Origin of the sequence: Halotalea alkalilenta DSM 17697 (assembly GCF_000621205.1) — a bacterium.
GTDB classification, from domain to species: Bacteria; Pseudomonadota; Gammaproteobacteria; order Pseudomonadales; family Halomonadaceae; genus Halotalea; species Halotalea alkalilenta.
In genome coordinates, this window is the sequence record NZ_JHYY01000023.1 from 1 (window position 1) to 55,163 (window position 55,163).

Below are 55,163 nucleotides of genomic sequence, written 5' to 3' on the forward strand. Positions count from 1 at the left end.
GGATGGCGGGTCGCCGAGGTGGATTGATCGCCAATATCGCCCTGGCGCGCAAACTCGCGGCGCTGTTCTGGCGCGTCATGGTCAAAGGATTGGACTATGTCGAACACGGACTCCAGTACTACGAGGCACAGGCGCTGGAAACCAAACGACGTTCCATGCGTCGACTCGCCAAGCAGCTCGGGTTCTCCGTGACGCCCATCCAGACTGAAGGTCAAAATGCTTCTGCCTGAAAGTTGAGGAAGAACGATATGACGACCGCCCAATCTCCCCCCTGATCATCCCCCTGCCGAGGAGAACTCGGAGGGGGTTCATGGAAAGAGAGGGATACCGGGAACATGATGAAAATGAAGCCGGTTACATTTTCATCCAGATTAACCTCGCATTGGGCGGGGGTCCATTGAACCAAGGCCGCGTGCCGCCGGCCGTGGGGCCAGGAATATGCTGAGCGGACGCGGTGGGTAGGATTCGGTTAGGCTGGCTGCCCGTTGCCGCATCGCGGACACCGCGCGGTGAATGGGCCAGATCGACGCACAAGGATGGATAGGGATGACCAACATACGCAAGGTCGCTGAATTGGCGGGGGTGTCCGTCGCGACCGTCTCGCGGGCCTTGAAGTCTCCAGGGATCGTCGCGCCCTCGACTCGCGCCAAGGTACTGGAGGCGGTATCGGCGGCGGGCTACAGGCCCAATCTGATGGCGGTGCAGTTTCGCTCCCAGCGCACCCACAATCTGGTCGTGCTGGTGCCGGCGATCGCCAATGTCTTCTTCGCCCGGGTGATCAGTGGCATCCAGGCGGCTGCGCAGCAGCAAGGCTATGGTGTGCTGCTGTGCAACACGCTCGGCGAGGAGGAGATGGAGGAACGCTACGCGGGCTTGGTGGCGACCCGCCAGGCCGACGGGCTGATCCAGCTACGCGCTTACGACCCGTTCAGATCCCATGTCTTTCCCGCAGGCACCGTGCTGCCGATGGTCAACGCCTGCGAAGTGCTCGACGATGCGCCGTGCCCGAGCGTGAAGCTGGACAACCGTGCGGCGGCACGCACGCTCACCGAGCATTTGATCGGGCTCGGCCATCGACGTATCGCGATGATCCAGGGGTCGCGCCGCAGCCCGTTGACCCGTGACCGGATGGCGGGATATCGCGATGCGCTGGAGGCGGCCGGGGTGGCCTTCGATGATCAGCTGGTCTGTCCGGGGAATTTCACCCTGGGTGCTGGGTTCGATGCAGCGGGCGGCCTGATGGCGCTGGACAATCCTCCGACGGCGATCTTCTGCGAAAGCGACGAGATGGCGATCGGCGCCATGCAGCGGATCAAGCGCCTTGGGCTCAGCGTGCCGGGAGACGTCTCGGTGGCAGGGTTCGACGACATCGCGTTCTCCTCCTACAGTGATCCGCCGTTGACCACCATCGCCCAACCCGCCGAAGCCTTCGGCAGCCAAGCGGTGACCATGCTGATCGATCTGCTCGAGGGCAGGGGAGCGACTCCCGCGGCGCGCGTGGTGCTGCCCTATCGACTGGTGGTCCGCAGCAGTACCGCACCGCCTCCTTAGCATGCCCTTTTGTCGAAGCGGCGTTCGGCCGGTCCGCCGGCGCCGGTTGCGGCACCTTGGGCGGCATGAATGCTAGAATGGCGCTTTGTCCGATCAGTCTGGGCTCATCGATGAACGACGGCTTGCGCTACACCCTGCTGGTCATGGGCGCTCCTTACAGTCGCCAGGCCTCGCACTCGGCGCTGCGCTTCGGCGAGGCGCTGGTCGCCGCGAACCATCGGCTCGAAGGGGTGTTCTTCTACCATGACGGGGTCTACAACGCGGCGCGGCTGATGACGCCGCCTCAGGACGAGCCGAGGCTCGCATCGCGCTGGCAGGCGCTTGCCGATGCGAGCGGCGCGCGGCTGATGGTCTGCGTCGCCTCGGCGCTGAAGCGCGGTCTGCTCGACGCCCGCGAGGCCGAGCGTCACGGGGTGCGGGGCGAAACCCTCGCGCCGGGCTTCGAACTGGCGGGGTTGGGCCAGCTGGTTCATGCTACCGCGATCAGCGACCGTACCTTGACCTTCGCCTGACCGGTACCTTCTTCGCCGACTCACTGGATCGTTCGATGCCCGATACGCCCGTCTCCTTGCTGATCGTCGTTCGCCATGCGCCGCATGGCACCAGCTGGCTGCGCGAAGCGCTCGATCTCGCCCTGGTCGGGGCGACGTTCGGCTGCGAGGTGGCGCTCCATTTCTGCGACGAGGGCGTCATGGCGCTGGTCGAGGGGCAGGGTGCTGGCGCCTTGGGTCAGAAGGGCACCGCGCCGACGATCGACGCGCTCTCGCTCTACGATATCGAGCGGCTCTACGTCGACGAGTCTTCGCTGAGCGATCGAGGGTTGGACTCCGAGGCACTGGCCCACGAGGTCGAATTCGCCGAGCTGGCCGAGCTGGTTCGCGAGTTCGACCGAGTCTTCACCTTCTGATTGGAGCCAGGATGATCCTCCACCTGCTCAACCGCTCACCGTTCGAGGCCGAATCGCTCATCGCAAGGCTCGTGGCGACGCTTGCCGAGGGCGATGCGCTGCTGCTGATCGAGGACGGCGTCAATGGGGCCCTCGCGCCGGGCGTCGCGCGCTTGGCGCGCACGCCCGCGAAGCTCTACGCGCTGCGCGAGGATCTCGATGCGCGAGGGCTCTCCTCGCGAGTGGCCGCGGGCATCGAAGTCATCGACGTTGGCGGATTCGTCGAGCTGAGCGCGAAGTGCGCAAAGACGATCAGTTGGTACTAGCCCCGACAGCGAACCAGCAAGGAGTGCAGATGAGCGATATCCGGCTCGAGCTCGACGGACGATCGATCGCCCTCGATCCCGAAGGCTACCTGGTCGAACTGGCGCAGTGGACGCCCGAGGTGGCGATGGCGCTCGCTGCGCGCGAAGGGCGCGAGCTCGATGCGCGGCACTGGGAGATTCTCGAGCTTTTGCGCGAGTTCTATGCGCGCTTCGAGCTTTCACCGGCGATGCGCCCGCTGATCAAGGCAGTGCGCGCCTCGCTCGGAGACGAGAAGGGCAGCTCGCTCTATCTGCTCGCCCTGTTTCCCGAAGGCGGCGCGCAGGAGAGTCCTGCACGGATCGCCGCCCGTCTCGCCGGGCTGCCCAAGCCCACCAACTGTCACTGACGATGAACTTCATCGGGCACGCCTTGCTCGCCGCCTCCGGCAGCGACGATTTCCTCTTCGGCAACCTGGTCGCGGACGGCATCAAAGGGGCCGAGCTCGGCCATCTGCCGGCCGAGGTCGAGCGCGGGGTGCGCATGCACCGGCGCGTCGACGCGACGATCGATCATCATCCCGAGGTCCGCGCGCTGCTCGAGATCATTCCCGAGCGCCGGGTCGCCGGCGTCGCGCTGGATATCGTCTGGGATCACTTCCTCGCCCGCGACCGCCTCGACCCGGGGCTCGCCGCGCGCTGCTATCGGCTGCTCTCCAGCCGCGCGCTGCCCGAGCGGCAGGCGCCGCTGCTCGAAGCGCTGGTCGCCGGTCGCTGGCTCGAGCGATACGCGGATTTCGCTTTCACCCTCGGCGCGATCGAAGGCGTCGGTCGGCGGCTGAGCGGCCCCAATCGCCTCGCCGCGCTGAGCCCTTGGCTTTCAGAGCACTACCCGCTGCTCCAGAGCACCTACGCGCGGCTATGGCCCGATCTCGAACGCCGGCTTTCGAGCGCCTGAGCGCCGCTGCAGGGCGTGCTACCACGCCCTAGCGCAGCAGCAGGCAGTCGATCATCGCGCCGGGGTGGATCTCGGCATTGGGCGGGATCACCGCCAGGGCATCGGCATCGATGCATGGGCGCAGCAGCGACGAGTCCTGGTCGGGATAGGAGAAGGCGCAGGCCACGCCGTCCTGGCGCTGGTGGTCGAGCTTCACCCGCATGTAGTGCCAGCGCCCGCTGGTGCGTTCGCTGAACTGCGCGCACGCACGCAGCCGGGGCAGGGCGGCGAGGGCGGGGGCGCCGAGCAAGGCGGCGGCGAGCGGGCGCAGGAACAGCCAGGCGCCGACGAAGCTCGACACCGGGTTGCCGGCCAGGCCGACGAAGCAGGCCTCGCCCCCGGACTCGCGCGGCAGCCGCCCCAGCGCCAGCGGTTTGCCGGGGCGGATATCGAGGCGCCACAGGCTCAGCCGGCCACGGCTCTCGACCGCGGCGCGCACGTGGTCCTCCTCACCGACCGAGACCCCGCCGCTGGTGACCACCACATCGGTATGCTGCGCCGCAGCGCCGAGCGCATCGGCGGTGGCGTCGAACCGGTCGGCGACCCGCTGGCTATCGATCACCTCGAAGCCGAAGCGTGGCAGCAGGGCGCCGAGCATGTAGCGATTGGAGTCGTAGATCCGCCCCTCCGGCAGCGGCTCGCCGGGGGCGGTCAGCTCGTCCCCGGTGGCCAGCAGTGCGACCCTGGGGCGGCGGCGCACCGCGACCCGGGCATGGCCCTGGGAGGCGATCATCCCGACCGCGGCGGCGTCGAGCCAATGACCCGCCTGGAGCAGTGTTTCGCCCGCGGCGAGCTCGCGCCCGCGGCGGCGGACGTTGCCACCCGGCTCCACGCCCGCCGGCATCTCGGCCGATCCATCGCTCGCCTTCACCTGCTCTTGCATCACCACGCAGTCGGCACCGGGCGGCAGCGGCGCGCCGGTGAAGATCCGCGCGCAGCTGCCGGGGGCGAGGGGCGCTGGGGCGGTACCCGCGGCGATGCGCTGGGTGACCGGCAGCCGGCGCCCGGCGTCGGCCGCGCGCAGGGCATAGCCATCCATCGCGCTGGCGTCGAAAGGCGGGGCGTCGCGCAGCGCCACGATCGGTTCGGCGAGCACGCGCCCGCAGGCCGACTCGAGGGCGACGATCTCACGCTCGACCGGCGAGACACCCTCGAGCAGGGTCTCGAGGGCCTGCGCCAGGGTGTGCAGCTCAGCCATGGCCGTGGTTCCCATGCAGGACGAGGCTGGCGAAGTTGCACGGGCGGTGGCGGCAGTCGAGCTGCTCGACCAGGATACGATCCCAGGCGGTGCGGCAGGCGCCGGTCGAGCCGGGCAGGCAGAACACCACGGTGGCGTTGGCGAAGCCGGCCAGCGCCCTGCTCTGGATCGTCGAGCTGCCGATCTCGGCATGGGATAGCTGGCGGAACAGTTCGCCGAAGCCGTCGATGTGGCTGTCGAACAGCACGCCGACGGCTTCGGGGGTGGAGTCCCTGCCGGTGAAGCCAGTGCCGCCGGTGGTCAGCACCACCTGCACCGCCGGATCGGCGATCCAGGCCGCGACCTCGGCGCGAATCAGGTACTTGTCGTCGGGGACGATGCGCTTGGCGTGGAGGCGGTGGCCGGCGGACTCGAGCCGCTCGACCAGGGTGCGACCCGAGCCGTCGGTGTGTTCGTCTCGGCTGTCGGAAATCGTCAGTACCGCGACCGACAGCGCGGTGAAGGCGATGTCCGCGCTCACTGCCGCTGCTCCTTGGCGGCCTGGCGCGCGGCCAGCGCCTCGAGCTGCGCCGCGGTGGCGGGTGCCTGGAATTGGTTCTTCCACTCGTCGTAGGGCATGCCGTAGACATGTTCGCGAGCGGCTTCGTAGTCGAGCGCCAGGCCCTTTTGCCGGGCCGCCTCGACCAGCCATTTCGACAGGCAGTTGCGGCAGAAGTCGGCGAGGATCATCAGTTCGATGTTCTGGACTTCCTTGTGCTCGTCCAGATGGGCGAGCAGGCGGCGAAAGGCGCTGGCCTCGAGCTCGGTGCGGGTGGCGGTATCGATGCCTTGCATCTCGGTTCTCCTCGGCGAAGGATTGAGAAGGCTGACGGGGATGATCTCCACGACGAGCCGGTAGACTGAATCAGAGCGCGTCTTCGATGTAGGTGCAGACCGACAGCACCACCGCGTCCTGCTCGCTGATCGATACCTTGGCATGCCCCATGTCGCTGTCGAAGTAGAGGCTGTCGCCGGCATCGAGGCGCAGCGGCTCGTAGAACTCGCTATAGAGCAGGATCGACCCTTCCAGCACCATCAGGAACTCCTCGCCCCCGTGGCGCACCCAATCGGAGAAGTCATCGATGCTACGCGCATGGACGATGGTCTTGAACGGCACCATTCGTTTGTGCGCGAGCTGCCAGGAGAGCAGCTCGTGCTCGTAGGTCGGGGTAGGGTGCGGCTTGCCTTCGTTGCGCCGGGTCAGGTCGCGGCGTCCGGCGGTGCGCTGTACCCCTCCCGGGCGCTTGAGCAGCTGTGGCAGGTCGAGGCCCAGGCCGTTGGCGAGCTTCTGCACCACTGCGAAGGTCGGCGAGGTCTGGTCGTTCTCGATCTTCGACAGCGTCGAGCGGGCGAGCCCGGTGCGCTGGCTGACCTCTTCTAGGGTCCATTGGCGCGCCAGTCGGAAGGCCTTCAGGCGTTCGCCAAGGCGCAGCGGTTCGATGAAGGGCTTGCGTCCGGCGGCGATGCGCAGGGCGGCGTCCTGGTCGAGGGAGTCGGTCATCGGTGAACGGTCGCGTCGGGAAGCTGTGATTCGGCCATCCTAGCACAGCGTGGCCGGGCAGCGGCTCAGCCCGGCAGCCCGGTCGGCGTCTCGCGCACGCCGAGCCCCGCGAGCGCGTCGAGGTGGAGCGCGACGCACCGCGACAGCGTCTTCGGCGCGTAGCCGCCTTCCAGTACCGAGACCAGCCGGCGCTGCGCGTGGCGCTCGGCGACGCCGAGGGCGAGATGGGTCAGCTCGACGAAGTCGGCATCCTCGAAACACAGCTCGCCGATCGGATCCTCGCGATGGGCGTCGAAGCCGGCGGAGAGGAAAACCAGCTGGGGACGGTGGGCCTCGAGCCGGGGGAGCCAGTCGTGCGCGATCAGCTCGCGCAGGCGCTCTGCCCCCTCACCGGGGTCGAGGGCCGCATTGACCACGTTGGCTGGCGCTTCGCGCTGGTAGCGCCAGGGGAACAGGTCGCGCTGGAAGCTCGAGCAGATCAGTACGCCCGGGTCGTCGGCGAAGATGTCGATGCTGCCGTTGCACTGGTGCAGATCGAAATCGATCAGAGCGACGCGCTCGACGCCGTAGCGAAGACGAGCCTGGGCGATGCCTACGGCGACGTTGTTGTAGAGGCAGAATCCCATCGCGCTGTCACGCTCGGCGTGATGCCCCGGCGGGCGTATCGCGCAGAAAGCGTTGTCGCACTGCTCGCGCATCACCAGGTCGACCGCGCGCGCGACGCCGCCCGCTGCGAGGCGGGCGGCGGTGAGGCGAGCAGCGTCGATCGGCGTGTCGGGGGCGGCTTCCAGCGCGCGATGCTCGGCGTCCGCCCGCTCCGCCAAGCGCTGGAGGCGGGCGAGATAGCGCTCGGCGTGCACCGCGAGGAGCTGCTCGTCGGTGGCCGGGCGGGCATCGAACTGATGCAACTGGCGATTGAGCCCGCGGGCGGCGAGCCGGGTCTCCAGCGCCTTGAGACGCAGCGGATTCTCCGGATGCTGATCGTTTTGATGGTGGAAGGCGGGATGGCTGATGAGGGCGGTGATCATCCGCGGGTCCTGTCTGGATGGGCGTCGCGGCCGGGTGTTGCGCCTGCGATCGTGCGTGACTCCATGTTGCGCTATAGACTAGGGGATGTCACCACGCGCGCGGTGTCCTCCGGATGGCCGAGCGCCATCGCCCGGTTCGAAGAGGTGTCTCTTGGCCAGTCCGTCCCGCCCCTTGATCAGTGCATCTCGCCCCTCCCTCGGTACACGCTTCCTGCGCCGCTTCTTTTCTCCCGCCTCGCTGCTGCTGGTGGGGAGTACGAACGATGATGGACTCGCCTCGGTGGTGCTCGACAACCTCCTCGAGGGCGGCTTCCCGGGCGCGCTCTATGCGCTGGATGTGCGTCCGGGGCGGGTGGACGCGAGCGGTGTGACGATGCTTGCCGACCTTGCCGCGGTCACCGACGAGATCGAACTCGCGGTGGCCTGCGTGCCGATCGGGCGCACTCCCGCGCTGCTCGAGGCGCTCGGTCGCCACGGCGTGCGCGCGGTGATCCTGCTGCGCGACGACGATGCCGGCGACGTCGAGCGCAGCGATCTCGCAGGGGTCCGCGAACGGCTCTCGGAAATCGCCCTGCGCCTGGGCATCCGGGTGATCGGCCCCGACTGCCTGGGCGTAGCGGTACCCGAAGCGCGGCTCAACGCCACCTTCGCCGCCGAGGCACCGCTGCGCGGCCGGCTCGCCTACCTCGGCCAGTCGGGGATGCTGGGGGCTGCGATCAATGCCTGGTCCCGCGGTCGCGGCATCGGCCTTTCCCACCTGATCACCCTGGGCGACAGCGTCGACGTGCGGCTTTCCGACATGCTCGACTTCGTCAGCCAGCGCACGCGGGCACAGGCGATCCTTTTGCATATCGAGCGGATCACCGACGCGCGCCATTTCGTCACCGCGCTGCGCGAGGCCTCGAAGCGCCGGCTGGTGCTGGCGATCGGCGGCAGTCGCAGCAGCGTGTCCGAGCGCCTCGGGGTGGCGCCGACGCCGGGGATTCCCCACCGTGCGATGATTCTCGATGCAGCGCTCAGGCGTGCCGGTACGGTGCGGATCGAGGCGCTGGACGACATCTACGACAGCCTCGAGGTGCTCACCCGGATCGGCCGCGGCTATCGCGGTCCCCGGCTGATGATCGTCGGCAACGGCCTGGCGCCTTCGCTGCTCGCCGCCGATGCGCTGGTGCTCGGCGGCGGCGCGATGGCCGAACCCAGTGAGCGGACCCAACGGGCGCTGATCGAGGCGGGGCTGCTCGCCGAGGGTTGGCCGACGGTGCCGCTCGATCTCGGTGGTGCGGCCCGGCCCGAGGCGTTCGCCACTGCGGTTCGGCTGCTGTTGGCCGACCCCGGGGTCGATGCGCTGCTGGTGCTGCATGCGCCGACCCGGCTGGCCGGGGCGGTGGAGAGCGCCGAGGCGCTGATCGAAGCCGCGGCCGGCGCGTCGCGGCCGGTGCTCGCCGCTTGGATGGGCCATGACGATGCCGATGAGATCCAGCAGCGCTTCGCCCGCGCCAATCTCGCCAGTTTCTCGACGCCCGAGCGCGCGGTGCGCGCCTTCCTGCGCCTCGAGGCCCATCGCCAGGCGCAAGCGCAGCTGTGGGAGACGCCGGCGCTGGCGGGCTTCGCCACTTCACCTTCTCTTCGCGCCCGGGCCCAGGCGTTGATCGAGCGCGCCCGGGCGCGAGGACGCGAGAGCCTGACTCACGAAGAGACCGGGCAGGTGCTCAACGCCTATGGCATCGGCATCGCCCAGAGCGAATACGTGCAGAGCGCGCAGGAGGGGATGGAAGTCGCCCGGCGCGCCTTTGGCGCACTGGCGGTCAAGGCGGTGCACGCCGAGCACTGCCTGCCGTTTCGAGAGCGTGATCATCTCGATACCCGCGGCCTGGCGCCCCAGCACTTGAGCCTGATCCAGGACGTCGCTACGCCCCAGGCGATGTTCGATGCGATCGAGCGGCTGCGCGAACGGGTCGCGGAGCGTCATCCCGCCAGCGAGCTCTACAGCTTTTGCATCCAGCCGATGCGACGCGGCCGCCGCTCGCTGTCGATCTGCACCGGGGTGACCCAGGACGCGGTGTTCGGTCCGGTGATCGTGTTCGGCCTCGGCGGCTATCGCACCGATGTACTGCGTGACCGCCAGGTCGCGCTGCCGCCCTTGAACATGGCGCTGGCCGCCCAGCTTGTCGAGCGCAGCCAGGTCTACCAGCTGATGGTCGAGCGCCTCGCGGGGCGCCAGGGGCGTCTCGAGGAGTCGATCCAGCGACTCTGCCGGCTGCTGGTGACGCTGTCGCAGATGTGCGCCGACCTGCCCCACATGCGCGGCCTCGAGATCAACCCGCTGGTGCTCGAGCAGGACGAGCTGGTCGCGATCGACTACGCGCTCGACTTCGGCGAGCCGGTGCGTCAAGCGATCCGTCCTTATCCCGAGGGGCTGCGCGAGACCCTGGCGCTGGAGGATGGCCACCGCGTGGTGCTGCGCCCGGTGCGCGCCGAGGACGCGGCGCTGATCGAGCGGTTCCACGCGCGGCTCAGCCCGCAGAGCATTCGCTTTCGCTACTTCCAGCACAAGGCGGTGCTCAGCCGCAAGGAGCTGGCCCAGCTGGCATCGATCGATTACGACCGTGAAATGGCCTTCGTGCTCGAGCGCCACGAACAGCCGCGGCTGGACGATGACCAGGAGGTCAGCCAGGCGGAAGACGGCAGCGGCGAGATGCTCGGCGTCGTGCGGTTGAACACCGACAGCGACAACCTGCGCACCGAATTCTCGGTGATCGTCCGCGACGACCTGCAGCGTGGGGGCATCGGCCGCCGGCTGATGGAGAAGGCGATCGACTACGCCCGCGATACCGGGGTGCTCGAGATGCACGGCCGGGTGATGGCCGACAACATGGCGATGCGGGGGCTGCTGGAGCGGCTCGGTTTTTCGCTGCGCCTCGACATGGAAGAACAGGTGATCATCGCCCGGCTGTCGCTCAATCCGCCCGAGGACGCTTGGCAGCGGCTGCGCCTGGAGACTTCGCCGGGCTGAAAACCGCGAAGCGGGCCGCTCGCTGCCTTCGGGCATCAGCGCATGCGAATCCCAGTCACTGATGAAAACCAAAAGGAGCAGCAAAATGAATAGTGAAACCGTCACTCTCACCGCCCGCGACGGCGTCACCCTGAGCGCCTACGTGGCCCGTCCCGATGGTGCGCCCAAGGGAGCGCTGGTGGTGGTGCAGGAGATCTTCGGGGTCAACTCCCACATCCGCTCGGTGGCCGACGGCTTCGCTGCGGAAGGCTATCTCGCGGTGGCGCCGGCGCTGTTCGACCGTATCGAGCCGGGCGTCGAGCTTGGCTATGAGGGAGAGGACATGGTTCGTGCGAGGGAGCTGCTCGGCAAGCTGCGCATCGATGCTTCCCTGGCCGATACCCAGGCGGCGATCGACTATGCCGCGGCCGAGAGCGCTACCAAGGTCGGCGTGGTCGGCTACTGCTTCGGCGGCAGCATCGCTTGGCTCGCTGCGAGTCGCCTCAGCGGCGTGGCCGCCGCGGTCGGTTACTACGGTGGTCGGATCCCCGACGACGTCGACGAACTGCCGCGCGTGCCGGTGCTGCTCCACTTCGGCGAGTTCGATGACCACATCCCGCTCCAGGGTGTCGAGGAGGTCGCCAAACGGCACCCCGAGGTAGCGGTGCGGATCTATCCCGCCGGGCACGGCTTCAACTGCGACCAGCGCGCGAGCTTCGACGCGCCTTCCGCCGCGCTGGCCAAGCAGCGCACGCTGGAGTTCTTCGCCCGCGAACTCGGATGACCCGCGCCGGGCCGCTGCCCTAGGGCGGCGGCTCAGGGAGCAAGGCGAACTCGGCGCCAGTCACCATCGGCCTGGCGATGGTAGCGGACGCGGTCGTGGAGGCGATTGCCCTGGCCCTGCCAGAATTCGATCAGCTCCGGCACCAGGCGCAGTCCGCCCCAGTGGGGCGGGCGCTCCACCGGCTGGTCGCGGTAGGCCTGGGCGAAGCGATTCCAGCGCTCCTCCAGCCAGCGGCGATCGGGAATCTCGACGCTTTGCTGGGAGACCCAGGCGCCGAGCTGGCTGTCCCGCGGACGAGAGGCGAAGTACCGATCGGATAGCTCGGCCTCGACGCGCTCGACCGCGCCTTCTATGCGTACCTGGCGTGAGAGCTTGGGCCACCAGAACACCAGCGCGGCCTTCGGCGCCTGCTCGAGCTCGCTGCCCTTGTGGCTTTGGTAGTTGGTATAGAAGACCAGGCCATCCTCATCGAACCCCTTGAGCAGCACGATGCGGGCATGGGGCGTGCCTTCGGCGTCGACGGTGGCGAGCGTCATCGCGTTGGCATCCTCGGGATCCACCTCCAGGGCGGCGCGCAGCCACTCCGAAAAGAGCGGGAAGGGGGTGCCCGGCGTGTTGTCGGGGTCGATGCCATGGCCCGAGTATTCGTGCCTGACGTCGGAGATGTCGCGATTCATGGCGTGTGGCTCCTCTGGCGGATCTGAATGTCGAACACAGCGCTCAGCGCAGGGCGAGCGCGAGGCGGCCCATCCGGTTGCCCTGGCGCCGGGCGAGCTTGAGTTCCTTGTCGGTGAGCGCTCGCGCGCCGTCGGCTCCGGCCAGGTGGCTCGCGCCATAGGGCGTGCCGCCCGCGTCGGTATCGAGCAGCTCGACCTCGCTGTAGGGAATGCCGGCATAGACCATGCCGTGGTGCAGAAGCGGTATCAGCATGCTCAGAAGCGTCGCCTCCTGGCCGCCATGCATGCTGGCGGTGGAGGTGAAGGCGGTGGCGGGTTTGTCGATCAGCGCACCGTTGAGCCATAGCGTCGAGGTTTCGTCGATGAAGTGCTTGAGCGGGGCGGCCATGTTGCCGAAGCGGGTGGGGCTGCCGATCGCAAGCCCGGCGCAGTCGCGCAGGTCGTCGAGGGTTGCGTAGGGCGGCCCCTCGGCGGGGATTTCCGGTGCTACGCTTTCGCATACCTTGGAGACCGGTGCGACGGTGCGCAGTCGCGCTTCGATGCCGCGATTCTCCTCGACACCAGCGGCCAGCGCCTCGGCGAGCTGGCGGGTGGCGCCGGAGCGTGAGTAGTAGAGCACCAGCACGTAGGGTTGCATTTCGCTTCCTTGGATCGATCGGCTGCGGCTCGCCGCCTTGGGTGAGCTGGCATTATAGCGGCCCGCACGGTGGCCGCGAACGTGTCGTCGCAAGCCTATGCTAGGCTTCGGTCATGGCAACGCGCGGCTCGCTCGCGCTTCGTGCCGGCGTCGCCGATCCGACGCCGGCATGGACTCTTCGCTCGCGGGGCTCGAACATGCGACTGAACTGGCTTCATCGATTGGCGGCGCTGCCGCTCGCGCGCGGCCACGACCAGCGTCGGCTGGGCGAGGCGGTGGCGCAGCTCTACTCGCGCTTCATGCGCCACAGCGGCTTCAAGACCGCCGCATCGCTGACCTACACCACGCTCTTCGCGGTGGTGCCGCTGAGTACCGTGCTCTACAGCATGCTGGCCGCAGTGCCCGAGTTCCAAGGAGTCGGCGAGCAGGTCCAGGGCTATCTGTTCCAGCAGTTCGTGCCGGCCACCGGGCAGGTGGTGCTCGAACAGTTGAACAACTTCTCGAGCCAGGCGCGCAACCTGACCTTCGTCGGCCTCGGGTTTCTCTTCATCACCGCGGTGATGATGATGGTCACCATCGAGCAGGCCTTCAACGACATCTGGCAGGTGGGCAGCTCTCGCAGCGGGGTGTCGAGCTTCTTGATGTACTGGGCGGTGCTGACCCTCGGACCGCTGCTGATCGGCGCGGCCTTCGTCATCTCCTCCTATGTGGCGTCGCTGCGGTTGTTCAGCGACGCGGTGGCAGGCGTCAGCAACGACGTGCTGCTGTCGTTGCTGTCGCCGCTGCTCAGCTTCCTTGCCTTCCTGTTCATCTACATGGTGATTCCGAACTACCGGGTGCGGCTTCATCACGCCGCCGCCGGTGCGCTGCTCACGGCGCTGTTGATCGAGCTGGCCAAGTTCGGCTTCGGTCTCTACGTCGCCAACTTTCCCTCCTACCAGCTGATCTACGGCGCCTTTGCCGCGGTGCCGCTGTTCTTGCTCTGGATCTACACCTCCTGGCTGATCATCCTGTTCGGCGCTGAGTTCATCGCCTGGCTTGGCGTGACCCAGCGCGGTGAGTGGCGCCGGTTCGCACCGCTTTGGCAGGCGCTGGCGGTGCTGGCGTGGCTGCATCAGGCGCACCGCAGTGGAGAACCGGTCAGCGGCAAGGTGCTGGCCCGACGGATCGGTGGTGGCTATCGCAGCCTGATGTCGCCGATGGTCGAGCGGGGCTGGATCGCCGAGCTGGAAGGAGGTCGCTGGGTGCTTGCGCAGTCGCTCGAAACCTTGCCGCTGTGGCGGGTGATCGAAGAGCTGCCCTGGCCGTTGCCGTCAGAGGCACCGCCGGGCGAGCTGCTGCCGCCCTTCGGCGCCGAGAGACTCAACGAAAAGCTACTGGCCTACCGTGAGCAGAGCCGGGCGCAGTTGGATACGCCTGTCGCTGCGCTGTTCGAGCCGGCGCAGAGCATGCGCGACATGCCTGAGACGATACGCCAGATCGCCCATTCGCCAGCCCAGGAGACGGACCATTGACATTCGAGGATTACGATCGTCGGCTGTTCGAGCGGGAAATGGCCGATGTGACGCCTTTGGCCAGGCGTGCAGCCAAGGCCGACAGTAGAGCCGCGCGCCGCGGCCCGAGCGAAGCGCAGCTGGCCCGCCGGGCCAACGCTGAGGCGAGCGGCCAGGAGACCAACTTCCTCAGCGACGAGTTCGTCGAGCTGCTGCCCCATGACCAACCGCTCGCCTTTCGCCGAGACGGGATCCAGAGCGGGCTGTTCGACAAACTCAGCCAGGGGCGCTATGCGATCGAGGCCCAGCTGCATTTGCAGCGACGTGCCCTCGAGCAGTGCCGTGGTGAGCTGTTCACCTTCATTCGCGATGCGCACCGCCACCAGCTGCGCTCGCTGCTGATCGTTCATGGGCGGGGCAGGGAGGATGCCTCCCCGGCCAACGTATTGCGCTCCTACGTGGCCAAGTGGCTGGCCCAGTTCGACGAGGTTCAGGCCTACTGCTCCGCGCAGGCGCGCCACGGTGGCCTGGGTGCGTGCTACGTGGTGCTGCGCAAGTCCGAACGTGCGCGCCAGCACAACCGCGAGCGCCATCAGCTGCGTCGTGGCTGATCAAAGCCTTCGATAGTGGCGGATCAGGAACTCGGCCTCGCAGTCGAAGCGCGAGCTTTTCGCCAGCCGCTCCTGCAAGGTTTCATCGGCACGCCAGGCGAACGGGGTCATGCGCAGCAGATCGAGCGCCTGGGCGCCGTCGAGGGTCATCCGATAGCCGATCTTCGCGCTGTCGGTCAGCACGAAGCCGGAAGGTGGGGGGTCTTCCTCGTCGTGCTCCTGGACCTGGGCGTAGAGCAGCTCACGCAGCGCATGCAGGTGGCGCCTGCCGGGCGTGACGATCAGTAGTTCACCGCCGGGGCGGATAACGCGGTGGAGTTCGCCCGGTTCGCTCGGCGCGTAGATTCGGCTGACCAGGTCGAAGCTTGAGTCGAGATAGGGCAGCTCGCGGATCGAGGCGACGCAGAAGGCGGCGCTGCGATGGCGCTTGGCCGCCAGACGCACCGCCGGCTTGCTGATGTCCATCCCATATACCGTTATCTTGGATGGATTCACCGATGTCTGCGACAGTGCCTCGGCGAAAGCGCCAGTGTAGTGGCCCTCTCCACAACCGATGTCGAGCATCCGTCCGGGCTGCCGGGCGAGCAGCCGGGCACTGAGTTCCTCACGCAGCGCAGCGAAGTGGCCCGCGTCGAGAAAACGACGGCGGGCCTGGATCATCGACGCATCGTCCCCGGGGGCCTTGGAGTGCTTGCGCTGGACTGGCAGCAGGTGGACGTAGCCTTCGCGGGCACGATCGAAGTGGTGGCGATTGGCGCAGCGCAGGCCGGTGGCTTCGGCGTGCAGCGGTTCGAAGCAGAGGGGACAGCGATAGGGCATCGGGGAAGATCGGGCTGGTGAACGGAACGCTGATTGTACGCGACGGGACTGGCGCTTGCTGGAGGCTTCTGCGCAAGAGGCGTTGTCGCCGCCTTGCCACCGGTGCCCGTCGGGCGGGTGGCAAGGCGGCGGAACGGCTCATTCGTCGGGGTTGTAGGAGAGCACCGGCGAGAGCCAGCGCTCCATGGTCTCGAGCGACATGCCTTTGCGGGTGGCGAGCGCCTGCACTTGGTCCTTGCCGATCTTGCCGGTGGAGAAGTAGCGTGACTCGGGATGGGCGAAGTACCAGCCGGAGACCGCGGCGGCAGGCCACATCGCGAAGCTCTCGGTCAGTTCGAGCCCGGCGCGCTCGGTGGCCTCGAGCAGAGTGAACAGGGTCGCCTTCTCGGTATGGTCGGGGCAGGCCGGATAGCCGGGCGCCGGGCGGATGCCGCGGTACTTCTCGTTGATCAGCGCATCGTTGTCGAGCGCCTCGTCCCGGGCGTAGCCCCAGAACTCCTTGCGTACCCGCTCGTGCATCCTTTCGGCGAAGGCCTCGGCGAGGCGGTCGGCGAGGGCTTTGACCATGATCGAGTTGTAGTCGTCGCCCGCGGCTTCGTAGCGCTTGGCGAGCTCGTCGCAGCCGTGGCCGGTGGTCACCGCGAAACCGCCGATCCAGTCGTCCCGGCCGCTCTCCTTGGGGGCGATGAAGTCGGCCAGGCTGAGGCAGACGCCGCCGGGGCCCTTGGCGCTCTGCTGGCGGATATGGTTGAGCCGTTGGATCACCTCGCGACGCGACTCGTCGGCATAGACCTCGATCACGTCATCGTCCACCGTCGCCGCCGGCCAGAAGCCGATCACGCCGCGGGCCTGGATGTGACGCTCATCGATCAGCGTGGCGAGCATCTTCTGCGCGTCATCGAACAGCGTGCGCGCCGCCTCGCCGACCACTTCGTCGTCGAAGATCTTCGGATACTTGCCGACCAGCTGCCAGCTCATGAAGAACGGGGTCCAGTCGATCCGCTCGACCAGTTCGTTGAGGTCGTAGTCGTCGAAGCTCTTCAGCCCGATGAAGCCGGGGCGGGGCGGCTGGTAGCCGGCCCAGTCCAGCTTGGGCTTGTGGGCGCGGGCCTGGGCGTAGCTCAGGTCGGCGGCCTTCGGCCGACGCTTGGCGTTGCGCTCGCGCACCCGCTCGTACTCCTCACGGATCTCGGCGACGTAGGCTGGCTTGAGCGTGGGGGAGAGCAGCCTGCTGGCGACGCCCACCGCGCGCGAGGCGTCGGTGACGTAGACCACTGGAGAGGCGTAGTTGGGCTCTATCTTCACCGCGGTGTGCGCCTTGGAGGTGGTCGCCCCACCGATCAGCAGCGGCAGTTCGAAGCCCTGGCGCTGCATCTCCTTGGCGACGTGGACCATCTCGTCCAGCGAAGGGGTGATCAGCCCGGAGAGACCGATGATGTCGGCGCCCACCTCGCGAGCGGTGGTGAGAATCCTCTCCGCCGGCACCATCACACCGAGATCGATGACCTCGTAGTTGTTGCACTGCAGCACCACGCCGACGATGTTCTTGCCGATGTCGTGGACATCGCCCTTGACCGTCGCCATCACCACCTTGCCCTTGGTCTGCGCATCGCCGCTCTTTTCGGCTTCGATGTAGGGGATCAAATAGGCCACCGCCTGCTTCATCACCCGGGCGGACTTGACTACCTGGGGCAGGAACATCTTGCCGGCGCCGAACAGGTCGCCGACCACGTTCATGCCATCCATCAGTGGCCCCTCGATCACCTCGATCGGCCTGCTGGCCTGCTGGCGAGCGAGCTCGGTGTCCTCCTCGATGAAGGCGGTGATGCCCTTGACCAGCGCATGCTCGATGCGTTTTCCGACCGGCAGGGAGCGCCACTCCAGGTCTTCTTTCTTGGTGCCGCCCGAGCCGTCGCCGCGATAGCGCTCGGCGATCTCGAGCAGTCGTTCGGTGCCGTCCTTGCGGCGATTGAGCACCACGTCCTCGACCGCTTCGCGCAGTTCGGTGGGCAGGTCGTCATAAACCGCCAACTGGCCGGCATTGACGATCCCCATGCTCAGCCCGGCCTTGATCGCGTGATAGAGGAACACCGAGTGGATCGCCTCGCGTACCGGGTTGTTGCCGCGAAACGAGAACGACACGTTGGAGACGCCGCCGGAGACCATGGCGTGGGGCAGGTGATCGCGAATCCACTCGGTCGCCTGGATGAAGTCGACCGCGTAGTTGTCGTGCTCTTCGATCCCTGTGGCGATGGCGAAGATGTTGGGGTCGAAGATGATGTCCTCGGCGGGAAAGCCGATCTCCTCGACCAGGATGCGGTAGGCGCGGGCGCAGATCTCGGTCTTGCGCGCGAAGGTATCGGCCTGGCCCTCTTCGTCGAAGGCCATCACCACGATCGCCGCACCGAAGCGCCGGCAAAGCGTGGCGTGGTGGCGAAACGCCGCTTCGCCCTCCTTGAGCGAGATCGAGTTGACCACCGCCTTGCCCTGCACGCACTTGAGCCCGGCCTCGATGATCTCCCACTTGGAGGAGTCGATCATCACCGGCACCCGGCAGATGTCCGGCTCCGAGGCGATCAGGTTGAGGAACTGCACCATCGCCGCCTGGGAGTCGAGCATGCCCTCGTCCATGTTGACGTCGATGATCTGGGCGCCGCTCTCCACCTGTTCGAGCGCGACCTCGAGCGCGGTGGTGAAGTCTTCTTCCTTGATCAGCCGCTTGAATCGCGCGGAACCGGTGACGTTGGTGCGCTCGCCGACGTTGACGAACAGCGAGCCGGCGTCGATGTTGAACGGCTCGAGGCCCGAGAGCCGGCAGGCGGGCGCGATCTCGGGCACTGCGCGAGGGGGCAGGCCTTGCATCGCCGCGGCGATCGCGGCGATGTGCGCAGGCGTCGAGCCACAGCAGCCGCCGATCACGTTGAGCAGCCCGCTCTCACCGAACTCGCGCACGATCGCCGCCATCTCCTCGGCGCTCTGATCGTACTCGCCGAACTCGTTGGGTAGCCCCGCATTGGGGTGGGCGGAGACGAAGGTGTCGGCCTTGGTCGCCAGCTCTTCGAGATAGGGGCGCAGGTCGGCGGCGCCGAGCGCACAGTTGAGCCCGATGGTCAGCGGCCTGGCGTGGCGTACCGAGTTCCAGAACGCCTCGGTGGTCTGGCCGGAGAGGGTGCGTCCGGAGGCGTCGGTGATGGTTCCCGAGATCATCACCGGCAGCCTTTCGCCGCGTTGTTCGAACAGCTCGTCGAGGGCGAACAGCGCCGCCTTGGCATTCAGGGTATCGAAGATGGTCTCGACCAGGATCAGATCGCAGCCGCCCTCGATCAGCGCCTCGGCCGCCTCGAAGTAGTTTTCGCGCAGCTGGTCGAAGGTGACGTTGCGCTTGGCCGGATCGTTGACGTCGGGAGAGAGCGAGGCGGTCCGGCTGGTCGGGCCGAGGACGCCGGCGACGAAGCGCGGCACCCCGGTGGCGCGCGCGACTTCGTCGCAGGCCTCGCGGGCGATGCGCGCGGCCTCGCGGTTGAGCTCGGGGACCAGTGCCTCCATGCCGTAGTCGGACTGCGACAGCCTGGTGCTGTTGAAGGTATTGGTCTCGACGATATCGGCACCAGCGTCGAGATAGGCGCGGTGCAGCGATTTGATCAACGCTCCCTGGGTCAACACCAGCAGGTCGTTGTTGCCCTTGACCTCGCTCGGCCACTGCGCGAAGCGCTCGCCGCGGAAGTCCGCCTCCTCGAGACGCTCCTGCTGGATCATCGTGCCCATGCCGCCATCGAGGATCAGGATGCGCTGTCGCAGTGCGCTTTGGAGTTCGGCGAGGGTCGCCTCGCGGCTGATCGGGGATTGGGTCATGGGAACGGCTTTCTCTGCTGCTGCAAGCTGGTGGGAGGCGTGACGGGGCGTCATGGCGATGGTCGTGACGATGCGAGATGGTAGCGAAAACCACCCCTTCGGCCCAGCACGAGCTGGCCTGGACGAGTAGCCGTCTAGGATCGCGGATGCGCAAGCGTTAGGGAAATGAATCTTTCTCCGCTGCTGGATGAACGACGGTCATGCTGTACGCCCGCGCGCCATACTTGACAAGATCGCTCTGGTTTTACCGCGACGAGCCGATCGCGTACCATGGACACCATACGTCATCTCGTAACGTCACCGCATACAGTGCAGAGAGTTCGACATGCAACATACCGAAGAGAGCGTGGTCGAGGGTGCCGGCCTCCAGATCACCGCCAGCGCGCAGGACTATCTCGCCGAGCTGCTCGAGAAACAGGGCGTCGAAGGGATCGGCGTGCGCGTGTTCATCACCCAGCCCGGCACGCCCTATGCCGAAACCTGCCTCGCCTACTGTCGTCCCGGCGAGGAAGAGCCCACCGATCTGCGCCTGCCGCTGGAGAAATTCGTGCTGTTGATCGAGGCGCACAGCGAGCCGTTTCTCGAGGACGCGGTGGTCGATTTCAACGCCGACCGCATGGGCGGGCAGCTGACGATCAAGGCGCCGAACGCCAAGATGCCCAAGGTCAATGCCTCGAGCCCGCTGGAAGACCAGATCAATTACGTCCTCTACAGTGAAATCAATCCCGGCCTCGCCTCCCACGGCGGTGAGATCCGCCTGATCGAGATCACCGACGAGAATGTCGCCGTGCTCCAGTTCGGCGGCGGCTGCCAGGGCTGCGCCGCGGTGGATCTGACCCTCAAGGAAGGGGTGGAGCGCACGCTGCTCGAGCGCGTACCGGACCTGCGCGGGATTCGCGACGTCACCGACCATAGCGATACCACCAACGCCTTCTACTGAGCCGCGATACCGAGCCGCCTTCGAAGGCCCGTGACCCCCAGGTCGCGGGCCTTTTTCGTGGACGGGAATGAAAACCGCGGGCGTCGCTTTGCCGCCCGAGACGCAGGGCCGGTCTGCGATGGGCTCGCTCAGAGCGCGTGGCTAGGCCCCACGGACCTTCCTTCCTCCGCCTCGACCGAGATGCTGGTGTCATCTTTTAACCAAGGTAAATAGAGGTTAGGATTGGCTAAGTTAAAAATCAGCTTGGGGCGAGAGTGAGGGGCAGCATGCTGCAAAGAGTCACCAACGAAAACAGCGATATTCGCCGGGGCAGCGTCGGCGTGCCGCGCGGTGCCGGCTGGCTGCGCCGCTTGCTGGCCTTCACCGGGCCCGGTGCGATGGTCTCGGTCGGCTACATGGATCCCGGCAATTGGGCGACTTCGCTCGAGGGGGGATCGCGTTTCGGCTATTCGTTGCTGTGCGTGATCCTGCTTTCCAACCTGATGGCGGTACTGCTGCAGGCGCTGTGCGCGCGGCTCGGTATCGCGACCGATCGTGACCTTGCGCAAAGCTGCCGCGAACACTGTTCCAGACCCGTCAACCTGACCCTGTGGGCGCTGTGCGAACTGGCGATCATCGCCTGCGACCTGGCCGAAGTGATCGGCACCGCGGTGGCGCTCAAGCTGCTGTTCGGTATCCCGATCGCCTGGGGCGCGGTGATCACCATCCTCGATACGCTGCTGCTACTGGCCTTGATCCACAAAGGCTTTCGCTGGCTGGAGGCGTTCGTGATCACGCTCCTGGTCACCATCTTCTGCTGCTTCGTGGTCGAGCTGGCGCTCGCTACGCCCTCGATCGGTGGAATCGTCGGCGGCTTTTTCGTGCCCGATGCCGAGATCGTCACCAATCCGGCGATGCTCTACATCGCGATCGGCATCATCGGGGCGACGGTGATGCCGCACAATCTCTACCTGCATTCGGCGCTGGTGCAGACCCGGGACTATCCGCGCACCGTCGAGGGACGCCGGGAAGCGATACGTTTCGCCACCTGGGACAGCACCTTGGCGCTGAGTCTGGCGCTGTTCGTCAATGCCGGCATCCTGATCCTCGCCGCCGCAGTGTTCCACGGTGCGGGCCAGGAGGTGGCCGAGATCGAAGATGCCTACCAACTGCTCGCACCCTTGCTCGGTGTGGGGGCGGCGGCCACGCTGTTCGGCGTCGCGCTGCTCGCCTCGGGAATCAACTCTACCGTCACCGCCACCTTGGCGGGGCAGGTGGTGATGGAGGGGTTCCTTCGCTTGCGCCTCGCGCCTTGGCTGCGCCGGCTGATCACCCGGGGGATCGCGGTGCTGCCGGTGCTCTACGTGATCGCGGTATACGGCGAGCAGGGCGTCGGCAGGCTTTTGATCCTGAGCCAGGTGGTGCTGTCGATGCAGCTGCCTTTCGCGGTGATCCCGCTGGTGCTGTTCGTCTCGCGGCGCGAAAGCATGGGCGAGTTCGCGATCAAGACGTCGACCAAGGTGTTGGCATGGGCAATCGCGCTTTTGATCGTGGCGCTCAATCTCAAACTGTTGCTCGATACCTTCGTGCTGCTGTAGCGTCTCGCTCTCCCTCCTTAGTCTGGAGTCCAGCATGGATGCATCGCGCGCAGGTTCGTCGCGCGGCTGGCTGTCGCGCCACCGCGGCGGCGTCGCCCTGGGGCTTGCCGCCGGTGGCTTCGCTGCCGCGGAGCTGACCCTTGCACAGGGTTGGTTGCCATCCACCGCGGCGCAGATCCTGGTCACCACCTTCGAAGGGGCGCTGGTCGGTAGCGTCGCCGACTGGTTCGCGGTCACCGCGCTGTTTCGCCGGGTACCGATCCCGCTGCTTTCCCGTCATACCGATCTGATCGCCAAGCGCCGTGCGGCGCTTTCCCGTGGCATCGTCGACATGGTCGAGCGGGAGTGGCTTTCGCCTGCTGCGCTGCGCGAACGCTTGTCCCAGCTCTCCTTCGCCGAGCTGATCAGCCAGCGGTTGCGTCATGGCGAAGGGCGCGAAGCGCTTCGCCGCTTCACTCGCGGCCAATGCGTCAAATGGGTCGCGCGACTCGGTGACCCACGGGTGGAGGCTTTGGCCGACGAGCTGCTCGCCCGGCTCGTCGAGCGCATCGACGTACGCGAGCAGCTCGCACCGCTGCTGCGCCGGTTGGCCAGCGACCGACGGCTCGAAGAGCAGCTGTGGCAAGGCGCGCTTGGGTTGCTCGATCGACTGCTGGTGGATCCCCAGCTGTTCGCACTGCTGCGCGACATGCTGCTCGAACAGCTCCAGGCGCTGTCGGAGGAGGGACGCTGGCAACGGGTCAAGGTATGGCTGGGCAAGCGGTTCCTCGAGGGCGATGACGACCGGGACAAGATCGAACGGCTGCTCGACCAGATCCTTCGCGCCGCGCGTGAGCAGTTGATCGAAGTGGAGGCCGATCCGCGTCATCCGCTGCGACTGCGGATGCGTGCCCAGCTGCGCCTGACCGCCGCCAGGCTCGGACGCCCAGGGGAGCACAAGCTGGCGCAAGCGCTAGAGCGTGGCAAGCAGACGTTGTTCGAGGCGTTCGTCGGCCAGGGTGGGGCACGTAGCTGGTTGGCTTTCTTCCAGCGCTGGCTGGCGGAAAAAGTCGCAAGCGACGGCTCGCAGCTCAACCGCTATATCGATCGTGGCATCGACCGGCTGATCGATCGCCAGCTGGTCGAGCCGAGCGGCAGGGCGCGGTTCGATGAGCGGCTGCGCCGCTGGTGCGGCGAGCTGATCGATGACCATCCGGGGTTCATCGGCGCCATCGTGCGCGAATCGCTCTCGGAAGCTCGAATGCCGACCCAGCGCCTGGTCGGTACCATCGAGGAGAAGGTCGGGCCCGACCTGCAGTGGATTCGAGTCAACGGCGCCGTGGTGGGCGGCGGTGTGGCGTTGCTGATCGCAGTGACGAGAGCATTGTTCGGTAACTGAATTTATACCGTTATCTTGATTTAAGCGTACAACAAGAACGAAGCCTCGGTGGTAAACCCCATCGATACCGACAAAACTCGTCAGCAACCGGATGGAATCCATCGAGCTGGGCCATCCCCGCCAAAATGCGGGGATAGCGGGGCGAACCGTGGCGATGAAGAAAGAAGCGATCAGTAGATGAATGGAGGAATCGGTGCTCGGGCGATCCGTTCCTGCAGCACTCGTAGTTCGGTCCTCACCCGTGCGAGCTCTTTGTCGCGTTCGCTCAGGTCGCGGGCGAGGCGGTCATTGTGCGCACGGCTTTCGTTGAGTAGCTGATCGGTCTGCTGGGCGTGCAGCATCAGATCACGGTGCTTGCGCTCTTCTTCCTGCAGCCCGCGGCGCTGCTCTTCGATCTGGGTGCTGAGCCGACTGATTCTTTCCTCCAGCTGCTCCATACGCCGGCGGCTTTGCTTCTCCTGCTCGGCCTTTTCATGCCGTGCGGCGTCGAGCAGCTGCATCAACCGACTCTCGGCCGTTTCATGACGGGCTTCTTCCTGGCTGAGCCGTTTGCGGTGGGCGAGTTCGAGTCCTTCCACGGCCTGGAGGTGCTCCCGCTCCAGCCGGTCGCGTTCCTCGCTCAGCGAGGCGATCTGGGTATCGCGCATCTGCAATCGCTGGTCGCGCTCTTCCAGCAGCGCGCGGGTCTGATGCAGCTCGCTTTCGGTACGAGCGAGCCCCGAGGTCTTCTCCTCGAGCCGGGCCAGGGTGGCATCCAGCCGTTCGCCCAGCGCGGCAAGCCTCTGCTGGGTGTCCTCGGCATAGCGCTGTGCCTGCTCGGCCTGTGCCTTGGCTTCGCTGACGCCTTCGTCGGCCTGGCGACGATAGAAGGAGAGCCCCTCATAGGCCTCTTCCTGGGCCTGTTGCCACAGCCCCATCAGCGCGTCCTGCAGGCGCTCGGGGATGCTCTGGGGCAGCGGTGTGTCGCGATTTTCCTCCCGGCGGCTACGCCATTCACGCAGATGGTCGCTGATGGTGGTGAAGCTGCCGGTGCCGAGCACATCGCGGATACGCTGCACGCTGGGCGCGTCTCCTCGCTGGATCAAGGTCTCGATCGCTCGCTGTACGTCTTCGTACTGGATGCCGATGCGGGCCATGTCGATGGATCTCCGTTGCTGCAGGCCTTCTTGGGGAGGGGCGGCGCGAGCGGGTGGAGCGAGATGGGTCCGGAGGCGCTGCGCTCGATCGAGTCTACCTCAGTCCGCTCTGCTCAGTCACCATTACGCATAATACGTATTATCGATTTTACATTACGATTAAGCGAATAAATTCAAGATTACCCGCCTTATCTTGATTGTTCATCGCGTATCTGGAATCGACGGGCAGGGAGGCCGGATGCTATGCGTAAAAGTCGACGGGCGCTGACGGACCGAGGCGAAGATCAGTGAAAACCGGGGTCTGGCTAGTGAACATGAGCACTTCGAAAACGGGCACTCCGATCGCACTCGCACGCGCCGGTTTGCAGCGTCGTGTCCTCGAGCGCGGACGGCTTTCATCCACGGCCTAGGGCCGATACTTCCATGGCTTCAGCGCCAGGGTCTTGATCCGCGAGGAGAGGGTGGTCGGCTTCACTCCGAGCAGCTCGGCGGCGCCGCCCGGTCCTGCGACCTTGCCGTTCGCCGCGCGCAGCGCCGCTTCGATGTCGGCACGCTCAGCGGCGCGGCGATCGCTCTCGCGCCTTATATCGGCTGGGCGCGGCGGCGTTGCCGATGGGGGAGCCTGGATCGCTCGCCCATTCGGCAGGTCGATCGTCAGCTTGCCGTCGCGGGCGAGAATCACCGCGCGCTCGATCACGTTCTGCAGTTCGCGGATGTTGCCCGGCCAGTCGTAGCTCTGCAGTCGCGCCATATCGACGGCGCGGACGCTCAGCCCGTCGAGGGATCCCTTGCGTCCGGGCTTCTGCAGGAAGTGGGCGACCAGCAGCGGCACGTCTTCCAGCCGCTCGCGCAGGGGCGCCGCATGGATCGGGAAGACGTTCAGGCGGAAGTAGAGATCCTCCCTGAAGCGTCCTTCGCGTACCTCGCGGGTGAGTTCGCGGTTGGTCGCGGCGATGATGCGCACGTCGACCTGGCGCGTGTGTGTCTCGCCGAGGCGCTCCACTTGGCCCTCCTGGAGGACGCGAAGCAGCTTGCTCTGGAGCTCGAGGGGAATCTCGCCCACCTCGTCGAGAAACAGCGTTCCTCCGTCGGCGAGTTCGAAGCGGCCGATGCGATCGCGCAGCGCACCAGTGAAGGCGCCCTTGACGTGACCGAAGAACTCGCTCTCGAACAGATCGCGGGGGACCGCTGCGCAGTTGACCCGGATCATCGGACGGTCTCTGCGGGCGCTCGCATCATGGATGGCGCGCGCGATCAGCTCCTTGCCGGTACCGGACTCGCCGCTGATCAGCACGCTGGCGTCACTTGGGGCGACCAGCTCGATCTGCCGGCAGATAGCGTCGATGGCGGGGCTTTGGCCGACGATACCGCGCTGGTCGATGTCGTTGCGGATCTCTTCCTGCAGATAGGCGTTCTCCAGCTCCAGGCGCTCGCGCAGCCGATCCACTTCGACCAGCGCGCTTCTCAGCCGCTCCTCTCCCTCGCGACGCAGCGTGACGTCACGGAAGACGATCACCGCGCCGACGATCACTCCGCGATTGCGGATCGGCGTGGAGGTGTACTCGACAGGGAACGACGAGCCGTCGCGGCGAAAGAACACCTCATCCGCGACGGTATGCACGGCACCGTCGCGAAAGGCCGCGTAGATCGGGCAATCACCGTTGTGGTAGTGCCGGCCATCGGCATGATGGTGGTGGACGCTGGCGTGCATGTCGCGGCCTACGAGGTCTTCCGCCGGCCAGCCGAGCAGCGCCTCGGCGGCGGGATTGAGAAAGGTGGTCTTGCCTTCGGCGTTGACCCCATAGATGCCTTCTCCCGCCGCTTTGAGAATCAGCTGGTTCTCGCGCTCGATGTCGCGAAAGATCCGGTCGATGCGCAGCCACTCGGCGATACCGCTGGTCAGGAAGCGGTTCGCCTCGGTGTCCTTGGCATGCTGCTCCTGTTCGAGCAGGTCGATCATCGTGATCAGCAGCAGGTCGTGACCATCCGGGCCGGGCACCCGGTCGCCGCGATACTCGACGCACAGCTCCCTGCCGGCGCCGTGGCGTGGCGTCAGCGTCCGTGTCCAGTAGCGCCCAAGCGTCAGCACCGCCTCGGAGAAGACGATCAGCGCCGGCACCTGCCCAGGATGGAGGCGGCTGAAGCGCAGCCCCTCCATCGCATCCGCAGCGACGCCGAGCAGCTTCGCTGCGGCGGGGTTGGCGCCGCGCACCCGGTCCATCGTCGGATCGACGACGATCATGGCGAGCGAGGCGAACTCGGCGAGTTCGGCGTGGCTCAGAGAGGGGGAGGGCAGCGTCTCGTTCATCGTCGTAGATTAGCGAATTATCGTAACGACCCGAAACGAAAAATCGTCAGTTAGCGACATGGCTGCGGTCGAGACATCGAGAGTCCATGGTAATCAGCTGTTTTTAAATAAGAAAATATTTAGACGCCGGATGGCATGGCGATTGCTCTGGATTAGCCAACGAGACCATCCAGGAGCAGACCGACCATGGGCCTTTTCGACGATCCCTTCCAGACCAAGACACGTCTCGGCGGTTGTTCGTGCGGACGACACGCAGGCCAGGACGAACACGAGAAGGCACTTCAAGGTGAGGCCGCCAAGGTGGCCGATGGGGAAGAGGCGCGGATCACCCGTATCGTCGAGCGCGCGATAATGCGCAAGCTCTTCCCCCAGGATCGCTCGCGTCGTGCCTTCCTCAAGGCCGTCGGCGCCTCGACCGCCGCTGCCGCGGTCGCGCAGCTGCTGCCGGTGGAGATGATTTCCGATGTCCTGGCGCAGGGCACGGGGCCGCTCGAGAAGACCAAGCTGAACATCGGGTTCATCCCGATCACCTGCGCCACGCCGATCATCATGGCCCACCCGATGGGCTTCTACGAGCGCCAGGGGCTGGACGTCAACGTGATCAAGACCGCCGGCTGGGCGGTGATCCGCGACATGACCTTGAACGGTGAATACGACGCCTCGCAGATGCTGGTGCCGATGCCGCTGGCGATCTCGATGGGCGCAGGCTCGAACTCCACCCCGATGGTGGTGCCGGCGATCGAGAACATCAACGGCCAGGCGATCACCCTGGCGATGAAGCACCAGCAGCGGCGCGACCCCGCCGATTGGAAGGGGATGCGCTTCGCCGTGCCCTTCGACTACTCGATGCACAACTACCTGCTGCGCTACTACCTTGCCGAAGCGGGCCTCAACCCGGACACCGATGTCTCGATCCGAGTCGTGCCGCCGCCCGACATGGTCGCCAACCTGCGCGCCGACAACATCGATGGCTTCCTCGCCCCGGATCCGGTCAACCAGCGCGCGGTCTACGACGGCATCGGCTTCATCCATATGCTGTCGAAGGAGCTGTGGGACGGTCATCCCTGCTGCGCCTTCACCGCGACCCGGGCGTTCGCCACCGAAGCGCCCAACACCTATGCGGCGCTGCTCAGGGCGATCATTGAGGCGACCGCCTATGCATCGAACATCGACAATCGTCGCGAAATCGCCGAGGCCATCGCACCGACGAGCTATCTCAACCAGCCGGTCACGGTGATCGAGCAGGTGCTCACCGGCACCTACGCCGACGGCCTCGGCAGCGTCCAGCGTGATCCCGCGCGGATCGATTTCGATCCTTTCCCATGGGAGAGCTTCGCGATCTGGATCATGACCCAGATGAAACGCTGGGGGCAGATTCGCGGTGAGGTCGACTACGCGAGCATCGCCCGCGAGGTCTATCTGGCCACTGACGCCAAGCGGCTGATGGCCGAAGCCGGGATGACCCCGCCGGAGCAGACGAGCAAAACCTTCTCGGTGATGGGCAAGCGATTCGATCCGGCCGATCCCGAGGGTTACCTCGCCTCGTTCGAAATCAAGCGGAGGGAGACATGAAAGCCTCCGAGAATCTCCGCGCGGGCGTGCTGTCCGTCGCTCTGCTCGCCGTGCTGCTGACGGTCTGGCACCTGAGCACCCGGGGCGGGGCGGGGGCGGAGGGGCTCGATCCGGAGTACGCCGCGCTGATGGGCGCGCAGGTCACCCAGGGTACCTCGGCGATGCCGGGTCCGCTGGATCTCGCCGCCACGCTTTGGGAGCACCTCAGCGATCCCTTCTACGATGCGGGTCCGAACGACAAGGGGATCGGGCTTCAGCTCGCCTATTCGCTGGGGCGGGTGCTGCTCGGCTTTACGCTCGCGCTGCTGGTCGCTGTGCCGCTCGGTTTCCTGATCGGGATGTCGCCGCTGATCTCTAAGGCGCTCAATCCCTTCATCCAGATCATGAAGCCGATCTCGCCGCTCGCCTGGATGCCGCTTGCGCTCTACACGATCCGGGACTCATCGGCTTCGGCGATCTTCGTCATCTTCATCTGCTCGCTCTGGCCGATGCTGATGAACACCGCCTTCGGTGTCGCCAACGTACGCCAGGAATGGCTCAACGTCGCCCGAACCCTTGAGATCCCGCCATTGAAGCGTGCGTTCACGGTGATCCTGCCGGCGGCGGCGCCGACGATTCTCACCGGCATGCGCATCTCGATCGGCATCGCCTGGCTGGTCATCGTCGCGGCTGAAATGCTCGTCGGCGGCACCGGTATCGGCTACTTCGTCTGGAACGAGTGGAACAACCTGTCGATCGTCAACGTGATCGTGGCGATCCTGATGATCGGGTTGGTCGGCATGCTGCTCGACCGCCTGCTCGCCGTCTGCACTCGCCTCGTCACCTTCCGGGAATGAGGGCGAATCGATGACCGCACCGCCCCTTGCTCCCACCCGTACTCAGCGCAGCGCTGAAATGGAAATCCCGATGTCGGCCAACCACAAGCTCATCTCCATCGAAGGCATCGCCAAACGCTATCCGAGCAAGGGGGGCGCGCCGCTGACCATCTTCGAGGATGTCTGGCTTTCGATCGACCGCGGCGAGTTCGTCTGCATCATCGGCCATTCCGGCTGCGGCAAGACCACCGTGCTCAACATTCTCGCCGGCCTCGACCAGCCCTCCTCGGGGGTGGTGATCGTCGACGGCAAGGAGATCTCCGGGCCTTCGCTCGATCGCGCGGTGATCTTCCAGGGCCATGCGCTGCTGCCCTGGATGACGGTGCTCGGCAACGTCGCCTATGCCGTCGGGGCTCGCCATCCCAAGTGGTCAAGGGAGCGGGTGCGCGAGCACGCGATGCGCTTCATCGAACTGGTCGGGCTGACCAAATCGGCGCTGCGCCGCCCGGCCGAGCTCTCCGGCGGCATGAAGCAGCGCGTCGGCATCGCTCGAGCGCTGGCCCTGGAGCCTAAGACGCTATTGATGGACGAACCGTTCTCAGCGCTCGACGCGCTGACACGAGGGACGCTGCAGGACGAGGTGAGGCGGATCTGCCTGGACTCGGACCAGACGGTGATGATGATCACCCACGACGTCGACGAGGCGATCTACCTTGCCGACAAGATCGTGCTGATGACCAACGGCCCCCAGGCAAGGTTCGCCGAGATCGTCGAGAACACCCTGCCGCGAGAGCGCATCCGGCGTGACCTTCACCGGCTGCCTGGCTACTACGACATCCGCAACCACCTGATGGACTTCCTCGTCACCCGTTCGGCGAACTTCGATGACGAGCTCGACGAAGGCCGCGAGTGGAGCGCGCGCAGCGTACCGAGGGTTCGCCCAGCCGGCTGCACCGCTTCACGCTTTTCCGCTTCATCACCCTCGGTTTCAACCCATCCGACCAAGGACGAATCACCATGAAACGCACCGAACTGACCGAGAAGATCCTCGACGCAAAGCGCGATGGCGATCTCAGCTGGAAGAGCATCGCCGAGACGATCGGTGGCTATTCGCAGCTCTACATCATGACCGCCTTGCTCGGCCAGATGCGCCTGCCGCCTCCGCAAGCGAGGAAGGCCGCCGAACTCTTCGGCCTCAGCGCCGCCGAGGAGAAGATGCTCGGGGAGGTACCGTACCGCGCAGAGCAGAGCCTCGTGCCCCCGACCGATCCGACGCTCTACCGTTTCCATGAGGCGATGATGGTCTTCGGCCCAACCATGAAGGAGTACATCCACGAGGAGTTCGGCGACGGCATCATGTCGGCGATCGATTTCGATTTGTCGATGGAACGGGAGCCGAACGAGGCCGGTGACCGGGTCAGGATCGTGATGTCCGGCAAGTTCCTGCCCTATCGCTACCATCAGCCGGAGGAGGGCGCGCCTGCGCTGGGCTGCAAGGAGAAGTAGCGCTCGAAGGCAAATCGAGCGCGCGCGTTCGATCCACGGCGGCGCGGAGCCTCGACTGTGCCGCCGATCGCCTCGTACTCGTGAAGACGAGTCTCCATCACCAGTGAAGGAGCCCGGCCATGACGTCACAACGACCACCCCTGCCGCCGTTCGATCTCGACAGCGCCGTGCTGAAGGTCCGCAGGGCCGAAGATGCCTGGAACCTGCAAGAGCCGGAAAAGGTCGCGCTCGCCTACACCCCGGACAGCGTATGGAGAAACCGCGCCGAATTCTTCTCCGGCCGCGCGGCGATCATCGAATTCCTTACCCGCAAGTGGCAGCGAGAGCTCGACTACAGGCTCATCAAGGAGCTATGGGCCTTCCACGCCGACCGCATCGCGGTACGTTTCCAGTATGAATGGCGCGACGCTGATGGCCGCTGGTTCCGCTCCCACGGCAACGAGCAGTGGGAATTCGATGGTGATGGCCTGATGCGCCGGCGCGAAGCCTCGATCAACGACGTCGAGATTCGCCCGAACGAGCGGCGGTTCACCTGGGGCGGCGGCCCCCGTCCGGACGATTTCCCAGGCCTCACCGAGCTCGGGCTTTGATTCGATTGGCCTCACCGCGCACTTGCATTCGTCCTGAGCGCCGGGTGCCGGACCCGGCCGCGCGATCGAGCGGGGCCGTCACGGCAAAGTGACACAAACGCTTGAAACTGGAGCGAATCTGCGACGCCGACTATATCTCTTTGAGGGCGGCGCTCATTTCAGTCGAGAAGCGCAGCCCTTCGCCCCAAGGCCTTGTGGTCAACTGGTCAGGGGAGATCCACTTCGCAGGGAAGAAAGCAGGAGGTGGGGGATGAGTATATCGATGATGACCAACGAAGAGCTCAATGCCGCGCTGGCCGAACAGCTGCCGATGTATCCGGCCTGTGATTACCTCAACGAGATAGAGACCACCATGGCGATTGCCTTCGAGCGCCACATCTCGGTGCATTGGAATGGCAGCGAGTGGATCGCGACCGGGCGTACCCGCAGCGCCCGTGATGCGAATCCACTACGTGCGATCACCATGGTGCTGCTCGAGGAGCCTCAGCGGCTCAGGGCGTGACCCTGAGCCTGTAACCGTCAGACGAGGGGATCGATCGGGGCCGCCGGTACGCCGGCGGCCTCGATCGCTTCGGCGGCGGCGAGGCAGAGATCCTCGCGAAAGCGCGAGGAGAGCAGCTGCACGCCGACGGGAACGCTGCCCTCGAGCCCAGTGGTCAGTGAAAGCGCCGGCAGCCCGAGCAAGGGAATGCCGATCTGCGGCATTTGCGACCTCCAGACTCTCCGGTAGCCCTCTTCGCCACTGAGATCTAGCTGGTTGGGAAACGCAGGCTCAGCCCCATTGGGAAGCAGCACCACCGGATAGCGAACCAGGAACAGCTGCCATTCGCGGATCAGGCTCGCCCGGCGAGTGAGCGCCGCGGAAAAGTCCGGCAAGGTCAAGCTCTCCGCCACCCTGCGCTGACCATCGAGCGCGGCCAGCGCACCGGGGTCGTTCTCGCGCTCGGCCGCGCGCCACATCGCCTCGAAACCATCCCCCATCCATAGCTTGACCTGAAGCTTCGCCGCCTCCTCGAGCGGCGGCAGGCGCTCGAGGCGCTCCACCTGCCAGCCCGATTCGGCAAGGGCCGACCCGGCGCATTCGAGCGCGTCGACCAGCACCTGGGCGGTCTCCATGCCGTCCGGATGAGTGCACAACGCGACTCTCTTCTCCACCTGCGGCCCGGTCAGCGGCGCTGGCACCCACCAGGGATCGCGGGGATCGAAGCTCGCCATCGCCTCGAGTCCGAGGCGCAGGTCGGCGACGCTGCGAGCCAGGGGGCCCGAGACCGCCATCAGCTGCGGTCCTATGCCGCGCTCCGGTGAGGAGGCGTTGAAGGCCGGCACTCGGCCCAGGCTGGGACGCAGCCCGTGGACGCCGCAGGCCGCGGCAGGGTAGCGAATCGACCCCGCGATGTCGGTACCATGGGCAAGATGGCCGATGCCCGCGGTGACCGCCGCCGCGGCACCGCCGGACGAGCCGCCCGGGGTCAGGCTTGGATCGCGTGGGTTGAGGGTCGCGCCGTGGAGCAGGTTGTCGGTGAACCAGCGGTAGCTGAACGCCGGGGTGTTGGTACGCCCGACGATGACCGCACCGGCGCGCTTCAGATTGGCGACCACCGGGTTGTCCTGTTCAGCGATCAGCTCACGCTGCAGCTTCACCCCATTGGTGGTGGCGAATCCCTGCTGGTCGACATTGACCTTGACTGTGATCGGCACACCGGCGAGCGGGCCGAGCCGCTCACCCTCGGCCAGCCGGGCATCGATCTCGCGAGCGCAGCGCAGCACTTGTTCAGGGTCGTGGTCGACGACCGCGTTGATCGCTGGATTGACCTGGTCGAGCCGGGACAGCGCGGCCTCGGCGGCCTCCGATGCCGAGATTTCACGACCGCGGATGCGTGTCGCTAGTTCAGTCGCCGAGAGGCGCCATACTTCACTCATCGATCTGCTCCTTGTCGTTGTCGATGGCTAATGTCGATGATTATCGTCGATGGTCGTTATTCGATGTCGCGGTGGACGTTGATATGGATGTCGCCGAGTCGACGCACTCGTCCACGTTCGAGTCCAGTCGTCATAGTACAACAGCCAAGTCGCTTGGGCCGGCGCCTGCGCGGCGCTAGACTGTCAGCGTCGCATCGACCACTGAATGGATGAACAAGGAGCAACGGTGACCGAGCCCAGAGGAGAAGTCGCGCTGCGCCTGCCGCTAGAAGCGACGGGCACCGGGCTCATGCGCCCCGCGCCCGCCGGGGCACGGATCGATGCCGAGCACGACGTGGCCGCGGTAGGCCTGTGGCTTGCCGAGTACCGGCTCAGTCCACGGACCCAGCGCCACTACCGCAAGGAGGCCGAGCGGCTGTTGCTATGGCTTGCGGATCATGGACTCGGACTCGCCGAACTCGACCGAAGACGGCTCGCCGACTTCGAGGCCTTTCTCGCCGACCCGCGCCCGAGCGAGCGCTGGATAGGCCCGACCAGGCGGCGCAGCGACCCGGACTGGCGTCCTTTTCGCGGTCCGCTCGGTGCCGCCAGCCGGCGCCAGAGCCTGGTGATCCTGCAGGGAATGTTCGCATGGCTGCAGGAGGCGGGCTGGGTGGCGCACAATCCGTTCCGGCTGGTCCGCGACAAGGGACGGCGGCTCGACAATCGCCAAGGTCGGGTCGAACGCTACCTGGAGCGGCCGCTGTGGAACTGGCTCTGGCACTGGATCGATCAGCGCGCCGCCGCAGCGCCGCCGGGGAGGCCGCGTTTCGAGGCCCAGCGGATCCGCTTCGTGTTCGCCTTCGCCTATCTGCTCGCGCCGAGGATCAGTGAGATCGCCGCCGCCCGGATGAGCGACTTTCGTCTGCGTGAAGGCCACTGGTGGTGGGAGGTGACCGGCAAGGGTGACAAGCGAGCGGCGCTACCGGTGCCCGACGAGATGCTCGAAGCGCTGGCCGTCTGGCGTGGCGAACTGGGGCTTGCGGCGCAGCCGGGAGCCTTCGAGCACCAGCCGCTGCTGCGCGGCCTCGATGGCGAGCGTCCGCTCGGCGACAACCAGCTCTACCGGCTGATCAAGGCCGTCTTCCTGGCTGCGGCGCAGGCGCTCGAACGAAGAGGCGACGCTCGCCCCGAGCAGCTGGCCGCGCTGCGTGCCGCGACGCCGCACTGGCTACGCCACACATCGCTCACCCACCAGGCCCAGCACGGCGTCGAGCTGCGCTACCTGGCGCAGAGCGCGCGACACGCACGCATCGACACCACCGCGCGCTACCTGCACACCGAAGCCGAGGAATGGCAGCGGCAGGTGGCCGGCCATCGGCTCGAACCCAGCGGATGAACCAGCCTCCCGGGCAAGCGCGGGGAGCGCTATAATCGCGGCCAATTTTTCCAAGGAGCAGGCATGAGCACCGAACAGGCCAAGGCCGAGCTGATCGAAGAGTTCGGTTTCTTCGACAACTGGATGGACCGCTATCAGTACATCATCGATCTTGGCAGGGAGCTGCCGCCGCTGCCGGACGAGTGGAAGGTCGCGCAGTACCGGATCGAGGGCTGCCAGTCGAATGTCTGGATCCACCACCAGCGCGAGGGCGAAGTGCTGCACTTCGATGCCACCTCCGACGCGGCGATCGTCGCCGGCCTGATCGCCGTGGTGATGCGGATCTACAACGATCGCTCCGCCGAGGAGATCCTCGCGACCCCGCCCGACGCGTTCAAGCAGCTCGGCCTCGAGCAGCACCTCTCGCCCACCCGCAACAACGGGCTGCACGCGATGCTCGCCCACATCTACCAGGTCGCCGAGCGCGAAGCGCGGGGCTGATCAGCGTTGCCGCCGACGGCAGTCGCAGCCGTCTTCATCCCGCGGCGGTGGCTTTCTCGAAGGCACTGGTCTCGAAGGCACTGGGTCGACCCCGCCAGGGTGCCAAGGGTGGCACTTGAGGATTCGCTTCAGCGCCAGCCAGCCTCCGCGCAGCGGCCCGTGAGTCTCGAGCGCCTCGATCGCATAGCTCGAGCAGCTCGGCCAGAAGCGACAGCGCGGACCGAGGACCGGACTGATCAGGTACTGGTAGCCCCGCACCAGCCAGATCAGCGGGCGGCTCATCCAGCGTGCCAGTCGTGAGTGTTCAGCGCGGGCCATACAGGGTCGCGGGGTCGATCAGCGGCGCGCTGATCACTTCGCCGCCGTCGCCATCGAGTCGGGTATAGAAGCAGCTGTGCCGGCCGGTATGGCAGGCAGGCCCGGTCTGGTCGACCTTGAGCAGCAGGGTATCGCCGTCGCAGTCGAGGTAGGCCTCGACCAGCTGCTGCACCTGTCCCGAGCTCTCTCCCTTGCGCCAGGGCTTGGCGCGCGAGCGCGACCAGTAGCAGACCCGCCGTTCGCGCAGCGTCTCGAGCAGGGTGTCGCGATTCATCCACGCCATCATCAGCACCTCACCGTCGTCGTACTGCTGGGCGATCGCCGGAACCAGGCCATCTTCGTTCCAGGGCATCGCGTCGAGCAGGGCGTCGAGGGCGAGCCGATCACCTGGCGCGGCGGTTTCGAGGGCTTTGAAAGTGGCGGCGGACAAAACTGATTTCTCCATGGATCGAAAGCGAAAAGGAGCGAGGAGGGCGGCTCAGGCCGCCGAGCGGCAGTCTGGGCAGAGGCCGACCAGTTCGACGGTCTGGCGCTCGAGGGTATAGCCATGCTCGGCGACCAGCTGCGACATCAGCGCGGTGACCTCCAACCGGTGCATCTCCTCCACCCGTCCGCAGGCGCGGCAGATCATCAGCTGGAAACCGCCGTGATGGTCGGGACGCGGCTCGGGGCAGGGGCAGGCGACGAAGGCGTTCTGCGACTCGATGCGGTGGACCAGCCCTTGCTCCATCAGGAAGTCGAGCGCGCGATAGACCGTCGGCGGGCGCGCCGAGGCGTGTTCGGTGGAGAGGCGATCCAGCAGTTCGTAGGCCTTGAGCCCCCCCGGCGTATCGCTGACCAGCTCGAACACGCGGCGGCGAATCGGGGTAAAGCGCACCCCCAGTTCCCGACAGCGCTGTTCGGCGATATCGACCAGCTGTTCGGCCGAGGCCGTATGATCACAGTGCATGGAGTCTCCCGGACGCGACCAGTGACGCAATAGTATACCACTTCGCCACATCGGCTCGTCACGTCCTCCGGCGGGAGGCTCCTTCGTCACCTAGTCGAGCAGCTCCGGCTCGGCCTGGGTGATCCATTGATAGAGCGGCTGGAAGCTGAAGTAGCCCCCTTTGTGGGTGCCGACCTGGCTTGCGGTCAGCCGCGCCGTCTGCTCGTCGATCGGCTGCACTGCTCCGGCCGCCTCGGCGAGCAGCTGGGTGCGCGCCGCGTTGTCCATGCTGATGAACCACCAGGCCGCCGCCTCGATCGTAGGTCCCACGGTCAGCAGCCCATGGTTCTTGAGGATCAGCGCCTTGCGCCGGCCCAGGGTGGCGGCGAGCCGCTCGCCTTCGCTCGGTTCGAGCACGACCCCGCTGAACGGATCGAATACCTCATGGTCGTCGAAGAACGCGCAAGCGTCCTGGCTGATCGGATCGAGCCGGCGCCCCAGCGCCGCCCACGCCTTGCCGTAGGTCGAATGGGTGTGGGCGGCGGCAAGGACCTCCGGGTGGGCTGCGTGGATTGCCGAGTGGATCACGAATCCAGCGTTGTTGATCGGGCGATCGCCGATCAGGATCTCGCCTCGATGGTCGACCAGCTGCAGGTCGCTGACCCGGATCGTCGCGAAGTGCTGGCCGAGCGGATTGATCCAGAAGCGTTCGGGAAACTCGGGATCGCGCACGGTGACGTGGCCTGCGAGTCCCTGGTCGAAGCCATAGCGGGCGAACAGACGAAAGGTCGCCGCCAAGCGCTGCTTGCGATGCAGCCGCTCCGCTTCGATGTCGCTCGAGCTCTCGCGGTAGTGCAGAGCGAAACCTGGACGTGGCGATTGTGCCGTAGCGCTACTCATGGGGTTCTCCACTGAAGATGAAGGGGGATCAGGCCGAGGCGAGCCCCGCTGAAAGCTGCGTCGTTCTCTCGCGTTCGGCCACCTTGGCGTGCACCCGCGGCAGCAGCTCGCGACCATAGTCGATCGCATCGACCAGCGGATCGAAACCGCGGATCAGGAAGGTGGATATGCCGAGATCGTAGTAGTCGAGCATCGCCTCGCTGACCTGCTCCGGGGTCCCGACCAGCGCGGTTGAGTTACCCTGGGCACCGGTCAGCGCGGCGATCCCGGTCCAAAGCCTCTGGTCGATCCGTTCACCCTTGGCGGCCGCCTCGAGCAGCCGCTGGGAGCCGGCATTCTGTGGCGGCGTATAGGCACGGTCGCCACGCAGCGCCCGAGCCCGCTCGAGAATCCGCCGCGCCTTGTCCCAGGCCGCCTCTTCGGTATCGGCGATGATCGGACGCAGCGACAGGCTGAAGCGCGGCGAGCGCCGATGGATGCGGGCAGCCTCGCGCACGCGGTTGAGCAGCTCATCGACCTGGGCCAGGCTTTCGCCCCATAGCGCATAGATATCGGCGTGCCGGCCGGCGACTTCGATCGCCTCGTCGGAGGCACCGCCGAAGTAGACCGGAATGCCACGGCCGCGGTCGAACGGCTTGATCTGCGAGTGTGCGCCGTCGACGCGATAGTAGGCGCCGCGATAGTCGAACGGCTCGTCGCTGGTCCATTCCGCGCGCAGGATGTCGAGATACTCATTGGCGCGCGCATAGCGCTGCGCCTTGGTGAGGTAGTCGCCATCGGCCTTGAGCTCCTGGTCGTTGCCGCCGGTGATGATGTGCACCGCGGTCCGGCCACGGCTGATGTGGTCGAGGGTGGCGAGCTGACGGGCGACGATGCTCGGGGCATTGAAACCCGGGCGATGGGCGATCATCAGGCCGAGCCGATGGGTGTGGGCGGCGACGTGCTGGGCGACCAGCAGGCTCTCCGGTGAGTTGGAATGAAAGGCGAGCAGTACGCGATCGAAGCCGCCTTGCTCTTGGGCCTTGGCCAGGGTCTCGACGTAATCCAGGTCGAGCGGTGCGCCTTCGGCGGCGAGGCTTTCGGAGCCTGCGTGATTACCGACGAAACCGATGAATTCAACCGGCATGGAAAATACTCCTTGGGCCTCGAGGGCCGGACATGGGGTGAATGGCGCAAAATTCGCGGCCGTGCTTGGCCCGGCTCAGGCCGGGCCAAGCACCTTGAAACCGTGGGTGCCATCGCGCTCGAGCTGCTCGACCAGGCCGAATTCCCACTCCAGGTAGGCTTCCATCGCCTCGCGCGGATTGTCGTGACCCTCGTAGGGACGGCGATAGCGGTCGCGGCGAGCTGAGAGCAGGCGGGTCTCACCGCTCTCCAGCGGCAGTCCTTCCGAACGCCAGGCCTGGTTGCCGCCATCGAGCACCGCGACGTCATCGAAACCGAGGTCGAGCAGTTCGGCGGCGGCATAGCCTGCGAGCAGGCTGCTGCCGCAGGTGAGCACCACCCGTTCGGGACGATCCGCACCGAGCAGGCGGGCGAGCTCGGCGCGCTGTACGTAGGCCGCGCCGGGAATGTGGCCGGCGACGTAGTTGGCGCTGGAGGTCAGATCGAACACGCCGACCGGCTCCCCGTCTTCGAGCCACTGCGCCAGCTGGCGCGGCGTCACCAGCGGCACTTCGCGATGGGCCGGCAGCGACGGTTTCGCGCCTTGGGCGGTCAACCGCTGCGGCTCGACCTGGTCGTGCACCCATACTTCCCAGTTCATCTGCGCCAGCCAGTGGCCGGTGAGATTGGCCCGCACGCCATCGTCGTCGCTGAGCACGATCCGCGCGCCGCGTACGCTGGCCACCGCCTCGGTTTCCTGGACCAGCTGTCCGCCAGGGGCACTGAGAAACCCCGGCAGGTGGCCGGCGAGGAACTCCTGCGGACTGCGCACGTCGAGGTAGTAGGTGGTGCGCGCGGTATCGGCGCGAAAGAGTGAAAGTGTGCGCTCATCGGCGCGACGAACCCCGGCGCGATCGGCCAGCCTGCGTGCCTTGGCGCGCAGCTCGGGGGCAGCGGCGGTGTCGGTGTAGCTGCGAGTCTGGCCATGCTCCAGGGCGTGCCCGGCGAGCGTCCAGCCGATGGTACCGTTGCGCAGCGCCTCTACCCGGTTGGGGATGCCGACGTTGATCAGCGACTGGGTGCCGATGATGCTGCGGGTACGACCGGCACAGTTGACCACCACTCGAGTCGCCGGGTCCGGCGCCAGCGCCGCTACCCGCAGCGCGAGCTCGGCACCGGGTACGCTGATCCCGGTGGGGATGCTCATGTTCTGGTACTCCTCGAAGCGGCGGGCATCGAGGATCACCGGCGGCGTATCGCTTTCGATCAGTGCCTTGAGCTCGTCCGCCGACAGCGACGGCGTATGGCGCTCGCTCTCGACCAGCTCGCCGAACGCCTTGCTCGGTGCGTTGACATCGATGAACGGCTCGCCACCCCCTGCGACCCAGCCGGCCACTCCCTGCTCGAATACCGTCACGTCGCTGTAGCCGAGCGCGCGCAGGCGGATCGCTGCGCGCACCGCGCGGTCATCATCGCCGCCGGCGTCGAAGGTCACGATCGGCACCTCGCGTCTCGGCAGCCGTGCGTACACGTGCAGCTCGAGATTCGACAGCGCCAGGTGGCTCGCGAACAGGGGATGCCCAGTGGCATGCTCGGCCTCCTCGCGGACGTCGAGCAGTGCGATCTCTTCGCCTTCGATCAACCGCCGCTTGATCCGCTCGACGCCACTTGCGAAGTCGAGAAGCGCAACGCCTACGGCGTCGGCGCGGTCGGTGGAGGAGGGTGCCTTGCCCAGCAGGGCGTCGCTCATGGTCTGTGCTCCTTGGATCTGTCCCATAGATTGGGGATGCGATCGTTCGAGTAACCGGAAATGAAGGGTTTGCGTTCGCCATCGGCGGTGAATACCGAGCGCCGGATCGCGCCGATGTTGCCGCCGTAGACATGGATGCTGATCGAGACTTGGTCGTCGAACGCGTTGCTGACCTGGTGGACGTCTCCGGCACTCGGTGACAGCCGGTCGATATCGCCGGGCCGCAGATGGTCGGGATGGCGATGGGGCAGCCAGCGGCCCTGATCATGGACGAAGCGCTGCGAGCGCTCCTCGCCGCGCAGCATGCCGATCAGCCCCCAGGTCGCATGGTCGTGGATCGGCGTGCGCTGCCCAGGACCCCAGACGAAGCTGACCACCGAGAATCGCTCGCTGGCATCGGCGTAGAGCAGGTACTGGCTGTAGTGCTCGGGGTGGGGAGCGGCGTACTCGTCCGGCAGCCAGTCGTCATGGCGTACCAGGCTGGCCAGCAGCGCGCCGCCCTGGTCGAGAATCTGCGCCTCGCTCGGCGCCGCATCGAGCAGCGTCGAGAAATCGATCACGAAGTCGCGTAGCCGAGCGATACCGCCTCGGGGGGATAGCGCAGCGCTTGAAGTGGAGCGGATCGTTTCGGTCATGGGGCCTCCGGGGCGTGCTGACGCTCGAGCAGCCGCTGATCGCTCAGCGCGGCCACATCGATGGCGCGGGGAAGGATGCTGTCGCGCACCGCGCTGTCAGCAAGCTGCTGCAAGGTGGCGATGTCCTGATCGGATAGGGCACGGGTGGCATAGGCGGAGCGGCGGCTGACTTCGAGCGCGGTACGCTCTGGAAGCCGGGTCTGGCGCGCTACTGCGGCGGCATAGCGCTCAGGATTGGCGCGGGCCCAGTCGCCGGCGCGCGCCAGGCGCTGGAGGAAGTCGGCGATGGCTTCGCGCTTGGCCGGATCCTCAAGCGAGCCCTCGGCCGCGGTGATGAAGCCAAGCGAGGGATTGATCCCGGCGCCGTCGCGCAACACGCGTGCCCCCTGCTCGACGGCGATGGCGAAGTAAGGATCGAAGACCGCCCAGGCGTCGATCTGGCCGCTGTTGAACGCCGCCATCGCATCGGTGGGCAGGACGAAACGTACTTCGACGTCGTCGGGCTCGAGCCCGGCTTCGCGCAGCGCGCCGTAGAGCTGGTACTGGGAGATGCTGCCTCGCGCCGAGGAGACCACCACCTGGCGCCCCTCGAGCTCGGCGACCGAGCGGATCGGCGATTCGCGCTGGACCACGATCCCCAGCGAGCTGGGTTCGCCCTGGCGAGTGGCGATGATCTTCATTGGCGCGCCGCCGCTGGCGGCGGCGAGCACCGGCAGGTCTCCCGCCATCGCGGTATCCACCGCGCCTGCGCGAAGCGCCTCGAACAGCGGCGCCGCGCCCTGGAAGCTCGCCCAACGATAGTCGTAGGGCGCGTTCTCCATCACGCCGGCGGCCTCGACCAGGGTCTGTACGGTCTTGACCTGATCACCCAGCACCAGCGTGGTTCGGCCCGGCGGCTGCTCGGCTCGCGCCATCGGGCTGCCGAGGAGATCCGCACTCGATGCGAGCGCGAACACCGCGCACAGGACGAAACCGCGCTGCCGGCCTGCGCGAGGGGAGACGGTTCGACGGCGGGGCGGTGAGAGAGCTTGGTACCAGCGTAGCGAAGGGTGCATAGGCGAGAATGGACCAGAGAGAAGTAAAGAGGAATCGGTGAAACCGCGATGAAGTTCGAGAGTAACCAGTCGTTGGCGACGATCTAAATATGTATTACGCATGAGCTGATTTCGTCTTGAGGTATCTAGTTATAGTGCGATTAATCATCGCCGCAGCGGCGATATATGAACGGTGCTTATCTCCGGATATTCTTGAACATGCGAATACGGAGAATTTGAATAGTTGAAATGAGTATTTCAGTGCGCCGGGGTCAGTCCATAGCGTGTGGCCAACGTATCCGCGGACTCGACGCGTGGGTGCGGATCCACTCGACCCCTTGCCAAGGAAGATGCCTGATGCCCGGCCCGATCCCGATTTTTACCAACCGCACCGACACTCTTCGCTCCGGCTGGGGCCGTCGCTGGCTGGTGCTTTCGCTCTGCGCGCTGCCCTGGTGGGCGGCGCTTCCGGCGCAGGCCGCCACCACGCTCGAGATCGGCGATCAGAAGGGCAATGCCCAGGCGATCCTCGAGGCCTCCGGCGCTTTGCAGGGCGCCGACTACCAGGTCGAATGGCACGAGTTCGCCAGCGCGGCGCCGCTGCTCGAGGCGCTGCGGGTCGGCTCGCTGGACGCTGGCAGCGTCGGCGACGCTCCCTTGACCTTCGCGATCGCCGCCGGCTTGGAAGCCAAGGCGCTGTCGGCCTACCACTCCGATGGCCTGTCGATCATCGTGCCGGGCGACGCGGACATCCATTCGGTCGGCGATCTCGCCGGCAAGCGGATCGGCGTCGCCAGGGGCTCGGTCGGGCATCTGATCGTGCTCGACCAGCTCGGCAAGGCGGGGCTTTCGGCGGATGACGTCTCGCTGGTCTACCTGACCCCGGCCGAGGCATCGCTGGCGCTCAGCCGCGGCGACGTCGATGCGGTCGGTACTTGGGAGCCCTATGTGTCGTTTTCCGCCAAGCAGCAGGGCACCCGGGAACTCGCCACCCTGCGCAGCAGGACCTACCTGGTCGCAAGCGATACGGCACTCGCCGGGAAGCGCGCCGCGCTGGATGACTTCGCCGAACGGTTGGCCCGGGCGCGAGAGTGGGGGCGCGAGCACCGGCAGGCCTACGCCGAGGCGTTCGCCAAGGTGACCGGACTGCCTCTAGACGTCGCCGCTGCCACCATCGAGTGCAACGACAATACGCCCGAGCCGATCAGCGCGGAGGTGGTGGCTCGCCAGCAGAACGTAATCGACCTCTACCAGCGGGCGGGGCTGATTCCCACCCACCTCGATGCCCACGACTTCTTCGCCGAGCGCCCATGAGCTGGATGCAGGGCAGGGCAACGCGCGGCGATCGGATCATCGCCGCAGCGCCGCCTTGCCGGCCTGGACCAAGACGATGTCGGCCTGGGGCGAGTGGATCCTTGCGCAGAGCACATCGCGGTAGTGTCGCTCCAAGGCGCTGCGCCGCGATAGCCCAGGGTTACCGCTCGCCTCGATCGCGATCGACACCGCTTCGATCGCCTGTTCGCAGACCAGCCGCTTGAGCTGCGCCGCCTCCACGCCGTCGAGCTCGTCGCGCTCGCCGGCCTCGAGCAGCACCCGGTTGGAGAACAGCAGCCCATCGATCCGCCCGAGCACCTCCTGGAAGCGCGGCAGGCTCGCCAAAGGCGCGCCCAGGTTGGTCGGCACACGCGATTGGAGCCAATCGCGGAAGCAGTCGCGGGCGTTGCGCGCTATCGCATCATAGAGCGTGGACAGCAGCACGTTGAGCCACAGCGTCTTGTCGCCTTGGGAAGGCACGAGCTCGCTCAACGGGCGGACGTCGACGGCATGATCGAGCGGCACCTCGACCTCGTCGAAGCGCACATCGTGGCTGTTGGTGGCACGCATGCCCAGATGGTCCCAGCGCTCGCTGACGCTGATCCCCGGCGATGCGGCCGGCACCAGCCAAAAGCCGACCAGCGGATCGGGATCGTCACTGGCGGCCCAGACGTTGAGCCAGCTCAACCCCGGGAAGCCGGTCGAGTAACGCTTCACTCCGCTGATCACCCAGTGATCGCCACTGCGCCGCGCGGTAGTGGCCGGTACTCCGCCGCGCAGCGGCGTGCCGAGATCGGGCTCGACCCGTAGTGCGTTGATCAGCTCGCCATGCTCGATCGCACCGCGTGCCAGGCGTCGCTTGAGCTCTGCCGGCCAGCGCGGACTGGCGTGCAGCTCCAGTTGCTGGAGATACTGCATCGCCAGGATCAGCGCGGTCGATGGCTCACCACGCGCCACCGCACCGATCACCCGGCGGACCTCGGCAAGCGTCGCACCCTGGCCACCGTGTTCCACCGGCACGGTGAGCGCCAGAAGGCCTGCGTCCGCGAGCAGGCGAAAATTGGCATGGGGAAAATCACCGCTGCGATCATAGCGCTCGGCGCTTTCGGCCAGCGCAGCGCTGAGCGACGCCAAAGCCTCATCGCTCAGCGCTGCGCGGGGGGATTCGAACTGCTCGGGCATCGTCATGCTCTCTGTCGGAGGAAAGCCGTGTAGATAAAGCTATAACTCATCGAGGAAGGCGGCGTCGTGTGTCATGCAGCGTGTAGCGGCGCTTGGACTTGGTCAAGGTGTGGCATCACCATTTGACCGCTCCTTTCTGCCAGGCGAGCAGGCGGTCGCGGACGCTGAACAGCGCCGTGATGAGGGTGGAGAAGATCAGCGCCATGACGATCAGCGCGGCGTACATGTTGGGGTAGGCCGCCCAGCCCTGGGCCCACTGCAGGTACCAGCCGAGCCCGGCCTTGACCCCCATCATTTCGGCGGCGACCAGCACCGAGAACGAGGCACCGAGCCCCATGAACAGACCGACGAAGACATGCGGCAGCGCAGCGGGGACCGCTACCCGCAGGATCAGAAAGCGGGGCTTCGCGCCCAGGGTTCGGGCCACGTCGTAATAGGCGGTGTCGACGCTGGCCACGCCCGACCAGGTCAGCACGGTGACCGGGAACCAGGTGGCCAGGGCGATCAGGAAGATCGCGGCGGAGAAGCTCGACGGGAAGAAGTAAAGCGATAGCGGCAGCAGGGCGGTGGAGGGCACCGGGCCGAGAAAGCGCAGGATCGGGTGAACCCAATAGCCGAGCCCGCGCGACCAGCCGATCGCCACCCCGGTGCAGAAGCCCGATACGGCGCCGAGAGCGAATCCGAACGCGAGCAGTCGCAGCGAGTGCAGCACGCTGTCGCCGAGGCGGTACCAGTCGGTAGCGTAGGCCTCGACCAGCGCATTGGGCGGGGCGAAGAAAGGCGCCGGGAGCAATGAAAGCTTCGCGGTGACGAGTTCCCACAGCCCGAACAAAATCGCCAGGGCGATCAGCCAAGGACCGGCTGGATGGATTGCCCGCAGCGGGCGGCCGATCACCGGCGGATCCAGCCGGCTCAAGACGACCGCGACGAACAGCGCAGCGGCGATGATCAGCGCAATCGCATCGGTCTGAGCGACATAGAGGGGCTCTGCGAAGCCGACCACCTGGTTAGGGACGAGCTTCATCAACGCATAGAGCAGGGCCCAGGCCAGCGCCGCGACCAGGCCGCTGCGCCAGTATCCGGCTCGAGCCGCTGCATGCTCGGCATCGATTCGTGAGCCCGCCGGGGTAATGGTCCTGGCCGTCATGGCGCCTCCGTCTTGAAACAGTGAAAGAGCCACTCACTCTATTCAATCGAATGCCCGGTAAATAAATAGCCAAATGAGATGAAACATATCGTGTCGAAGTTATAAGCAAATCTTCACCCACGAAACTTCGACATGACGTTAAATGATTTAACCAGGCGCGGGTCAGCGGTTAGCTTGTTTGTTCTCTAGGCTAGTGGAGCATGGCTCGATGACTCGGTTCGATGCGGGTGGACCCTCGGCAATCTCATTTTCAAGGCGGCGCTTCATTAGCGCAGGCGCAGGCCTTGGTGCCGCTGCCGCCTGCGTTCCCCTCGCTTCGCTGCTGGCGCCACGACAGGCGCTCGCACAGTCGCACGAGCATGCGGCGCAGCACGGCCAAGCCGTGGATCGCTCAGCCGACAGTGCACGCTGGGCGCTGCCGCAGCGCCGCCAGGTAACGCTTGCGACCAATGCCAATGCGATCTGTATCGCACCGGTGACGATCGCACAGGAGAAGGGGTTCTTCGACCGCTACAATCTCGACGTCGAGTACGTCAATTTCGGCAATTCCACCGATGTGCTGCTCGAGGCGATCGCCAGCGGCAAGGCGGATGCCGGCGTCGGTATGGCACTGCGCTGGCTCAAGGCGCTCGAGCAGGGTTTCGACGTCAAGCTCACCGCGGGGACCCACGGCGGATGCCTTCGTCTGCTCGCCGCGGCCGATAGCGAGGTACGCACGCTGGAGGATCTGCGCGGCAGGAGCGTGGCGGTCACCGACATGGCCGACCCCGGCAAGAATTTCTTCTCGATCATGCTCAACCGCCATGGCGTCGACCCCAACCGAGAGATCGACTGGCGTGTCTACCCCGCGGACCTGCTCGGACTGGCGGCACGCAAGGGCGAGGTGCAAGCGGTGGTCGGCAGCGACCCCTGGGCCTATCGACTGCTGGATTCGGGCGATTTCGTCGAGATCTCCAACAACCTGGTCGAGGACTACGCCAATCTCAGCTGCTGCGTGCTCGGCATGACCGGAACGCTGGTGCGCAACGACACGCCCACCGCTGCGGCATTGACCCAGGCGATCCTCGATGCCCATGCCTGGGCCGCCGAACATCGCCAGGAGGTCGGCGAGCTGTTCATCAAGCACGCGGTGAACGTCACGGCCGAAGAGACGGCGGCGATCCTCGGCGACCATACCCATGCACACAGTGCCACCGGGCCGGCGCTTGCCGACGAAATCGTCCATTACGCCGACGACTTGAAGAAGATCGATGTGCTGAGGCCCAGTACCGATTCGCGCCGCTTCGCCGACGGGATCACTTTCGACGTCTTCGCCTGATATGCCACGAGGAGACTCTGCCGTATGGCGAGCCAAGCATCCGCCGCACCGCCCGAGCCGCTCCGCTCGCGCGGTCTGCATCTCGATATCCGTGCCGTCAGCCATGCCTTCGAGCTCGATGGGCAGACGCTTGCCGTGCTCGACGACGTTTCATTCGAGCTTGAGCCGGGTGAGTCGCTCGCACTGCTCGGTCCATCCGGCTGTGGCAAGTCGACGCTGCTGCGCTTGGTCGCGGGTCTGGAAACCCCACGCAGCGGCGACATCCTCGCCGACGACGCTGCAGTCACCGCCCCGGACCCATCGCGCGTGGTGGTTTTCCAGGACCCGACGCTCTATCCCTGGCGGACGGTATCGGACAACGTCGCGCTCGGTCTCCAGGCCCAGGGCGTACTCGACCATAACGGGCGTCTTCGCGTGGTCCAGGAGCTCGAACGCGTCGGCCTGGCGGGCTTCGCCAAGGCCTATCCGCGCCAGCTCTCCGGCGGGATGGCAAGCCGCGCCGCGCTGGCGCGCGCCTTGGTCAACCGGCCGCGGCTTTTGATCCTCGACGAGCCGCTCGGCAAGCTCGACTCCCTGACCCGGATCAGGATGCAGGGCGAGCTGGTGTCGCTCTGGCAAGAGCGCCGGTACAGCGCCCTGATGGTGACCCACGATGTCGAGGAGGCCTTGCTGATGGCCGACCGGGTGCTGGTATTCAGCCCCCGGCCGGCAAGGCTGCTCGAGTCGATCGAGGTCGGCATCGCTCATCCCCGGCGTCGCGATGATCCCCGGCTGATCACCCTGCGACGTGCGATCCTCGAACTGCTCGGAGCGGCCTGATGCGCGGTCTCAAATATCTCTCCTCGGCAGCCTGTCTGGCCATGCTGGGAATCGGCAGTGTCCATGCCGCCGAGCAGTCGGTCTCGATCGGCTACCAGCGCTCTTCGACCCTGGTCACGCTGCTTCACGACAGCGGTGAACTGGACCGGCGCCTCGCCGAGCAGGGTTTCAAGATCGAGTGGCACGAATTCACCAGCGGGCTGCCGCTGCTGGAGGCGCTCAACGTCGGCGGTGTCGATGTCAGCGCTGACGTGGCCGACGTCGTGCCGATCTTCGCCCAGGCGGCCGGTGCCGAGCTCGAAGTCTACGCCACCGAGCGTCCGTCTCCCTCGGCCCAGGCGCTGCTGGTCAAGCGTGATTCGTCGATCGAGTCGATAGACGACCTGCGCGGCAAGCGCATCGCGGTGACCAAGGGAGCCGGCAATCACTACTTCCTGCTTTCCGCGCTCGAGCGAGCAGGACTCGAGCCGCGGGACGTGTCGATCAGCTACCTGGCCCCGGCGGATGCCCGCGCGGCGTTCGAGCGCGACAGCATCGATGCCTGGATCGCCTGGGAGCCGTTTTTGACCTTGACCGAGCGAGCGATTCCCACCCGCGCGCTGCTGGACGGCAGCGACGGGCTTGCCGATTATCGGCGCTTCTATTTGGCCAGCAAACGCTTCGCCGATGCCCATCCCGAAGTGCTGCAGACCTTGTACACGGCGCTTGAGCAACAGGGGACTTGGGTCAAGGCGCATCCGCAGGAGGCCGCCGAGCGGCTCGCTCCGCTGTGGGGCGGGCTCGACGTCTCGGCGGTGGAGCAGGCCAACCAGCGGCGCAGCTACGCGGTCGAACCGGTCGGTGATGCCGCCCTCGAAGTACAGCAGCGGATGGCGGACGCTTTTCTCGCAGCCGGCATGCTGCCCCGGCCGGTCGACGTCCGCGGCATCGGGGTGTGGCGACCGGCGCCTTGAGCCCCGAACCCGGAGCGGGCTGAGCACGATGGAAGGCGGCAGTGCGTGGCGCTGTCGCCTTCGGCCCGTCGGCGCCTCAGCGGATGGGCAGTTCGATGTCGCGAAACAGCCTCTCGACCTCGGTACTCGGGGTCGTCAGCGCTTCCTCTACCGTGGATGCATCGAGATGAGCCGCGAAGCGATGGATGAAATCGAACATGTAGCGGCGCATGAAGGTGCCGCGGCGTATCGCCAGCCGGGTGATCGAGTGGGAGAACAAATGGCTTGCATCGATCGCCCTGAGATCGCCGTCCTGGGTCGCGTCGATCGCCATGTGGGCAACGATGCCGACGCCGAGACCCAGGCGGACGTAGGTCTTGATCACATCGGCGTCCACCGCGGTGAGCACCACATCGGGCGTCAACCCGGCCGCATCGAAGGCATCGTCTAACTGTGAACGCCCGGTGAAACCGAAGGTGTAGGTCACCAATGGATGTTCGGCGAGCTGCGCAAGGGTAGGGCGTTCGACCGCGCACAGCGGATGATCCTCGGGAACCAGCAGCCAGCGGTTCCAGCGATAGCACGGCAGCGAGACCAGGTCCGAGTACATGTCGAGCGGCTCGGTGCAGATGGCGAAGTCGGCCTGTCCGTCCGAGACCATCTGGCCGATCTGCCGCGGCGTGCCCTGGTGGATGTGCAGCGACACCTCGGGATAGCGGCGGCGGAAGGCCTGGATGATCGGCGGCAGCGAGTAGCGCGCCTGGGTATGGGTGGTGGCGATCGACAGGCTGCCCTTGCGCTCGTCGCTGTGCTCCTGGGCGATGCGCTTGATCTTTTCGGACTTGCGCAGGATCTCGCCGGCGATATCGATGATCTGCTGGCCGCTTTCGGTCACATGGCTGAAGTGCTTGCCGCGACGGGCGAAAATCTCGACGCCGAGCTCTTCCTCGAGCTGGCGAATCTGCTTCGACACTCCAGGTTGAGAGGTATAGAGGTTGCTCGCGGTGAGCGACACATTGAGGTTGTTGGCCGCGACTTCCCAGATGTAGCGCAGCTGCTGCAGTTTCATCCGACGTTGTCTCCCCACGGAGGGCCCGATGACTCGGGCGCATGCTTATTCGTTCCAGGGGGATATTGAACGCGAGCGCGACTCTGATGGTAAGGAATAAAAGCGACTCCGATTATTCTCTTTTGGAATTAATCAGGGGGCTCGCCGCAGGAGCTGGGTGGATCGGGTGGATCGAGAGTGAAACTAGAGTGGCGACCGACACAGGACCAAGCCGTGTTCTCTCTCAGCCTCGATCTCTGACGATGCGCATAATATATATTATGTTAAATTGGATGGGTGCCATGGCATGGCCTGGTCTGCTGGGCCCACGCATACGCATGGATAGCTAAGCTCATCCTGGTTCCCACATACGTTCTCCCTTTCTATTCCGGCACCGGGTATCCGAGCGCTGCGGCGATTCGCTCGATGTGCTCGCTCACCCAGTCACGCTGAATCGCCCCCCAATCGCGGATCACGTACTCCCCCATCTGGTGCCGGGCGCCTTCACGCTGCTCGAAGGCGCATTGGATATCCAACTCCTCGAGCGCGGCGACGGTGTCCTGCGCGGTGCGCCTCGGCATGCCGGTGAATGCGGTGATCGACGGCACGCTGGCGATACCCTGGTCGATCAGCCAGGCGACATAGAGCCTGCGGTAGAAGCTGGAGCGGGTCTTGCTGATGGTCACGGACATGCGCTGGCCTCCCTGGGCGGTGCGAAAACGGAAAAAACCGGGGCTCCCTTGCGGTAACCCCGGCCGAGGCTCACCCGATGGAGAATCGAATCTCGCCCGGGCAGCCGGACAGCTCATTCAGGCCATCGCCTTGACGATCTCCTCGGTCATCTTCTTGGCATCGCCGAGCAGCATCATGGTGCCGTCTTTGTAGAACAGCTCGTTGTCGATCCCTGCGTAGCCCGAGCCGAGCGAGCGCTTGACGAACAGGCAGGTCTTGGCCCTGTCGACCTCGAGGATCGGCATGCCGAAGATCGGCGAGGAAGGATCATCGCGCGCCGCCGGGTTGGTGACGTCGTTGGCACCGATCACGTAGACCACGTCGGTCTGGGCGAACTCGGCGTTGATATCCTCGAGTTCGAAGACTTCGTCGTAAGGCACGTTGGCCTCGGCCAGCAGCACGTTCATATGGCCCGGCATCCGCCCGGCGACCGGGTGGATTGCGTACTTCACTTCGACGTCGTTGGCCTTGAGCACGTCGGCCAGCTCGCGCAGCGCGTGCTGGGCCTGGGCCACCGCCATGCCGTAGCCCGGCACGATGATCACCCGCGAGGCGTTGCTCATCAAAAACGCCGCATCGTCGGCGGAGCCCTGCTTGACCACTCGCTCGACGCCGTCATCGGCTGCGGCGCTGGCCGTATCGGCGCCGAAGCCGCCGAGGATCACCGAGATGAAGGAGCGGTTCATCCCCTTGCACATGATGTAGGAAAGGATCGCCCCCGAGGAGCCGACCAGGGCGCCGGTGATGATCAGCGCGAGGTTGCCCAGGGTGAAGCCGATGCCGGCCGCGGCCCAGCCCGAGTAGGAGTTGAGCATCGAGACCACCACTGGCATGTCGGCGCCGCCGATCGGGATGATCAGCAGCACACCGAGCGCCAGCGCGACCAGTACGACCAGCCAGAACACCAGGTGGCTCTCGGTGATCACCAGCACGCCGACCAGCACCACCAGAGCGACCAGCAGGCCGATGTTGATCGCATGGCGATTGGGCAACATGATCGGCTTGCCGGACATCCGGCCATCGAGCTTCAGGAACGCGATGATCGAGCCGGTGAAGGTGACCGCACCCACTGCGGTGCCGATCGCCATCTCGACCAGCGCCTGGGCATGGATGCCACCGAGCGTGCCGATGCCGAAGGCGGTCGGCGCGTAGAGCGCGGCAGCGGCGACCAGCACCGCGGCAAGCCCTACCAGCGAGTGGAAGGCGGCTACCAGCTGGGGCATCGCAGTCATTGGGATGCGCTTGGCGATCAGGGCGCCAATGCCGCCACCCAGCGCGATACCGACCACGATCAGCGCGAAGCCGCCGAAGGACGGGCCGGCCAGCACCAGGGTGGTGACGATCGCGATCGCCATACCGAGCATGCCGAGCAGGTTGCCCCGCCGGCTGGTGGTCGGGTGCGACAGGCCGCGCAGGGCCATGATGAACAGCACCCCGGAGACCAGATAGAGGAACGCAGCGACGCTCTCAGACATGATCGTTCCCCTGCTTGGCCGGTTTCTCTTTCTTCTTGTACATCGCCAGCATCCGCTGGGTGACCAGGAAGCCGCCGAAGATGTTGACCGAGGCGAGCACCACGGCGACGAAGCCGAAACCGGTGGCCAGGCCGCTGGTCGAGATTCCCACCGCGAGCAGCGCGCCGACCACGATCACCGAGGAGATCGCATTGGTCACCGCCATCAGCGGCGTATGCAACGCAGGCGTCACCGCCCAGACCACGTAGTAGCCGACCAGGATGGCGAGGATGAAGATCGCCAGGCGAAACACGAACGGGTCGATCATTCCGCCAGTCGCGCCGGAAGCCAGCGCCGCCGCGGTATCGCTCGAGGCTGCCTGGTGGACCGCGGCGACCGCGGAATCGAGCCCTTCGAGGGCACGGTCGAGGGAAGCGCTCATGCTCGGGTCTCCTTGTTCGGTTCGGCTTCCTCGGCGACGCCGCCGAAGCTGGGATGGATTTTCCGACCCTGGTGGGTCAGCGCGGTGGCCTTGACCAATGCATCGTCGAAGTCGATCGCAAGGCGCCCCTGCTCCTTGTCGACCAAGGTGGTGAGGAATGCCAGCAGGTTGCGTGAATAGAGCAGCGACGCACTGGTGGCGATGCGACCGGCGAGATTGCTGTAGCCGATCAGCTTGACCCCGTCGACCTCGCTCACCTGATCGGCGACCGAGCCTTCGACGTTACCGCCCCGCTCCACCGCCAGGTCGACCACCACCGAGCCCGGACGCATTCGCGCGAGCATCGCCTTGGTGATCAGCTTCGGTGCGGGACGCCCGGGGATCAGCGCGGTGGTGATCACGATGTCCTGCTTGCTGATGTGCTCCTCGACCAGCGCGGCCTGCTTGGCCTGGTACTCGGCGGACATCTCCTTGGCGTAGCCGCCGGCGGTCTCGGCGGCCTTGAACTCCTCATCCTCGACGGCGATGAACTTGCCACCGAGGGAGGCCACCTGCTCCTTGGCCGCCGGGCGCACGTCGGTGGCGGAGACCGATGCGCCGAGGCGCTTGGCGGTGGCGATCGCCTGCAACCCGGCAACGCCCGCCCCCATGACGAAGACCTTGGCCGCGGGTACCGTACCTGCGGCGGTCATCATCAGCGGCAGCGCGCGGTCGAAGACCTGGGCGGCCTCGACCACCGCACGATAGCCGGCCAGGTTGGCCTGGGACGAAAGCACGTCCATCGACTGGGCGCGGGTGATCCTCGGCATCAGCTCCATCGCGAAGGCGGTGATCCCGGCCTTGGCCATGGCATCCAGCGCCTCTTCCTGGCCATAGGGGTCCATCACCGCGAGGACTATCGCCCCCCGCTCGATCAGCGCCAGTTCGTCGCTGCCCGGCCGGCGCACCTTGAGTACCACCTCGGCGCCTTTCAATGCCTGCGCCGCGCTCTCGGCGAGCGTAGCGCCGGCGGCTTCATACTCTTCATCGGTGATCATCGATGCGCTGCCCGCGCCGCGCTCGACCACCACCTCGAGATTCAACGCACGCAGCCGCTTCACGGTGTCGGGCACCGCGGCGACGCGCGTCTCCTCGTCCTGCGTCTCTCTCGTTATTGCGACTTTCATCGCTTATTCCTTTGGCTCGTTATCGTCATGGCCGGTTCGAAGAACGGCGGCCCGCAGGTTGAATCTACCTTTAACATGGCGCCCATACCTATTCAGTTAGCCTGAATGGAACGTTCGCAAATGATTTAACGGTGCAGGGACAATAGCGGCAATCGGAGTCGATCTGGTGGCGGAAAGAGGCGATGAGGCATAAAAAATCGCTGAAGCGTGACGGCATCCATCGGTAACGAACTATTCGCGCAAGGCGCCATGTGATACTTTCGTGCCTCTAGTTGAGAGCGACTGAGAGAACCTGCTGCTCATGAATTCCATGCCTCACCACGAACACTTCGATCGTGTACGTCAGGACCACCAGCGCGAGCTGGTCGAAGACTACGTGGAGGAGATCGCCCATCTTCACCAGCATCTCGGTGAAGCGAGGGCGAGCGATCTCGCCGAGCGTTTCGGCGTCAGTCCCGCGGCGGTATCCAAGGTAGTCACCAAGCTGAAGCGCGACGGGCTGGTCAATGCGCGCCCCTACCGCGGTATCTTTCTCACCGAGGAAGGAGAGGAGCTCGCCCACAAGGTCGCCGCTCGTCACCTGGTGGTTCTCGACGTGCTGCGCACCATGGGCGTATCGGAACCCGTCGCGCGCGCCGACTCGGAGGGTATCGAGCATCACTGCAGCGATGCCACGGTAGAGGCGATGCGCCGCTTTCTCGATCAGCACGGCAGCGATCGCGGCGAGACCAAGCGCGATCTTTGATACACCCTGTTCCCGCCTTATTCCCCCGCCTTCCGCCGATCGCCCCGCTCAGCCGAGGAAGGCGTCGACCTTGGCCTTGAATTCATCGAAGCGCTCGGCATGCAGCCAGTGTCCGGCATCTTCGATGGTTTCGAGCCGAAGGGATGGGAAAATCTTCCGCGCCGCTTCAATGCCCTGGGCATCGACGTAGTTCGAGCGGCCGCCGCGCAGCAGCAACGTAGCGCCCGGGTAGTCATCGCTCCCGCCAGGTGCTGCGATGATCGCCGGATAGTCGACCTCGATACGTGCCAGGTCGACGCGCCATACGAGCGTCTGCTGCTCGCCCCGAACCAGATTGGTGGCGAGGAACTGGCGGGTGACGGCGTCGCTCACGTATTGGGCCATCGCCGCATCGGCCTCGCGCCGGCTCTGCGCCCTCGCCCGCTCGACCGCATGCATCGCGGCGAAGATCTCTTCGTGACCGTGGGCATAGGCAACCGGGGCGATGTCGGCGACGATCAGTCGCTCCACCCGTTCAGCCCACCGCCGCGCCAGGTTCATCGCCACCTTGCCGCCCATCGAGTGGCCGAGCAGCACGAAGCGCTCGACGCCGAGGGTGTAGAGGGTCTCGAGCACGTCCTCCGCCATCTGGTCGTAGGCCATGCCATCGACATGGGGAGAGCGGCCATGGTTGCGCAGGTCGAGCGCGATCACTCGGCGACTCTCACGCCATGCCTTGATCGGCGAGCGCCAATTGTCGGCACTGCCGAACAGGCCATGGAGAATGACCATCGGCGGTGAGTGAAACTCACCGCCGCTGTCCAATGCGTAGAGTATGGTCGCCATCGATCTATGGCCTCCTTGGAAGATGGAAATCAATTCATCGGCTGCGCCCGCTCGACCCTCGCGAACCGCGCCAGTATCCATTTGAGCAGCGCACCATAAAGCGGTACGAACAGAACGAAACCGATACCCAGCTTGATCACGTAGTCGACCAGCGCGATCTCCACCCAGTGCTCGGCCAGGAAGGCGTTGGGGCCGTGATGGAAAGCGATGGCGAAGAACGCCAGGGTGTCGATCAGCATGCCGAACAGGGTCGAGGCCGCAGGCGCCACCCACCACTGCGGTAGCCGCCGCAGGCGGTCGAACACCTGGATGTCGAGCAGCTGGCCGAGCACGTAGGCGGCGAAGCTCGCCAGCGCGATGCGAGCGACGAACAGGTTCCACTCGCCGAGCGCCTGGAAGCCAC

55 protein-coding genes and 1 pseudogene (1 of these 56 running past the window's edge) are annotated in these 55,163 nt (G+C 66.1%); 27 read left to right on the forward strand and 29 right to left on the reverse strand.

Going from position 1 to position 55,163, the window contains the following annotated elements:
- From Q376_RS0103565 to Q376_RS0103595, 7 genes and pseudogenes are all read left to right on the forward strand, one after another.
- Nucleotides 1-230, forward strand: a pseudogene (locus tag Q376_RS0103565) (hypothetical protein); the annotation flags it as partial.
- A 316-nt stretch (nt 231-546) separates the two neighbouring features.
- The gene (locus Q376_RS0103570) at nt 547-1,551 is read left to right on the forward strand and encodes a LacI family DNA-binding transcriptional regulator (RefSeq protein WP_027349143.1); all 1,005 of its coding nucleotides are present in this window, start codon (nt 547-549) and stop codon (nt 1,549-1,551) included.
- A gap of 110 nt (nt 1,552-1,661) precedes the next feature.
- Complete coding sequence (tusD, locus tag Q376_RS0103575) at nt 1,662-2,063, forward strand: sulfurtransferase complex subunit TusD (protein ID WP_425402421.1); 402 nt, start codon at nt 1,662-1,664, stop codon at nt 2,061-2,063.
- 35 nt (nt 2,064-2,098) lie between these two features.
- Nucleotides 2,099-2,458, forward strand: a complete 360-nt coding sequence (gene tusC, locus Q376_RS0103580; RefSeq protein WP_027349145.1) for a sulfurtransferase complex subunit TusC — start codon at nt 2,099-2,101, stop codon at nt 2,456-2,458.
- A gap of 11 nt (nt 2,459-2,469) precedes the next feature.
- On the forward strand, nt 2,470-2,763 hold the full coding sequence (gene tusB, locus Q376_RS0103585; protein WP_052364923.1) for a sulfurtransferase complex subunit TusB: 294 nt from the start codon (nt 2,470-2,472) through the stop codon (nt 2,761-2,763).
- Nucleotides 2,764-2,792: 29 nt separating this feature from the next.
- Nucleotides 2,793-3,149 carry a TusE/DsrC/DsvC family sulfur relay protein gene (locus Q376_RS0103590; RefSeq protein WP_027349147.1) on the forward strand — a complete coding sequence of 119 codons (357 nt, stop codon included), beginning with the start codon at nt 2,793-2,795 and terminating at the stop codon, nt 3,147-3,149.
- Between the two features lie 2 nt (nt 3,150-3,151).
- Nucleotides 3,152-3,697 carry an acyl carrier protein phosphodiesterase gene (locus Q376_RS0103595; RefSeq protein ID WP_027349148.1) on the forward strand — a complete coding sequence of 182 codons (546 nt, stop codon included), beginning with the start codon at nt 3,152-3,154 and terminating at the stop codon, nt 3,695-3,697.
- A gap of 28 nt (nt 3,698-3,725) precedes the next feature.
- Here the strand turns inward: Q376_RS0103595 and Q376_RS0103600 are convergent, their stop codons facing one another.
- The 5 genes from Q376_RS0103600 to Q376_RS0103620 form a co-directional block, all read right to left on the reverse strand.
- Entirely contained in the window at nt 3,726-4,934 is a 1,209-nt protein-coding gene (locus Q376_RS0103600) for a molybdopterin molybdotransferase MoeA (RefSeq protein WP_027349149.1), read from the reverse strand.
- Nucleotides 4,927-5,454, reverse strand: coding sequence for a molybdenum cofactor biosynthesis protein B (gene moaB / locus Q376_RS0103605; RefSeq protein ID WP_027349150.1), 528 nt, complete (start codon nt 5,452-5,454; stop codon nt 4,927-4,929). Before moaB ends, Q376_RS0103600 begins: the two co-directional genes overlap by 8 nt.
- A complete protein-coding gene (locus Q376_RS0103610; protein ID WP_027349151.1) occupies nt 5,451-5,768 on the reverse strand; it encodes a DUF1244 domain-containing protein in 318 nt (105 codons plus the stop codon). Before Q376_RS0103610 ends, moaB begins: the two co-directional genes overlap by 4 nt.
- Nucleotides 5,769-5,838: 70 nt before the next feature.
- Complete coding sequence (locus Q376_RS0103615) at nt 5,839-6,474, reverse strand: helix-turn-helix domain-containing protein (protein WP_027349152.1); 636 nt, start codon at nt 6,472-6,474, stop codon at nt 5,839-5,841.
- Nucleotides 6,475-6,539: 65 nt separating this feature from the next.
- Nucleotides 6,540-7,502: a histone deacetylase family protein gene (locus Q376_RS0103620; protein ID WP_027349153.1), complete on the reverse strand. Its 963-nt coding sequence runs from the start codon at nt 7,500-7,502 to the stop codon at nt 6,540-6,542.
- A 151-nt stretch (nt 7,503-7,653) separates the two neighbouring features.
- Between Q376_RS0103620 and Q376_RS0103625 the strand changes: the two genes are divergently transcribed.
- On the forward strand, nt 7,654-10,515 hold the full coding sequence (locus Q376_RS0103625; protein WP_245598900.1) for a bifunctional acetate--CoA ligase family protein/GNAT family N-acetyltransferase: 2,862 nt from the start codon (nt 7,654-7,656) through the stop codon (nt 10,513-10,515).
- 85 nt (nt 10,516-10,600) lie between these two features.
- Nucleotides 10,601-11,278: a dienelactone hydrolase family protein gene (locus Q376_RS0103630; protein ID WP_027349155.1), complete on the forward strand. Its 678-nt coding sequence runs from the start codon at nt 10,601-10,603 to the stop codon at nt 11,276-11,278.
- 32 nt (nt 11,279-11,310) lie between these two features.
- On the opposite strand, the gene pdxH is transcribed toward Q376_RS0103630, so the two are convergent.
- Together pdxH and wrbA are read right to left on the reverse strand one after the other, a co-directional pair.
- A complete protein-coding gene (pdxH, locus tag Q376_RS0103635; RefSeq protein ID WP_027349156.1) occupies nt 11,311-11,955 on the reverse strand; it encodes a pyridoxamine 5'-phosphate oxidase in 645 nt (214 codons plus the stop codon).
- Between the two features lie 43 nt (nt 11,956-11,998).
- Nucleotides 11,999-12,592: an NAD(P)H:quinone oxidoreductase gene (gene wrbA / locus Q376_RS0103640; RefSeq protein WP_043446093.1), complete on the reverse strand. Its 594-nt coding sequence runs from the start codon at nt 12,590-12,592 to the stop codon at nt 11,999-12,001.
- A gap of 197 nt (nt 12,593-12,789) precedes the next feature.
- On the opposite strand from wrbA, the gene Q376_RS21310 reads away from it, so the two are divergent.
- Both Q376_RS21310 and smrA read left to right on the forward strand, forming a co-directional pair.
- Complete coding sequence (locus tag Q376_RS21310; protein WP_081803391.1) at nt 12,790-14,106, forward strand: YihY family inner membrane protein; 1,317 nt, start codon at nt 12,790-12,792, stop codon at nt 14,104-14,106.
- Entirely contained in the window at nt 14,103-14,696 is a 594-nt protein-coding gene (gene smrA / locus Q376_RS0103650; protein ID WP_027349158.1) for a DNA endonuclease SmrA, read from the forward strand. The genes Q376_RS21310 and smrA overlap by 4 nt, the downstream gene beginning before the upstream one ends.
- Here smrA and rlmA read toward each other — a convergent pair whose 3' ends face one another.
- Entirely contained in the window at nt 14,697-15,515 is an 819-nt protein-coding gene (gene rlmA, locus Q376_RS0103655; protein WP_027349159.1) for a 23S rRNA (guanine(745)-N(1))-methyltransferase, read from the reverse strand.
- Between the two features lie 138 nt (nt 15,516-15,653).
- Nucleotides 15,654-19,367 (reverse strand): methionine synthase, encoded by a 3,714-nt coding sequence (gene metH / locus Q376_RS0103660; RefSeq protein ID WP_027349160.1) that lies wholly within the window; start codon nt 19,365-19,367, stop codon nt 15,654-15,656.
- Nucleotides 19,368-19,692: 325 nt separating this feature from the next.
- Between metH and nfuA the strand changes: the two genes are divergently transcribed.
- The 3 genes from nfuA (at nt 19,693) to Q376_RS0103675 (ending at nt 23,262) form a co-directional block, all read left to right on the forward strand.
- Entirely contained in the window at nt 19,693-20,307 is a 615-nt protein-coding gene (gene nfuA, locus Q376_RS0103665) for a Fe-S biogenesis protein NfuA (protein WP_043446098.1), read from the forward strand.
- Between the two features lie 266 nt (nt 20,308-20,573).
- Nucleotides 20,574-21,884, forward strand: coding sequence for an Nramp family divalent metal transporter (locus Q376_RS0103670; protein WP_052364925.1), 1,311 nt, complete (start codon nt 20,574-20,576; stop codon nt 21,882-21,884).
- Nucleotides 21,885-21,918: 34 nt separating this feature from the next.
- Complete coding sequence (locus Q376_RS0103675) at nt 21,919-23,262, forward strand: DUF445 domain-containing protein (RefSeq protein ID WP_027349163.1); 1,344 nt, start codon at nt 21,919-21,921, stop codon at nt 23,260-23,262.
- Between the two features lie 170 nt (nt 23,263-23,432).
- Here Q376_RS0103675 and Q376_RS21315 read toward each other — a convergent pair whose 3' ends face one another.
- Together Q376_RS21315 and Q376_RS0103685 are read right to left on the reverse strand one after the other, a co-directional pair.
- Nucleotides 23,433-24,398: a DNA-binding protein gene (locus tag Q376_RS21315; RefSeq protein ID WP_043446101.1), complete on the reverse strand. Its 966-nt coding sequence runs from the start codon at nt 24,396-24,398 to the stop codon at nt 23,433-23,435.
- Between the two features lie 406 nt (nt 24,399-24,804).
- Nucleotides 24,805-26,706, reverse strand: coding sequence for a sigma 54-interacting transcriptional regulator (locus Q376_RS0103685; RefSeq protein WP_027349164.1), 1,902 nt, complete (start codon nt 26,704-26,706; stop codon nt 24,805-24,807).
- A 186-nt stretch (nt 26,707-26,892) separates the two neighbouring features.
- Between Q376_RS0103685 and Q376_RS0103690 the strand changes: the two genes are divergently transcribed.
- The 6 genes from Q376_RS0103690 to Q376_RS0103715 all read left to right on the forward strand — a co-directional run bounded on the left by Q376_RS0103690 (nt 26,893) and on the right by Q376_RS0103715 (nt 31,691).
- Entirely contained in the window at nt 26,893-28,278 is a 1,386-nt protein-coding gene (locus Q376_RS0103690; protein ID WP_027349165.1) for a CmpA/NrtA family ABC transporter substrate-binding protein, read from the forward strand.
- A complete protein-coding gene (gene ntrB, locus Q376_RS0103695) occupies nt 28,275-29,114 on the forward strand; it encodes a nitrate ABC transporter permease (protein WP_027349166.1) in 840 nt (279 codons plus the stop codon). The genes Q376_RS0103690 and ntrB overlap by 4 nt, the downstream gene beginning before the upstream one ends.
- Before the next feature lie 70 nt (nt 29,115-29,184).
- A complete protein-coding gene (locus Q376_RS21320; protein ID WP_043446105.1) occupies nt 29,185-30,114 on the forward strand; it encodes an ABC transporter ATP-binding protein in 930 nt (309 codons plus the stop codon).
- Nucleotides 30,111-30,599, forward strand: a complete 489-nt coding sequence (gene cynS, locus Q376_RS21325) for a cyanase (protein WP_052364926.1) — start codon at nt 30,111-30,113, stop codon at nt 30,597-30,599. The genes Q376_RS21320 and cynS overlap by 4 nt, the downstream gene beginning before the upstream one ends.
- 119 nt (nt 30,600-30,718) lie before the next feature.
- Nucleotides 30,719-31,189, forward strand: a complete 471-nt coding sequence (locus tag Q376_RS0103710) for a nuclear transport factor 2 family protein (RefSeq protein WP_027349167.1) — start codon at nt 30,719-30,721, stop codon at nt 31,187-31,189.
- Nucleotides 31,190-31,439: 250 nt separating this feature from the next.
- Entirely contained in the window at nt 31,440-31,691 is a 252-nt protein-coding gene (locus tag Q376_RS0103715) for a hypothetical protein (protein ID WP_027349168.1), read from the forward strand.
- Between the two features lie 17 nt (nt 31,692-31,708).
- On the opposite strand, the gene Q376_RS0103720 is transcribed toward Q376_RS0103715, so the two are convergent.
- The gene (locus Q376_RS0103720) at nt 31,709-33,109 is read right to left on the reverse strand and encodes an amidase family protein (RefSeq protein WP_027349169.1); all 1,401 of its coding nucleotides are present in this window, start codon (nt 33,107-33,109) and stop codon (nt 31,709-31,711) included.
- 226 nt (nt 33,110-33,335) lie between these two features.
- Between Q376_RS0103720 and Q376_RS0103725 the strand changes: the two genes are divergently transcribed.
- Complete coding sequence (locus tag Q376_RS0103725; RefSeq protein WP_425402422.1) at nt 33,336-34,487, forward strand: tyrosine-type recombinase/integrase; 1,152 nt, start codon at nt 33,336-33,338, stop codon at nt 34,485-34,487.
- Between the two features lie 63 nt (nt 34,488-34,550).
- On the forward strand, nt 34,551-34,967 hold the full coding sequence (locus Q376_RS0103730) for a SufE family protein (RefSeq protein WP_027349171.1): 417 nt from the start codon (nt 34,551-34,553) through the stop codon (nt 34,965-34,967).
- On the opposite strand, the gene yidD is transcribed toward Q376_RS0103730, so the two are convergent.
- From yidD to Q376_RS0103770, 8 genes are all read right to left on the reverse strand, one after another.
- Nucleotides 34,968-35,249, reverse strand: coding sequence for a membrane protein insertion efficiency factor YidD (gene yidD / locus Q376_RS21330; RefSeq protein WP_052364927.1), 282 nt, complete (start codon nt 35,247-35,249; stop codon nt 34,968-34,970).
- A gap of 22 nt (nt 35,250-35,271) precedes the next feature.
- A complete protein-coding gene (hisI, locus tag Q376_RS0103740; RefSeq protein ID WP_027349173.1) occupies nt 35,272-35,730 on the reverse strand; it encodes a phosphoribosyl-AMP cyclohydrolase in 459 nt (152 codons plus the stop codon).
- 33 nt (nt 35,731-35,763) lie between these two features.
- Nucleotides 35,764-36,234: a Fur family transcriptional regulator gene (locus Q376_RS0103745; RefSeq protein WP_027349174.1), complete on the reverse strand. Its 471-nt coding sequence runs from the start codon at nt 36,232-36,234 to the stop codon at nt 35,764-35,766.
- Nucleotides 36,235-36,324: 90 nt separating this feature from the next.
- The gene (locus Q376_RS0103750; RefSeq protein ID WP_043446108.1) at nt 36,325-37,113 is read right to left on the reverse strand and encodes a class II aldolase/adducin family protein; all 789 of its coding nucleotides are present in this window, start codon (nt 37,111-37,113) and stop codon (nt 36,325-36,327) included.
- Between the two features lie 28 nt (nt 37,114-37,141).
- Nucleotides 37,142-38,239: an LLM class flavin-dependent oxidoreductase gene (locus Q376_RS0103755; protein ID WP_027349176.1), complete on the reverse strand. Its 1,098-nt coding sequence runs from the start codon at nt 38,237-38,239 to the stop codon at nt 37,142-37,144.
- Nucleotides 38,240-38,314: 75 nt separating this feature from the next.
- Nucleotides 38,315-39,967, reverse strand: a complete 1,653-nt coding sequence (locus tag Q376_RS0103760; RefSeq protein ID WP_052364928.1) for a rhodanese-like domain-containing protein — start codon at nt 39,965-39,967, stop codon at nt 38,315-38,317.
- Nucleotides 39,964-40,602 (reverse strand): cysteine dioxygenase family protein, encoded by a 639-nt coding sequence (locus tag Q376_RS0103765; protein WP_043446111.1) that lies wholly within the window; start codon nt 40,600-40,602, stop codon nt 39,964-39,966. The genes Q376_RS0103760 and Q376_RS0103765 overlap by 4 nt, the downstream gene beginning before the upstream one ends.
- On the reverse strand, nt 40,599-41,516 hold the full coding sequence (locus Q376_RS0103770; RefSeq protein WP_155834132.1) for an ABC transporter substrate-binding protein: 918 nt from the start codon (nt 41,514-41,516) through the stop codon (nt 40,599-40,601). The genes Q376_RS0103765 and Q376_RS0103770 overlap by 4 nt, the downstream gene beginning before the upstream one ends.
- 477 nt (nt 41,517-41,993) lie before the next feature.
- Here Q376_RS0103770 and Q376_RS21335 point away from each other — a divergent pair, with 477 nt between their 5' ends.
- Complete coding sequence (locus Q376_RS21335) at nt 41,994-42,950, forward strand: ABC transporter substrate-binding protein (protein WP_052364929.1); 957 nt, start codon at nt 41,994-41,996, stop codon at nt 42,948-42,950.
- Between the two features lie 36 nt (nt 42,951-42,986).
- Here Q376_RS21335 and Q376_RS0103780 read toward each other — a convergent pair whose 3' ends face one another.
- Both Q376_RS0103780 and Q376_RS0103785 read right to left on the reverse strand, forming a co-directional pair.
- The gene (locus Q376_RS0103780) at nt 42,987-44,132 is read right to left on the reverse strand and encodes an acyl-CoA dehydrogenase family protein (protein WP_155834134.1); all 1,146 of its coding nucleotides are present in this window, start codon (nt 44,130-44,132) and stop codon (nt 42,987-42,989) included.
- 115 nt (nt 44,133-44,247) lie between these two features.
- Nucleotides 44,248-45,279, reverse strand: coding sequence for an ABC transporter permease (locus Q376_RS0103785; RefSeq protein WP_027349181.1), 1,032 nt, complete (start codon nt 45,277-45,279; stop codon nt 44,248-44,250).
- 208 nt (nt 45,280-45,487) lie between these two features.
- Between Q376_RS0103785 and Q376_RS21340 the strand changes: the two genes are divergently transcribed.
- From Q376_RS21340 to Q376_RS0103805, 3 genes are read left to right on the forward strand one after another with little or no spacing between them, the layout of a single operon-like run.
- On the forward strand, nt 45,488-46,597 hold the full coding sequence (locus Q376_RS21340) for an ABC transporter substrate-binding protein (protein WP_043446113.1): 1,110 nt from the start codon (nt 45,488-45,490) through the stop codon (nt 46,595-46,597).
- Nucleotides 46,598-46,621: 24 nt separating this feature from the next.
- The gene (locus tag Q376_RS0103800; protein WP_027349183.1) at nt 46,622-47,416 is read left to right on the forward strand and encodes an ABC transporter ATP-binding protein; all 795 of its coding nucleotides are present in this window, start codon (nt 46,622-46,624) and stop codon (nt 47,414-47,416) included.
- Nucleotides 47,416-48,369, forward strand: a complete 954-nt coding sequence (locus Q376_RS0103805) for an aliphatic sulfonate ABC transporter substrate-binding protein (RefSeq protein WP_027349184.1) — start codon at nt 47,416-47,418, stop codon at nt 48,367-48,369. Before Q376_RS0103800 ends, Q376_RS0103805 begins: the two co-directional genes overlap by 1 nt.
- 76 nt (nt 48,370-48,445) lie before the next feature.
- Here the strand turns inward: Q376_RS0103805 and cysB are convergent, their stop codons facing one another.
- The 5 genes from cysB to Q376_RS0103830 all read right to left on the reverse strand — a co-directional run bounded on the left by cysB (nt 48,446) and on the right by Q376_RS0103830 (nt 53,190).
- Nucleotides 48,446-49,417 (reverse strand): HTH-type transcriptional regulator CysB, encoded by a 972-nt coding sequence (cysB, locus tag Q376_RS0103810; RefSeq protein ID WP_027349185.1) that lies wholly within the window; start codon nt 49,415-49,417, stop codon nt 48,446-48,448.
- Nucleotides 49,418-49,779: 362 nt separating this feature from the next.
- Nucleotides 49,780-50,088: a winged helix-turn-helix domain-containing protein gene (locus tag Q376_RS0103815; RefSeq protein ID WP_245598902.1), complete on the reverse strand. Its 309-nt coding sequence runs from the start codon at nt 50,086-50,088 to the stop codon at nt 49,780-49,782.
- 117 nt (nt 50,089-50,205) lie between these two features.
- Nucleotides 50,206-51,603: an NAD(P)(+) transhydrogenase (Re/Si-specific) subunit beta gene (locus Q376_RS0103820; protein WP_027349187.1), complete on the reverse strand. Its 1,398-nt coding sequence runs from the start codon at nt 51,601-51,603 to the stop codon at nt 50,206-50,208.
- Nucleotides 51,596-52,024, reverse strand: a complete 429-nt coding sequence (locus Q376_RS0103825; RefSeq protein ID WP_027349188.1) for an NAD(P) transhydrogenase subunit alpha part 2 — start codon at nt 52,022-52,024, stop codon at nt 51,596-51,598. The genes Q376_RS0103820 and Q376_RS0103825 overlap by 8 nt, the downstream gene beginning before the upstream one ends.
- Nucleotides 52,021-53,190: a Re/Si-specific NAD(P)(+) transhydrogenase subunit alpha gene (locus Q376_RS0103830; protein ID WP_027349189.1), complete on the reverse strand. Its 1,170-nt coding sequence runs from the start codon at nt 53,188-53,190 to the stop codon at nt 52,021-52,023. Before Q376_RS0103830 ends, Q376_RS0103825 begins: the two co-directional genes overlap by 4 nt.
- A gap of 301 nt (nt 53,191-53,491) precedes the next feature.
- Between Q376_RS0103830 and mntR the strand changes: the two genes are divergently transcribed.
- The gene (gene mntR, locus Q376_RS0103835) at nt 53,492-53,935 is read left to right on the forward strand and encodes a manganese-binding transcriptional regulator MntR (protein WP_027349190.1); all 444 of its coding nucleotides are present in this window, start codon (nt 53,492-53,494) and stop codon (nt 53,933-53,935) included.
- Nucleotides 53,936-53,983: 48 nt separating this feature from the next.
- Here mntR and Q376_RS0103840 read toward each other — a convergent pair whose 3' ends face one another.
- Nucleotides 53,984-54,760 (reverse strand): alpha/beta fold hydrolase, encoded by a 777-nt coding sequence (locus Q376_RS0103840; RefSeq protein ID WP_027349191.1) that lies wholly within the window; start codon nt 54,758-54,760, stop codon nt 53,984-53,986.
- A gap of 29 nt (nt 54,761-54,789) precedes the next feature.
- Nucleotides 54,790-55,163 carry the 3' portion of a 7-cyano-7-deazaguanine/7-aminomethyl-7-deazaguanine transporter gene (locus tag Q376_RS0103845; protein WP_027349192.1) on the reverse strand. Its footprint extends 286 nt past the window's final position, so 374 of the gene's 660 nt are visible here — the last part of the coding sequence; the start codon falls outside the window, past its right edge; the stop codon is at nt 54,790-54,792.

Coding starts and splice junctions, on each gene's coding strand:
- Q376_RS0103570 (WP_027349143.1), top strand. CDS start 547: ATGACCAACATACGCAAGGTCGCTGAATTGGCGGGGGTGTCCGTCGCG.
- tusD (WP_425402421.1), top strand. CDS start 1,662: ATGAACGACGGCTTGCGCTACACCCTGCTGGTCATGGGCGCTCCTTAC.
- tusC (WP_027349145.1), top strand. CDS start 2,099: ATGCCCGATACGCCCGTCTCCTTGCTGATCGTCGTTCGCCATGCGCCG.
- tusB (WP_052364923.1), top strand. CDS start 2,470: ATGATCCTCCACCTGCTCAACCGCTCACCGTTCGAGGCCGAATCGCTC.
- Q376_RS0103590 (WP_027349147.1), top strand. CDS start 2,793: ATGAGCGATATCCGGCTCGAGCTCGACGGACGATCGATCGCCCTCGAT.
- Q376_RS0103595 (WP_027349148.1), top strand. CDS start 3,152: ATGAACTTCATCGGGCACGCCTTGCTCGCCGCCTCCGGCAGCGACGAT.
- Q376_RS0103600 (WP_027349149.1), bottom strand. CDS start 4,934: ATGGCTGAGCTGCACACCCTGGCGCAGGCCCTCGAGACCCTGCTCGAG.
- Q376_RS0103610 (WP_027349151.1), bottom strand. CDS start 5,768: ATGCAAGGCATCGATACCGCCACCCGCACCGAGCTCGAGGCCAGCGCC.
- Q376_RS0103615 (WP_027349152.1), bottom strand. CDS start 6,474: ATGACCGACTCCCTCGACCAGGACGCCGCCCTGCGCATCGCCGCCGGA.
- Q376_RS0103620 (WP_027349153.1), bottom strand. CDS start 7,502: ATGATCACCGCCCTCATCAGCCATCCCGCCTTCCACCATCAAAACGAT.
- Q376_RS0103630 (WP_027349155.1), top strand. CDS start 10,601: ATGAATAGTGAAACCGTCACTCTCACCGCCCGCGACGGCGTCACCCTG.
- pdxH (WP_027349156.1), bottom strand. CDS start 11,955: ATGAATCGCGACATCTCCGACGTCAGGCACGAATACTCGGGCCATGGC.
- wrbA (WP_043446093.1), bottom strand. CDS start 12,592: ATGCAACCCTACGTGCTGGTGCTCTACTACTCACGCTCCGGCGCCACC.
- Q376_RS21310 (WP_081803391.1), top strand. CDS start 12,790: ATGCGACTGAACTGGCTTCATCGATTGGCGGCGCTGCCGCTCGCGCGC.
- rlmA (WP_027349159.1), bottom strand. CDS start 15,515: ATGCCCTATCGCTGTCCCCTCTGCTTCGAACCGCTGCACGCCGAAGCC.
- metH (WP_027349160.1), bottom strand. CDS start 19,367: ATGACCCAATCCCCGATCAGCCGCGAGGCGACCCTCGCCGAACTCCAA.
- nfuA (WP_043446098.1), top strand. CDS start 19,693: ATGCAACATACCGAAGAGAGCGTGGTCGAGGGTGCCGGCCTCCAGATC.
- Q376_RS0103670 (WP_052364925.1), top strand. CDS start 20,574: ATGCTGCAAAGAGTCACCAACGAAAACAGCGATATTCGCCGGGGCAGC.
- Q376_RS0103675 (WP_027349163.1), top strand. CDS start 21,919: ATGGATGCATCGCGCGCAGGTTCGTCGCGCGGCTGGCTGTCGCGCCAC.
- Q376_RS21315 (WP_043446101.1), bottom strand. CDS start 24,398: ATGGCCCGCATCGGCATCCAGTACGAAGACGTACAGCGAGCGATCGAG.
- Q376_RS0103685 (WP_027349164.1), bottom strand. CDS start 26,706: ATGAACGAGACGCTGCCCTCCCCCTCTCTGAGCCACGCCGAACTCGCC.
- Q376_RS0103690 (WP_027349165.1), top strand. CDS start 26,893: ATGGGCCTTTTCGACGATCCCTTCCAGACCAAGACACGTCTCGGCGGT.
- ntrB (WP_027349166.1), top strand. CDS start 28,275: ATGAAAGCCTCCGAGAATCTCCGCGCGGGCGTGCTGTCCGTCGCTCTG.
- Q376_RS21320 (WP_043446105.1), top strand. CDS start 29,185: ATGTCGGCCAACCACAAGCTCATCTCCATCGAAGGCATCGCCAAACGC.
- cynS (WP_052364926.1), top strand. CDS start 30,111: ATGAAACGCACCGAACTGACCGAGAAGATCCTCGACGCAAAGCGCGAT.
- Q376_RS0103710 (WP_027349167.1), top strand. CDS start 30,719: ATGACGTCACAACGACCACCCCTGCCGCCGTTCGATCTCGACAGCGCC.
- Q376_RS0103715 (WP_027349168.1), top strand. CDS start 31,440: ATGAGTATATCGATGATGACCAACGAAGAGCTCAATGCCGCGCTGGCC.
- Q376_RS0103720 (WP_027349169.1), bottom strand. CDS start 33,109: ATGAGTGAAGTATGGCGCCTCTCGGCGACTGAACTAGCGACACGCATC.
- Q376_RS0103730 (WP_027349171.1), top strand. CDS start 34,551: ATGAGCACCGAACAGGCCAAGGCCGAGCTGATCGAAGAGTTCGGTTTC.
- yidD (WP_052364927.1), bottom strand. CDS start 35,249: ATGAGCCGCCCGCTGATCTGGCTGGTGCGGGGCTACCAGTACCTGATC.
- hisI (WP_027349173.1), bottom strand. CDS start 35,730: ATGGAGAAATCAGTTTTGTCCGCCGCCACTTTCAAAGCCCTCGAAACC.
- Q376_RS0103745 (WP_027349174.1), bottom strand. CDS start 36,234: ATGCACTGTGATCATACGGCCTCGGCCGAACAGCTGGTCGATATCGCC.
- Q376_RS0103750 (WP_043446108.1), bottom strand. CDS start 37,113: ATGAGTAGCGCTACGGCACAATCGCCACGTCCAGGTTTCGCTCTGCAC.
- Q376_RS0103755 (WP_027349176.1), bottom strand. CDS start 38,239: ATGCCGGTTGAATTCATCGGTTTCGTCGGTAATCACGCAGGCTCCGAA.
- Q376_RS0103760 (WP_052364928.1), bottom strand. CDS start 39,967: ATGAGCGACGCCCTGCTGGGCAAGGCACCCTCCTCCACCGACCGCGCC.
- Q376_RS0103765 (WP_043446111.1), bottom strand. CDS start 40,602: ATGACCGAAACGATCCGCTCCACTTCAAGCGCTGCGCTATCCCCCCGA.
- Q376_RS0103770 (WP_155834132.1), bottom strand. CDS start 41,516: ATGGCGCGAGCCGAGCAGCCGCCGGGCCGAACCACGCTGGTGCTGGGT.
- Q376_RS21335 (WP_052364929.1), top strand. CDS start 41,994: ATGCCCGGCCCGATCCCGATTTTTACCAACCGCACCGACACTCTTCGC.
- Q376_RS0103780 (WP_155834134.1), bottom strand. CDS start 44,132: ATGCCCGAGCAGTTCGAATCCCCCCGCGCAGCGCTGAGCGATGAGGCT.
- Q376_RS0103785 (WP_027349181.1), bottom strand. CDS start 45,279: ATGACGGCCAGGACCATTACCCCGGCGGGCTCACGAATCGATGCCGAG.
- Q376_RS21340 (WP_043446113.1), top strand. CDS start 45,488: ATGACTCGGTTCGATGCGGGTGGACCCTCGGCAATCTCATTTTCAAGG.
- Q376_RS0103800 (WP_027349183.1), top strand. CDS start 46,622: ATGGCGAGCCAAGCATCCGCCGCACCGCCCGAGCCGCTCCGCTCGCGC.
- Q376_RS0103805 (WP_027349184.1), top strand. CDS start 47,416: ATGCGCGGTCTCAAATATCTCTCCTCGGCAGCCTGTCTGGCCATGCTG.
- cysB (WP_027349185.1), bottom strand. CDS start 49,417: ATGAAACTGCAGCAGCTGCGCTACATCTGGGAAGTCGCGGCCAACAAC.
- Q376_RS0103815 (WP_245598902.1), bottom strand. CDS start 50,088: ATGTCCGTGACCATCAGCAAGACCCGCTCCAGCTTCTACCGCAGGCTC.
- Q376_RS0103820 (WP_027349187.1), bottom strand. CDS start 51,603: ATGTCTGAGAGCGTCGCTGCGTTCCTCTATCTGGTCTCCGGGGTGCTG.
- Q376_RS0103825 (WP_027349188.1), bottom strand. CDS start 52,024: ATGAGCGCTTCCCTCGACCGTGCCCTCGAAGGGCTCGATTCCGCGGTC.
- Q376_RS0103830 (WP_027349189.1), bottom strand. CDS start 53,190: ATGAAAGTCGCAATAACGAGAGAGACGCAGGACGAGGAGACGCGCGTC.
- mntR (WP_027349190.1), top strand. CDS start 53,492: ATGAATTCCATGCCTCACCACGAACACTTCGATCGTGTACGTCAGGAC.
- Q376_RS0103840 (WP_027349191.1), bottom strand. CDS start 54,760: ATGGCGACCATACTCTACGCATTGGACAGCGGCGGTGAGTTTCACTCA.